General features: G+C 73.1%; 52 protein-coding genes, 2 tRNA genes and 2 pseudogenes (1 of these 56 running past the window's edge). 43 read left to right on the plus strand and 13 right to left on the minus strand.

Annotated elements, in window-relative coordinates; genetic code table 11:
- Positions 1-436: 436 nt before the first annotated feature.
- The 3 genes from C892_RS28985 to C892_RS0115190 form a co-directional block, all read right to left on the minus strand.
- Positions 437-991 (minus strand): AAA family ATPase, encoded by a 555-nt coding sequence (locus C892_RS28985; RefSeq protein WP_051060547.1) that lies wholly within the window; start codon positions 989-991, stop codon positions 437-439.
- Positions 992-1,302: 311 nt separating this feature from the next.
- Positions 1,303-1,494, minus strand: a complete 192-nt coding sequence (locus tag C892_RS0115185) for a DUF397 domain-containing protein (protein WP_017557913.1) — start codon at positions 1,492-1,494, stop codon at positions 1,303-1,305.
- Positions 1,495-1,499: 5 nt separating this feature from the next.
- Positions 1,500-2,372 (minus strand): helix-turn-helix domain-containing protein, encoded by an 873-nt coding sequence (locus C892_RS0115190; protein WP_017557914.1) that lies wholly within the window; start codon positions 2,370-2,372, stop codon positions 1,500-1,502.
- A gap of 547 nt (positions 2,373-2,919) precedes the next feature.
- Between C892_RS0115190 and C892_RS0115200 the strand changes: the two genes are divergently transcribed.
- The 3 genes from C892_RS0115200 (at position 2,920) to C892_RS0115210 (ending at position 3,836) form a co-directional block, all read left to right on the plus strand.
- Positions 2,920-3,111, plus strand: a complete 192-nt coding sequence (locus C892_RS0115200) for a BldC family transcriptional regulator (RefSeq protein WP_017557916.1) — start codon at positions 2,920-2,922, stop codon at positions 3,109-3,111.
- A 5-nt stretch (positions 3,112-3,116) separates the two neighbouring features.
- A complete protein-coding gene (locus tag C892_RS0115205) occupies positions 3,117-3,506 on the plus strand; it encodes a hypothetical protein (RefSeq protein WP_017557917.1) in 390 nt (129 codons plus the stop codon).
- Between the two features lie 63 nt (positions 3,507-3,569).
- Entirely contained in the window at positions 3,570-3,836 is a 267-nt protein-coding gene (locus C892_RS0115210; protein ID WP_017557918.1) for a hypothetical protein, read from the plus strand.
- A 599-nt stretch (positions 3,837-4,435) separates the two neighbouring features.
- On the opposite strand, the gene C892_RS28990 is transcribed toward C892_RS0115210, so the two are convergent.
- Together C892_RS28990 and C892_RS28995 are read right to left on the minus strand one after the other, a co-directional pair.
- Positions 4,436-4,882, minus strand: coding sequence for an NUDIX hydrolase (locus tag C892_RS28990; protein WP_017557919.1), 447 nt, complete (start codon positions 4,880-4,882; stop codon positions 4,436-4,438).
- 21 nt (positions 4,883-4,903) lie between these two features.
- Positions 4,904-5,476, minus strand: a pseudogene (locus C892_RS28995) (dTMP kinase); the annotation flags it as partial.
- 138 nt (positions 5,477-5,614) lie between these two features.
- Here C892_RS28995 and C892_RS0115225 point away from each other — a divergent pair.
- From C892_RS0115225 to C892_RS32275, 9 genes are all read left to right on the plus strand, one after another.
- Positions 5,615-6,151: a UTRA domain-containing protein gene (locus tag C892_RS0115225; protein ID WP_017557921.1), complete on the plus strand. Its 537-nt coding sequence runs from the start codon at positions 5,615-5,617 to the stop codon at positions 6,149-6,151.
- 1 nt (position 6,152) lies between these two features.
- A complete protein-coding gene (locus C892_RS0115230) occupies positions 6,153-6,917 on the plus strand; it encodes a GntR family transcriptional regulator (protein WP_017557922.1) in 765 nt (254 codons plus the stop codon).
- A gap of 166 nt (positions 6,918-7,083) precedes the next feature.
- Positions 7,084-7,491, plus strand: a complete 408-nt coding sequence (locus C892_RS0115235) for a dihydroneopterin aldolase (RefSeq protein WP_040685449.1) — start codon at positions 7,084-7,086, stop codon at positions 7,489-7,491.
- A gap of 62 nt (positions 7,492-7,553) precedes the next feature.
- Positions 7,554-8,099, plus strand: a complete 546-nt coding sequence (gene folE / locus C892_RS0115240) for a GTP cyclohydrolase I FolE (RefSeq protein ID WP_051060556.1) — start codon at positions 7,554-7,556, stop codon at positions 8,097-8,099.
- Positions 8,096-8,611 (plus strand): 2-amino-4-hydroxy-6-hydroxymethyldihydropteridine diphosphokinase, encoded by a 516-nt coding sequence (gene folK, locus C892_RS30025; protein WP_083934390.1) that lies wholly within the window; start codon positions 8,096-8,098, stop codon positions 8,609-8,611. The genes folE and folK overlap by 4 nt, the downstream gene beginning before the upstream one ends.
- 20 nt (positions 8,612-8,631) lie before the next feature.
- Positions 8,632-10,128: a hypothetical protein gene (locus C892_RS0115250; protein WP_161631987.1), complete on the plus strand. Its 1,497-nt coding sequence runs from the start codon at positions 8,632-8,634 to the stop codon at positions 10,126-10,128.
- A complete protein-coding gene (locus C892_RS0115255; protein WP_017557927.1) occupies positions 10,125-10,934 on the plus strand; it encodes an SDR family oxidoreductase in 810 nt (269 codons plus the stop codon). The genes C892_RS0115250 and C892_RS0115255 overlap by 4 nt, the downstream gene beginning before the upstream one ends.
- Complete coding sequence (gene argS / locus C892_RS0115260; RefSeq protein WP_026124380.1) at positions 10,931-12,658, plus strand: arginine--tRNA ligase; 1,728 nt, start codon at positions 10,931-10,933, stop codon at positions 12,656-12,658. The genes C892_RS0115255 and argS overlap by 4 nt, the downstream gene beginning before the upstream one ends.
- A gap of 296 nt (positions 12,659-12,954) precedes the next feature.
- A complete protein-coding gene (locus C892_RS32275) occupies positions 12,955-14,448 on the plus strand; it encodes a hypothetical protein (RefSeq protein ID WP_239647405.1) in 1,494 nt (497 codons plus the stop codon).
- Positions 14,449-15,205: 757 nt separating this feature from the next.
- On the opposite strand, the pseudogene C892_RS32280 reads toward C892_RS32275, so the two are convergent.
- The 3 genes and pseudogenes from C892_RS32280 to C892_RS0115275 all read right to left on the minus strand — a co-directional run.
- A pseudogene (locus C892_RS32280) lies at positions 15,206-15,388 on the minus strand (helix-turn-helix domain-containing protein); the annotation flags it as partial.
- Between the two features lie 11 nt (positions 15,389-15,399).
- Positions 15,400-15,900, minus strand: coding sequence for an HFCD family protein (locus tag C892_RS0115270; RefSeq protein ID WP_017557930.1), 501 nt, complete (start codon positions 15,898-15,900; stop codon positions 15,400-15,402).
- Between the two features lie 132 nt (positions 15,901-16,032).
- Positions 16,033-16,120, minus strand: a tRNA-Leu gene (locus tag C892_RS0115275).
- 133 nt (positions 16,121-16,253) lie between these two features.
- On the opposite strand from C892_RS0115275, the gene C892_RS0115280 reads away from it, so the two are divergent.
- The 4 genes from C892_RS0115280 (at position 16,254) to C892_RS31835 (ending at position 21,629) form a co-directional block, all read left to right on the plus strand.
- Positions 16,254-17,582 carry a M20/M25/M40 family metallo-hydrolase gene (locus C892_RS0115280; RefSeq protein WP_026124381.1) on the plus strand — a complete coding sequence of 443 codons (1,329 nt, stop codon included), beginning with the start codon at positions 16,254-16,256 and terminating at the stop codon, positions 17,580-17,582.
- Positions 17,583-17,816: 234 nt separating this feature from the next.
- Positions 17,817-18,875 carry a hypothetical protein gene (locus C892_RS0115285; RefSeq protein WP_020379996.1) on the plus strand — a complete coding sequence of 353 codons (1,059 nt, stop codon included), beginning with the start codon at positions 17,817-17,819 and terminating at the stop codon, positions 18,873-18,875.
- A gap of 137 nt (positions 18,876-19,012) precedes the next feature.
- The gene (locus C892_RS0115290) at positions 19,013-19,714 is read left to right on the plus strand and encodes a chaplin family protein (RefSeq protein WP_017557932.1); all 702 of its coding nucleotides are present in this window, start codon (positions 19,013-19,015) and stop codon (positions 19,712-19,714) included.
- Positions 19,715-19,976: 262 nt separating this feature from the next.
- Positions 19,977-21,629, plus strand: coding sequence for a hypothetical protein (locus C892_RS31835; protein WP_051060548.1), 1,653 nt, complete (start codon positions 19,977-19,979; stop codon positions 21,627-21,629).
- 263 nt (positions 21,630-21,892) lie between these two features.
- Here C892_RS31835 and C892_RS0115300 read toward each other — a convergent pair whose 3' ends face one another.
- Positions 21,893-22,078 (minus strand): DUF5703 family protein, encoded by a 186-nt coding sequence (locus C892_RS0115300; protein ID WP_017538192.1) that lies wholly within the window; start codon positions 22,076-22,078, stop codon positions 21,893-21,895.
- Between the two features lie 192 nt (positions 22,079-22,270).
- Here C892_RS0115300 and topA point away from each other — a divergent pair, with 192 nt between their 5' ends.
- The 6 genes from topA (at position 22,271) to C892_RS0115330 (ending at position 32,024) form a co-directional block, all read left to right on the plus strand.
- Complete coding sequence (gene topA / locus C892_RS0115305; RefSeq protein ID WP_017538191.1) at positions 22,271-25,114, plus strand: type I DNA topoisomerase; 2,844 nt, start codon at positions 22,271-22,273, stop codon at positions 25,112-25,114.
- Between the two features lie 223 nt (positions 25,115-25,337).
- Positions 25,338-27,677, plus strand: coding sequence for a dTMP kinase (gene tmk / locus C892_RS0115310; RefSeq protein ID WP_017557933.1), 2,340 nt, complete (start codon positions 25,338-25,340; stop codon positions 27,675-27,677).
- Between the two features lie 924 nt (positions 27,678-28,601).
- Positions 28,602-29,762 (plus strand): DNA polymerase III subunit delta', encoded by a 1,161-nt coding sequence (locus C892_RS0115315; protein ID WP_017557934.1) that lies wholly within the window; start codon positions 28,602-28,604, stop codon positions 29,760-29,762.
- Positions 29,763-29,866: 104 nt separating this feature from the next.
- On the plus strand, positions 29,867-31,420 hold the full coding sequence (locus C892_RS0115320) for an alpha/beta hydrolase (RefSeq protein ID WP_017557935.1): 1,554 nt from the start codon (positions 29,867-29,869) through the stop codon (positions 31,418-31,420).
- 87 nt (positions 31,421-31,507) lie between these two features.
- Positions 31,508-31,580: transfer RNA gene (locus C892_RS0115325), tRNA-Thr, on the plus strand.
- 78 nt (positions 31,581-31,658) lie between these two features.
- Complete coding sequence (locus C892_RS0115330; protein ID WP_017557936.1) at positions 31,659-32,024, plus strand: hypothetical protein; 366 nt, start codon at positions 31,659-31,661, stop codon at positions 32,022-32,024.
- A 12-nt stretch (positions 32,025-32,036) separates the two neighbouring features.
- Here the strand turns inward: C892_RS0115330 and C892_RS31840 are convergent, their stop codons facing one another.
- The gene (locus C892_RS31840) at positions 32,037-33,323 is read right to left on the minus strand and encodes a hypothetical protein (protein ID WP_051060549.1); all 1,287 of its coding nucleotides are present in this window, start codon (positions 33,321-33,323) and stop codon (positions 32,037-32,039) included.
- Positions 33,324-33,497: 174 nt separating this feature from the next.
- On the minus strand, positions 33,498-34,241 hold the full coding sequence (locus C892_RS29020) for a winged helix-turn-helix transcriptional regulator (RefSeq protein ID WP_017557937.1): 744 nt from the start codon (positions 34,239-34,241) through the stop codon (positions 33,498-33,500).
- Positions 34,242-34,347: 106 nt separating this feature from the next.
- On the opposite strand from C892_RS29020, the gene C892_RS0115350 reads away from it, so the two are divergent.
- The 8 genes from C892_RS0115350 (at position 34,348) to C892_RS0115385 (ending at position 41,827) form a co-directional block, all read left to right on the plus strand.
- A complete protein-coding gene (locus C892_RS0115350; protein ID WP_017557938.1) occupies positions 34,348-34,608 on the plus strand; it encodes a MoaD/ThiS family protein in 261 nt (86 codons plus the stop codon).
- Positions 34,609-34,690: 82 nt separating this feature from the next.
- Positions 34,691-34,954 carry a glutaredoxin family protein gene (locus tag C892_RS0115355; RefSeq protein WP_017538184.1) on the plus strand — a complete coding sequence of 88 codons (264 nt, stop codon included), beginning with the start codon at positions 34,691-34,693 and terminating at the stop codon, positions 34,952-34,954.
- Positions 34,955-35,135: 181 nt separating this feature from the next.
- Complete coding sequence (locus tag C892_RS0115360; RefSeq protein ID WP_017538183.1) at positions 35,136-35,837, plus strand: redox-sensing transcriptional repressor Rex; 702 nt, start codon at positions 35,136-35,138, stop codon at positions 35,835-35,837.
- 37 nt (positions 35,838-35,874) lie between these two features.
- Entirely contained in the window at positions 35,875-37,347 is a 1,473-nt protein-coding gene (locus C892_RS0115365) for a glutamyl-tRNA reductase (RefSeq protein ID WP_051060550.1), read from the plus strand.
- The gene (gene hemC / locus C892_RS0115370) at positions 37,344-38,342 is read left to right on the plus strand and encodes a hydroxymethylbilane synthase (protein ID WP_017557941.1); all 999 of its coding nucleotides are present in this window, start codon (positions 37,344-37,346) and stop codon (positions 38,340-38,342) included. The genes C892_RS0115365 and hemC overlap by 4 nt, the downstream gene beginning before the upstream one ends.
- Positions 38,343-38,364: 22 nt before the next feature.
- On the plus strand, positions 38,365-40,044 hold the full coding sequence (locus tag C892_RS0115375; RefSeq protein WP_017538180.1) for a bifunctional uroporphyrinogen-III C-methyltransferase/uroporphyrinogen-III synthase: 1,680 nt from the start codon (positions 38,365-38,367) through the stop codon (positions 40,042-40,044).
- 55 nt (positions 40,045-40,099) lie between these two features.
- A complete protein-coding gene (gene hemB, locus C892_RS0115380) occupies positions 40,100-41,083 on the plus strand; it encodes a porphobilinogen synthase (protein WP_017557942.1) in 984 nt (327 codons plus the stop codon).
- An 81-nt stretch (positions 41,084-41,164) separates the two neighbouring features.
- A complete protein-coding gene (locus C892_RS0115385; protein ID WP_017557943.1) occupies positions 41,165-41,827 on the plus strand; it encodes a bifunctional DNA primase/polymerase in 663 nt (220 codons plus the stop codon).
- An 81-nt stretch (positions 41,828-41,908) separates the two neighbouring features.
- Here the strand turns inward: C892_RS0115385 and rraA are convergent, their stop codons facing one another.
- Positions 41,909-42,397: a ribonuclease E activity regulator RraA gene (gene rraA / locus C892_RS0115390; RefSeq protein ID WP_017538177.1), complete on the minus strand. Its 489-nt coding sequence runs from the start codon at positions 42,395-42,397 to the stop codon at positions 41,909-41,911.
- A 203-nt stretch (positions 42,398-42,600) separates the two neighbouring features.
- Here rraA and hemL point away from each other — a divergent pair, with 203 nt between their 5' ends.
- The 4 genes from hemL to C892_RS0115410 all read left to right on the plus strand — a co-directional run bounded on the left by hemL (position 42,601) and on the right by C892_RS0115410 (position 45,930).
- Positions 42,601-43,890, plus strand: a complete 1,290-nt coding sequence (hemL, locus tag C892_RS0115395; protein ID WP_051060551.1) for a glutamate-1-semialdehyde 2,1-aminomutase — start codon at positions 42,601-42,603, stop codon at positions 43,888-43,890.
- 94 nt (positions 43,891-43,984) lie between these two features.
- On the plus strand, positions 43,985-44,623 hold the full coding sequence (locus C892_RS0115400; protein ID WP_017538175.1) for a histidine phosphatase family protein: 639 nt from the start codon (positions 43,985-43,987) through the stop codon (positions 44,621-44,623).
- Between the two features lie 173 nt (positions 44,624-44,796).
- On the plus strand, positions 44,797-44,895 hold the full coding sequence (locus tag C892_RS30660) for a 30S ribosomal protein bS22 (protein WP_013155353.1): 99 nt from the start codon (positions 44,797-44,799) through the stop codon (positions 44,893-44,895).
- 81 nt (positions 44,896-44,976) lie between these two features.
- A complete protein-coding gene (locus C892_RS0115410) occupies positions 44,977-45,930 on the plus strand; it encodes an NAD-dependent epimerase/dehydratase family protein (RefSeq protein WP_017557945.1) in 954 nt (317 codons plus the stop codon).
- Between the two features lie 207 nt (positions 45,931-46,137).
- On the opposite strand, the gene C892_RS0115415 is transcribed toward C892_RS0115410, so the two are convergent.
- Positions 46,138-46,926, minus strand: a complete 789-nt coding sequence (locus C892_RS0115415) for an HAD family hydrolase (RefSeq protein WP_017557946.1) — start codon at positions 46,924-46,926, stop codon at positions 46,138-46,140.
- A gap of 194 nt (positions 46,927-47,120) precedes the next feature.
- Between C892_RS0115415 and C892_RS0115420 the strand changes: the two genes are divergently transcribed.
- The 9 genes from C892_RS0115420 to C892_RS0115460 all read left to right on the plus strand — a co-directional run.
- Complete coding sequence (locus C892_RS0115420) at positions 47,121-48,341, plus strand: putative quinol monooxygenase (RefSeq protein WP_017557947.1); 1,221 nt, start codon at positions 47,121-47,123, stop codon at positions 48,339-48,341.
- Between the two features lie 138 nt (positions 48,342-48,479).
- Positions 48,480-49,172: an LmeA family phospholipid-binding protein gene (locus tag C892_RS0115425; RefSeq protein WP_017557948.1), complete on the plus strand. Its 693-nt coding sequence runs from the start codon at positions 48,480-48,482 to the stop codon at positions 49,170-49,172.
- A gap of 2 nt (positions 49,173-49,174) precedes the next feature.
- Positions 49,175-49,513 (plus strand): TlpA family protein disulfide reductase, encoded by a 339-nt coding sequence (locus C892_RS0115430; protein WP_017557949.1) that lies wholly within the window; start codon positions 49,175-49,177, stop codon positions 49,511-49,513.
- Positions 49,514-49,961: 448 nt separating this feature from the next.
- On the plus strand, positions 49,962-50,801 hold the full coding sequence (locus tag C892_RS0115435) for a sulfurtransferase (RefSeq protein WP_017538169.1): 840 nt from the start codon (positions 49,962-49,964) through the stop codon (positions 50,799-50,801).
- Positions 50,798-51,106, plus strand: coding sequence for a DUF1416 domain-containing protein (locus C892_RS0115440; protein ID WP_017538168.1), 309 nt, complete (start codon positions 50,798-50,800; stop codon positions 51,104-51,106). The genes C892_RS0115435 and C892_RS0115440 overlap by 4 nt, the downstream gene beginning before the upstream one ends.
- A 491-nt stretch (positions 51,107-51,597) precedes the next feature.
- Complete coding sequence (locus C892_RS0115445; RefSeq protein WP_017557950.1) at positions 51,598-52,437, plus strand: EamA family transporter; 840 nt, start codon at positions 51,598-51,600, stop codon at positions 52,435-52,437.
- A 225-nt stretch (positions 52,438-52,662) separates the two neighbouring features.
- On the plus strand, positions 52,663-54,528 hold the full coding sequence (locus C892_RS0115450) for a hypothetical protein (protein WP_017557951.1): 1,866 nt from the start codon (positions 52,663-52,665) through the stop codon (positions 54,526-54,528).
- Positions 54,529-54,692: 164 nt separating this feature from the next.
- Positions 54,693-55,949 (plus strand): MurT ligase domain-containing protein, encoded by a 1,257-nt coding sequence (locus C892_RS0115455; RefSeq protein WP_026124382.1) that lies wholly within the window; start codon positions 54,693-54,695, stop codon positions 55,947-55,949.
- A 25-nt stretch (positions 55,950-55,974) separates the two neighbouring features.
- On the plus strand, positions 55,975-56,132 hold the start of the coding sequence (locus C892_RS0115460; protein WP_026124383.1) for a type 1 glutamine amidotransferase. Its footprint extends 559 nt past the window's final position; 158 of the gene's 717 nt are visible here — the first part of the coding sequence; it begins with the start codon at positions 55,975-55,977; its stop codon lies beyond the right edge, outside the window.

A 56,132-nucleotide genomic window follows, 5' to 3' on the forward strand; every position in this document is an offset into this window, starting at 1 on the left:
AGGATAACCCCTGGTCAGAGAGACTCTACGCAACCAAGGACAGCTCAGGTAGCTGGGTGCTGGGGCAGCAGGAGTGTGTCCACGGTCCTGAGGGGACCGTCTACGTTGAAGAGCCGAGGCATCCAAGGAGGCCGCGGTTCTGCTGATCATGTCCACGGCTCTGACCGGGCCGTCCAGCTTGAAGGCACGCCGAGCACTGCCACCTACCGTCCACACAGAGAGGAGAACCACGCAACGCTGGTCGCCCCTGCATGCACGTGGTCGAGGCCGCGCACCACAACGCCGATCGGCCCTGCGCTCCTGCCGTCCCCAACCTCCGCGTGGAGGCATGGAACTGGGCCCTTGAGAACCGACGAGATGACGGCTCACTCCCCACCGGCAGGGAGATCGCGCTCCGTTTCAACTGCAAGGAACAAGGAATGCTGGGGCCGTCCGATCAAGCGGTACGGCCGGCGTCGGCACGATTATCGACGTTCGTCGGTCCCTTCCCGCATTGGTCGGCGTCAGGGCTCAGCCGTGTGGTGCGAGTGATGGTCTGCACGCTGTCCTCCAGCGTGCTGTGTTCGTCGATGATCTGCTCGACGCCGTGGGGGAGGAGGTCGCGGTGCAGGTACCAGGAGCGCATTTCGGCTTCGCCGAACTCGGCGGCTTGGGGGCGCGTGCCGTGGCGGCGCAGGGTCTCGACGAGGGGGACGTCCAGGTAGAACAGGCGGGTGGTGCCGCGGTGGTCGGCCGCCAGTCCGGTGAGCATGGCGCCATAGCGCTCGGCGGCCAGGATGCCCTCGATGACGACGTGGTACCCGCTGTCCAGGGCGTGGCGCGCCATGAGGGAGATCATCGAGATGTTCGTCCCGCCGGGCACGTCCTTCTCCTTGAGGACCTTCCGGCGGATGTTGTCCTGGCCGATGATCGCCATCGGTGGGCCGTGGTGCCGTCGGAGGGCTTCGGCGATGGTCGACTTGCCCGAGCCCGAGTTGCCGCGGAGGACGATGAGCCGGGTGTCGGGCGTCCCGGTCGGCTCGGAGCGGAGGCTTGCAGCAGGATGCTGTGGTCGAACGCCGCCACGCTAGTCGGGCCATGGTGCGGACGCGCACCGTTACAACTTCCTTCCCCGTTCCTTCCCCGGCCGAGTTTGGATTCCGGGCTGCCAGGCAGCCCAAGCTCTCGGGGCCGGGCATAGAGCGTTCCTTATTTGGGAGGGCTCTCGCCCTGTGTACGGGGAGCCTTGGGGGAGGCGGGAAGCGGGTTGACCTTCGTGGCGGCGGACGCCGCAGAGCCGGTTGGCCCATTGCTCGACGTGCTTCAGACGATCCTGTGCGTGCGCTGGATTGCGTTGAGGAAAGCAGTCCACTCTCCAAGCGGGAAGCTGAGGTGGCCCTGCTCTCGGTGTTTGGTGTCCCGCACGGCGGCACCGGCTTCCGGGTGCTGTGCGACCTCGACGCAGTCCTGGCGGTTGCCGCTATAGGAAGACTTGCGGAACTTCAGCTCGCTCATCGGTCTCACTCGTCAGACTGCCGCTCGCTCGACAACTCGCGCATCGCCTGCTGGATGAACTCCACCGACTTCGCCGCCGTGAGTGCCGCGCCCTGGAGGTTGGCCCACACGTCGTTGTAGGTGGCGAGTTCAGCTGGCTCCTCTACGAACAGGCTAGCTGTGACGGTCTCGGTGAAGGCCACGGGGGTGTCCAGGGGGTCGGGGAAGTCGAGGATGGTGAAGGAGCCGTTGGAGGCCTGGTGCTCACCGTTGGCGAACGGGAGCACGCGCAGGTCGACGTTGTGGCGGGTGGCCATGTTGCACAGGTGCTGGAGCTGCTCGAGCAGCACGTCCCTGCCGCCGATCCAGCGCCGCAGGGCGCCTTCGTCCAGGATGGCCGCATAGCGGGGCGGGTGGATCCGGTTCAGGATCTGCTGGCGCTCCATACGGCCCTGGACGTGGCGTTCGACGATGGCGTCGTCCTGTGCGTTGCCGGCGCGGAAGACCGCTTCGGTGTAGTCGGGGGTCTGCAGTAGACCGGGGACCAGCTGGGCCTGCCAGTTCCTGATGCCCGAGGCCTCGGCCTCCCAGTCGGGGAGTGCGCGCTCGCCGAAGATGTCGCGGTACTTCCACCACCAGCCCCGCTCCTTGGACTCCTTGGCCAGGCGCGACATGGCTTCGCGGGTCGTGGAGTCGGTGACCTGGTAGAGGTCCATGGCGGCGGTGAGGTCGGATGCCTTGATCCCCTGCTTGGCCGCTTCGATCTTCGTCAGCTTCGAGTGCGGCCACCCCAGCCGCTTGGCCGCCTGGGCGCCGGTGAGGTCGGCGTTCTCGCGGGCCTTGCGGAGCTCGGCGGCCAGGCGTCGGCGGCGGACCGAGGGGCTGTAGGGGCGCTGCATGGGACCACACTCTAGACCAACCAACGAGGGATTTTTTCTCTACTTCCCTTGAAAAATCGAAAACTTCGATCGACTATGGATGTCACCTCGAGATTTCTCAGCGTAGCGACGTTTGGTCGCAATCGGAGCTGATACCTGTGACTTCAGTGAGAGACGTCGGGACCATCCCAGCCCCGGCAGGAAGCCGACGACCCCCCTCAGGCCAGAACGAGCGCTCCGGCCGTCGCCGCGGTCGGGCCCAGCGCTCCCGCCCCTACACACAGCACCTCGTCCTGAACCTCCCAGACCTGTGCTGGATGGCGATGGACCACCACACGCGACGGGCCCTCACATGCGGGCCTGCCCTCCGTGCTTTTCACACCGCACGCTCCCCTGGTGAAGAGGTGGTCGCGATCGCCGTCTCCGACCTGGGGGTGCTGGAGGCAGTGCTCGCTGATCCCGGCTCGCTTAGGCGAGTGCATTCCTTCGCCGCGGGTGAGCCTGTCGGCAACCAAGGAGGCGCGGTGGAGCAGCGCTTGGTCGTCCAGATGTCCCAAGGAGCGGCGGCGTGAACGGTGACCAGCACATAGGCGAGCCCTTGCTGACCCCAGCAGAGGTCGCGGCCACGTTCCGGGTGGATCCCAAGACCGTGACCCGCTGGGCGAAGGCGGGGAAGCTCACCTCCATTCGTACCCTCGGCGGGTACCGGCGCTACCGGAAGGCCGAGATCCGCGCCCTTCTAGGACTCCACCAGGGATAGCGGCGATGAACTTTCCCGACCCCGGCCTGGCGATCAGTGATCCGCATCCGGAGATGATCCACGTCGACACCGGCCCCGCAGGCCCCTGGCTCCTTCTCGGAGCCGGTGTGGAGATCGCGTTGACCGGCCCGCATGCCGCCGCCTACCTGACGCGGCTGGCCGCGGCGCAGTCCATCGCCCGCGCACACCTGAGCGCAGCCGAGCCGCACCGGCCCACCGGCACCAAGCACCGCTTCACCGTGCACCTCGACATCGAAGACGAACAGGACTTCCGCGCCGAACACGGCATGGGCGCAGACGACCCGCTCCGCCCCGTGCTGGCGGCCGCCCTGCGCGACGAGCCGGAGAGCCTGGGCCTGCAGAGCGGCTGGTGGAGGAAGACCCGCGTGACGTGAACAAGGCCGCTCGCCGGGGGTACACCGCGCCGGGCGGGCGGCACAGCAGAGAGAAGACCCGTCATGGCATTCGAATCCTCAGCCAGAATCCTCTACTTCCCGCGTGCGCGGGCAGCCGAGCCCGACCCGGTCACCGAGCACGCCGACGACCTCTACGACGCCCTGTCCGAAGCGCTGAGTGAGCGCGAAGACAGGACCGGGCAAGGCGACGAGCGCGACGCGGCCCTGCAGATCGCCGACGCCGCCCTCACCGCTCTGGACGAGCACCTGCGCTCCGGAGGGGTCCTGCCCACCCCGTGGAAGAACGCCGCCCGCCCCGGCGACCACTGAGCATCTGCGGAAGCGCACCCGCGGGCGCTGAACTCCTCCACACCTCCGTGCCGAGGAGCGCCCGTGGGCAGGCCACCACCACCGAACCACCAGCGCGCCGGGCAAGAGGGGGCCCGACGCCATCCCCGGGCGCGCCGAACGCGAGCACGGCGGCGCCCACCGGGCCCCTCCGCCCCTGATCGGCGGAGGGGCCCGAGAGGGGGTACTCCTGCCGGCGCCTGGTCGCCGGCGCGCTTATAGGGGGGGCACTTGCGGCCCACGCCCGGGCGAGGCCGGGGTTTGACCAGAGGCGATGAGCCACACCACCCGCATCGATCCAGGCGGCCGCGCGGGTGGGCCAAGCCCAGTCCACCAGTACCGCCCTCTCGCCAGAGATCAGGACGTTGCCGGGGTTCAGATCGGTGTGGGTCAGCGCCGTCCCGTCGAGCAGGTCCACCTCACCGGCTGACCAGGCCTGACACCTGCTATCTTCGTACGTGTGTTCTAGTCGTGGTTGGGGAAGACCTCGACGGGAACGCAGCGGCGCCCCACTCTCTCGGCGGGAGAGTGGGGCGCCTTTCGTCGTGTTCGCCCTCGGGGTGGTATGCCGGGTAGCGGGTTCAGGAGGCTGGCCACCCATGCAGCGCCAGACGGTTCCCCTCCAGCCATGCCCGGATGCCCTCGGCCGGGTAGCCGATCGTGCTCGACGGCAGCACGCGCGGGTCGGCCCACACGAGCTTGCCGGCCTTGTCCGGCTCGGCGACGACCGGTTCCCCCGACCACTTCTCGGCGAGGAAGAACATGCCGACACGGGCGAGGTCCTCGCGCTGCCGGTGGTGCACGACGGCCACCAGGGACAGATCGGCGGGGTCGATGCTCACGCCGACCTCTTCCCGGGCTTCCCTGGCCGCTCCGTGCGGGATCGGCTCGCCCTCGTCGAGGTGTCCCGAGGGCAGGTGCAACATCCCGTCGCAGTACCCCGTTCCCTGCCGCTCCAGCAGAAGGACCTCGTCGCCTCGCTGCAGGATCACATGGACGTCGATGATGCTGCGGTAGCGCTCCGGCACGGGTCACCTCATCAGGCGGATTCACGGTGTCGCCTGAGACCATAGCCCTCTGATGGTGCTGGTGAGCCCCGAAAGCAGCGACTCGATCGCCTCCGGCCCATGCGAGGTGTCGGCGACCACGGTCCGCACGCCTTCCTGTTCTGATGCGGCGGCGGCCCCTCGGTACAGCTCGACCTCGCGTTCCGGAAGAGCTGGATCGTCCTCGAACCGCCCGTGGGAGCCGCGCACATCGAGCCGCTCGCGCAGCACCGACGGCGGCGCGGTGAGCACGAATTGCAGGTCCGGCGGGTCGGCGTAGGCGTTGATGCAGCGAACGGCCGCCTCTGGCACGCCGTCGATCCCGGCTTGCAAGACCAGGGACGACAGGGTGTACCGGTCGAAGACCACGACCTGTCCGGCCTCGACGGCGGGCAGGATCTCGGTTTCGAGGTGGTGGTACCGGTCGGCGCCGACCAGGCACGCCAGCGCCATGCCCTTGTACTCGCTGGTGTGGCGGCGGGCGAATTCGCCCAGGGGCGCGCGCGAGGGTTCGGTGGTGGCGTGCACGGGCACCCCGGCGCCCGTGAGTCGTTCGGTGAGGTTGCGGAGCAGGGTGGACTTCCCGGCGGCGCCGGGGGCCCTGGGGCTCTCGGTCGCTGCTCATGCGGAAACGGGGCGTCGTCACGGGCCAAGTACGAACGACTAGGGTGGGACTGACTCCTTATCCGCTAAGCCACTATGGAGGCGGAAGCCATGGGCTCAGGAACCGAAGGCCTCGACAGCTCTCAGGACTACCTGACGCCTCCTGGCCAGGCCGATCCCGACACCTGGACGAAGATGGCCGGCAACCGGGGGGTGCAGCGGCTTCTGGAGGTCGTCGAGGTCGAGCCCCCGAGTCCGGTCGCCAAAGCCCTCGGGCTCTCAGGCACGGAGACGGCAGTCGTTCGCAGAAGGCTCATGCTGCTGGACGACCGCCCGGCAGAACTCACCGACTCCTACTACCCCTCGTCCATCGCCCGCGGAACCACTTTGGCCGAGCCGGGAAAGATCAAGGGCGGAGCCGTCAGGGCCCTGGCCGACCTCGGGTTCACCGCGCACGACGTCCTGGAGGACGTAAGCGTCCGTCCTGCCACCGCCGACGAGGCGCTGCAGCTCGGCCTGCCCGACGAGGCCGTGGTCCTCGCCCTGTTCCGGGTGGTGCTCGCCGAGGACGGAACGCCCTTCGAGGTGTCGACGATGACGATGAACCCGGAGGGACGCCACCTTCGCTACCGCATCAGGATGGGATGACATGGCCCGCAAACGCGACCCGCGCCCCCGCCACCAGCAGATCGCGGCGGAGATCCGTGCCCTGATCATGTCCGGGGACATGCCGCCGGGACAGCGCCTGCCCACCACGGCGCAGCTCATGGAGCGGTACCAGGTCACCAGCCAGACGGTCCAGCGCACATTGGGCGTCCTGAAGGAGGAGGGCTTCCTTGTCGGGCGGGCCGGTGTCGGTGTCTTCGTGCGAGGGGAGGCGCCATTGGCGATCCAGCCGGCCGCCTACATGCCCCCCGCCGACGGACAGGATCCTTACCGCTGGATGACCGAGGCCGAGCGGCGTTCGCAGCAGGGCGCCGTCGACCTGCTGAGTGTGGAGGAGGTGAGGCCTCCCCAGCGCATCGCCGAGTTCTTTGAACTGGGCGAGGACGGCAGAGCGGTCCGCCGCCGCCAGCTGCTGCTCCTCGACGGCGAGCCTGTCGAGCTGGCTGATGTCTTCTTCCCTGCAGAGCTGGCCCATGGCACCGCGCTCACCGAGAACAAGCGCATCCGCGGCGGAGCCCCCAAGCTGCTCGCCGATCTCGGCTATCCGCCCGATGAGTGGGTCGACCGTGTTTCGACCCGGCTTCCCACCAGCGAGGAGCTCAAGCTCCTCGAACTCCCCGACGATGCGCCGGTCCTGCGGACCCTGCGCGTGGTCTACGGCGCGGGGCGCCCTGTCCAGGCGGAGGTCTTGATCAAGGGCGGGCACTTGTACGAGCTGATGTATCAGCAGGACATTCGCCGACCCTGACCGCAGGGGTGAGAAGACCCTGACTCCACCGGCTCACTCACGCGTACTACCTTGATGGATTAAGTGATAAGCAACTAAGGTCGCGTATGAGTCGCCTGGACGACCTGCTCCGGTGCGTACTGAGGCCGCATGACTTCGACGAGCGAGACCTGGAGTGCTGAGCGCGATGGACACCTTCGAGATCAACGGGCTGCGCCTGCGCTGTGTGATCGGTTGCAGCGAGCACGAGCGCAAAGACCGCAGCGACGTAGTGGTCGACCTGCACATCCACGCCGACATGCGGGTGGCGGGCCGCAGCGACCAACTCATCGACACCTGGAACTACCGCACCCCTACCAAAGCGATCATCACCGCGCTCCGAGACGAGACGAGACAGTGGCACACCGTCGAGGCGCTGGCCACGGATATCGCCCGCATCGTCGTGATCGACCACTGCGCTCCCATGGTGCGGGTCCGCGTCCACAAGCCGGGCGCCTTGCGCTTCGCCGACAGCGTCGGCGTGGTCATCGAACGCACGCCCGCCGACTTCGCTCCGGCGGCCACTGCTTCGCGCATCGAGGAGGCAACGCGATGAAGCCGCAAACCTCGCCCTTCGGCCCTCAGAGCATCAGGGGAGCAGACCCTGCACAGGTGGACATGTCCCGCGCCATCGGGGCTGCCGAGGCCCTCCTGGAGGCCTTCGGCATGGACACCTCCTCGGAGGCGACCAAGCGCACTCCGGAGCGAATGGTCTCGGCCTACCAGGAACTCCTCACCCCCCGCACCTTCGACCTGACCACCTTCCCCAATGACGAGGACTACGACGAACTGCTCATCCAGCGCGACATCGCGTTCGTGAGCCTGTGCGAGCACCACGCCCTGCCCTTCACTGGCAAGGCCACCGTCGGCTACCTGCCCGGGGCGCGGATCGTCGGCCTGTCGAAGCTGGCCCGCGTGGTGGAGATGTTCTCGCGCCGCCCACAAGTACAGGAACGCCTGACCAAGCAGATCACCACGTGGCTGGACGACAGGCTCAGCCCCCGCGGTGTGGGAGTGGTGATGCGCGCCGAGCACACCTGCATGACGCTGCGCGGTGTCCAAGCGCCCGGGACCACGACACTGACCTCTTCCTTGCGGGGTGCGCTGCTGTCCGACGAGCGAACCCGGGCCGAGTTCTTCTCACTGGGAGGTGCCGCCCGATGAGCCCGCCGGTGGAGCCACTAGTGATCGGTGTCGGCTCCAATCTCGACCCCGCCCGCCACGTGCCGGCAGCCCTGGACCTGCTCCACGAGTACGCCTGCATTGCGGACCATTCCTCCTATTACCGCTCCCCGGCGATCGGGCTCCCCGCAGGAGCTCCCGCCTTCGTCAACCTCGCCGTGCTCGTGCACTGGAGCTCGTCGTTGACCGACCTCAAACGGGCCCTGGAACAGATCGAGACAACCCAGGGACGCCGCCGGAGAGAAGGGGCGTGGGTGTCGCGAACCCTCGACCTGGACATCCTCACCGCCGGCCCTACCTGCGCCGAGATCGGGGCCTCCAGGGTTCCCCACCAGGACCTTGAGCGTTGCGCACACACGGCCGTCCCCGTGGCCGAACTCATCGGCGATCACTTCCACCCCGCGCTCGGCATCACCTATGCGCAATTAGCCCGGACGCTGGACGACTCCCACCTCAGGCGCATCGACTCCCTCAGCGAAGGGACGGTGCCCTGATGACGTGGCACAGCCGAGGCATGGCGATCATGTGCGCCCCTTGTCGGCGCCAGGGCGGCTATTTCGTCCCCGTGAGGGATCTCGTGCTGGCCTCCCTGGAGGGAACCGAGACGCCACACCCGATCTACTCGCTGGTCGCCCTGGTCAACGCCTGGGAAGTGACGAGCCTGCTCCGAGAACGCGGTGTTGACCGGATCACCGTCGCCATCGATGACCTGGCGGTCGTGCGCAGCTGGATGCTCCCTCCGGAGAGCGTGCCGTTCGCCGACCTCTGGCCTCACCTGGAGAGCTCGTTCGCTCATGTGGTCGAGACCGCTGCCATGCCCATCGACATCAAGCTGTGGTCGCAGGTCGTGGACGAGATGACCTGCGACTACGAGGCCATGGTCGCCTCCCTGGCCGAAGCGTGTCTCAGCGGCTTCGAAGTAGATTCACAGCTACGGGGGGCGTTCGGACGGGAGGTCGCCAAGCGCCTGAGATTCGAACGTGCCACGGGGCGGGGCGACAGCGAAGAGGACCTGCGCGCCCGCGCAGCTGCCCAGGTCGCCAACTACGCGGCCCAGGGCGTGCTGCTCAACTCCCGGGGGATAAATGCCTACCTGGGGTGGACCGAAGAAGAGATCGCGCTCATGTCAATAGCCGCCCCTGGCTTCGCTGACGTGGTGCTTTCTCAGACCTACGGAACCGTCCCTCGAGAGCAGGGAGATTGGTCGGCCTTGCCCGCCCGATTCGCCGATCTGCGTGAGGAGTTGCAGCTCTACTCCGATGACCTGCCGCAGACCCCTGGGCGCATCCGTCCCGGCCTCGCCGACGCGGTTCAGGCGGCGATGGTCGAGCTGGTCACCGTGGGCACCGAGGCCGTCGGTGAGCGGAAGCTCAAGGCCCTCAACCGGGTTCTGCCGGGCGGACCGATGAACCGCAACCGGGTCGAGGCACTGCTGGAGGAGGTCGTGAGTCAGCGCCTTGGGCCTGGCTGGCGGCTGGAGCAGGCGGCCAAGAAGCTCTGGTGCCACATGGCCTCCCGGTACACCGACAACGAGGCCGAAGAGGAGTACGCCCGCCATGCGCGTGTGCTGCGAGCTCTTGACGAGGCGCTTCCTGCGTCCGTCGATCACCACGTCGCTCTTGCGCTGACGGGCTCGCTCATCGACGCCCCGGATGGAATGTGGCATCCCTACTTCAGCGATATCGACGTGATGCCGCTGTTCGCAACCGCCCCCTCCGAAGAGGTGCTCACACAGGTCAGAGCAATCTACGCCGCAGTTCCCCGCCCTTCTTGGCTCTACCTCAATGAAGGGGCCAAGGCGGGGGTGGCCGGCCTGTCCCGTGATCCGGCCCGATCGCTGTTCGCCGCGGACCGGCTCTCCACACTGACCGGGGCCGAGTTCGCCAAGCTCTCCAGGCTCGTCGCTCCCATGCGCCGCATCGGTGGCTCCGCCGTGGTCTTCGACGAGTTCCTCTCCGCTTATCGCCATGAGAAGTCGGCCCGGGACCTGAATTCGAGAAACAGCCGATGACCGCTGAACAGCGCTGGGCACTGGTCACAGGAGCCTCTCGGCGCACCGGTGCCCACCTGGCTCGCACGCTGGCCGCCCATGGCTACCATCTGCACCTGCACTCCAACGCCAGCGCCTCGGATGTCCTGGAACGCGCCCTGAGCAGAGAACACGGCATCCGCGTCATCGCGCACCACTACGACCTCACCGACACTTCGAGCATCGACCGGTGGGCACATGAACTTGCGAACGGGCCGTACCCACCGCGTCTGGTCGTCAACAACGCATCCGTCTTCCCCGAACCCCACGCCGTGAACGACACCGCGGCCCTGCAGGAAAGCCTCGCTGTCCACCTCCTGGCGCCGGCCGCATTGACCGCGGCTCTCCTGCCCGGAGGCGGCCACATCGTGAACCTTCTCGACGCCCGGCTTCGCTCGTGGGACGCCATCCGGCCTGGCTACGAGCTGGCAAAGCACGCTCTGGCTGCGCACACACGGCTGGCGGCCAAGCAACTCGCCCCCCGTGTTCGGGTCAACGCAATCGCCCCCGGCCTCCTTCTTCCTCCGCCGGGGAAAGACCAGGCACACCTCGATGGACTGGCACGGCAGCGCAGTCCCATGGGGGTGCCCGCACGGCTGGAAGACGTAGCTTCTGCCCTGCTCTTCCTCGAGAAGGCCGTCTCCATCACCGGCGAGATCATCCACGTCGACGGCGGCGAGCACCTCGGCCCCAAGGCAGGGGCCCAGCGCCTGACAGCGTGGCAGACTGAATCCACAACCAGCCCGGATGCCGGACTGACCAGCCATAAGAGACAGGGACAGTTGTGAGCGGAGACATCGGAGCCGATCTCGGACAGCGAGTCGTCACCGCCGTGCAGAACGCCTTCAGCGTCGACTGCACGATCGAGGACGCCGCCGTGCGCCCCTCCCAGCGAGAAGGCGTCGACTACCAGATCAATGCCGCCATGGCGCTGGCCAAGCGGCTCCGACGACCCTCCCGGGAGATCGCTGCCGAGATCGCCTCCCACCTCGAAATGGGCGCCATGGCCCGAACCGTGGACGTGGCGGGCCCCGGGTTCATCAACATCACCCTGTCCGACACCTGGATCGGCGAGCACACCGCCCGCCTGGCCGCCGACTCCCGCCTCGGCTACCGGCCCGCCGCCCCGCAGCGCATCGTCATCGACTACTCCTCGCCCAACATGGCCAAGGAGATGCACGTCGGCCATCTGCGCTCCACCATCATCGGAGACGCCCTGGTCCGCCTCTTCGAATTCGCCGGACACGAGGTCGTCCGCCAGAACCACCTCGGCGACTGGGGGACCCCCTTCGGCATGCTCGTCGAACACCTGGTGGACGAAGGCCTGGACCGGCAGGAGTTCTCCATCTCCGACCTCAACGAGTTCTACCGCGAGGCTCGCGAGAAGTTCGACGGCGTGGAAGGGTTCGCCGACCGGGCCCGTGCCCGCGTGGTGGCCCTGCAGGCCGGAGACCCCGACACCCTGGACCTCTGGGACCGGCTCCTGGGAGAGTCCAAGCGGCACATCGAGGACGTCTACGAACTCCTCGGCGTCAAACTCGGTCCCGGCGACTACAAGGGCGAGAGCACCTACCAGCCGGTCCTGGGCGACGTCGCAGACGAGCTGTTGCGCCGCGGCCTGGCCGAGTGGAGCGAGGGCGCCTTGTGCGTGTTCCTCGAAGGCTTCACCGGCCGGGACGGCGACCCGCTCCCGCTCATCGTCCGAAAGCGCGACGGCGGCTACGGCTACGACGCCACCGACCTGGCCACCATCCGCTACCGGGCACAGGACCTCAAGGGCGATCACCTGGTATACGTGGTCGGCTCCCCGCAGGCCCAGCACTTCGCGCTGATCTTCGCAGCGGCCCGCAAGGCCGAGTGGATCAGCCCGGAGACGACCACGACGCACGTGGGCTTCGGCAGCGTCCTGGGCCAGGACGGCAAGATCCTGCGCACCCGCGCCGGCGCTTCCCTCAAGCTGACCGACCTCCTCGAAGAAGGGGTGCAGCAGGCTGCTGCCGTCATCGCCGACCGCACCGATCTGAACGAGGGCGAGCGCGCCGAGATCGCCCGAGCCGTGGGCATCGGCGCCATCAAGTACGCCGATCTGTCCACCGACAGGATCAAGGACTACGTCTTCGACTGGGACCGGATGCTCGCGATGGAGGGCAACACCGCCGTCTACCTCCAGTACGCTCTCGCGCGCATCCGGTCCATCATGCGCCGAGCCCAGGCCGTTCCCGAGCTCGGGGCGCCGGTGGCGGTCGGGGAAGGCGCTGAGCGAGACCTTGCACTGGTGCTGGCACGCTTCCCCGATGCGGTCGACACCGCCTTGCGGCATCTGCAGCCGCACCGGCTGGCCACGTACCTGTTCGAGCTGGCCACGACCTTCAGCTCGTTCTACGAGAACTGCCCGGTGCTCAAGTCCGAAGGGACGGTCCGCCAGTCCCGGCTAGCCCTGGCTGCGCACACGGCGGCTGTACTGGAGCGGGGCCTAGGACTTCTGGGGATCGACGCTCCCGAACGGCTCTGATGAACACTTCCTCGTGGGGCCCCGTCGGCTTGGGGAGCCCCACGAGGATGTCCCCTCGTGCCGGCATCGTCCACCGGGTGTTCCCGTTGACGTCCGACACCTCTTTCCACAGCCACCCAAGAATGACCACACGCCAATCCAGACAAACTATGCAATGATCACCTTGCGGACATATTTTCTCATTTAGCGGCAAAGAAGGCGGGCGGGCGATTCTGTCGGCAGCAGGGTCCACGATGGCGCGAAGAATCCCTCTCTCCAACGAGAAAGGCCCTCCCATGAGCCGTCTTTTCGACCGAATGAGCACTGAGGCACTCAAACCGGTCACGTTGTACGACTTGTACGCAGCACAACGAAAGATCGGCGCGAAGCGTCCGGAACGTCCACAGGGCGCCATTGAGTTGCTCAAGCGAGTCGAGGGCGATCCGGGCATGCAGCAGTGGGCCCACGAGGTCCGCTCGAGGGGGCGAGGGTTGCTGCCCGCCTTCTACAGCTGCGCCACGGTCGTCAGTGCCGACAACGTTCTGCGCTACATCGACGACACCACATCGGGCCGCGAGTTCGGCACCGGGATGCTGCTCTTGCCCGAGGAGGTGCTGGAGATCTTCGGCACGGCCTCGGCTGCCGCCGTCGTCCCGCCTTATCCCGTCATGTTCATCGAGGCGAAGGCCGTCGACAACTTCATGGGCATCGACTCGTTCGGGTGGACTGTCGTACGTGTCCCCCGGGACGAAGGCGGATGGGAGATGCAGGCATCGCTCATCGTCGAATGGGAGAAGGGCCGACCGGTCGGGCCGCTGTTCACCCTGCTGTGGGAACTCGACGGGCAGGGCCGCTACGTCAAGGAGATGCGTGACGGCAAGCGGCACCCGTCCCTGCCTCAGTTGGCAGTGATGTACCCGACTGATCCGTGCCAGTCCGATCCTGACCTGCTTGAACGCATGTGCGCCCCGTACCTGGACGGCTTCAATGGAGCCATCGCCCTGCTCGGACTGACACTCGGCTTCATGAACTGCAAGAACGTCACACAGGTCGACAACGACCCGCCGGCCCGGCTCTCGCGTGCCCACCGCAAGCGGCGCGGCCGCCCTCTCACCCGCTATCAGACCCTCGACATCCGGCCGATGACTCGCGCCTTGGACCGCGATGGACGGGCCCGCGAGGTGGGCCTGGGCCAGGCGCTGCACACCTGCCGGGGCCATTTCAAAACCTACAAGCCCGAGTCCCCGCTCTTCGGGCGGGTCTCGGGCCAGTTCTGGTGGCAAGAGCACGAGCGGGGTGAAGCCCGCAATGGCGAGGTCGTCAAGGGCTACCGACCTCATCCGCCCCGTCGCGCGGGGCAGGTGGGCGAGGGCTACAGGAAGGCGGCCGCGTCGAACGGGCCAACGTCGGCAGAGGATGGCACTGCCCTAGCCGCCCATCAACGCTTACAAGACCAGGTCGCCGCCGCCCTCGCCGACCGCGGGCTGCGGGTTCTGAGTCCGGCTCCGACCGAGCCGCAGTACGACCTGGCGTGCGAGGCCAACGGTGGGCTGTGGCTGATCGAGGTGAAGACGACGACGGCCGCCAACGAGACCGGCCAGGTCAGGGCGGCGATCGGCCAGGTCCTGCATTACCAGGAGATCCTGCGCGAAGTGACGACGCTACCGCTGCACTGCGCCATCGCGGTTGGCAGCGCCCCTCGGGATGCCGCTCTGGAGCGGACCTGCCGAGGGCAGGGGATCGAGCTCGTGTGGCCGGGGACCTTCGCCGACTTCGCCGATGGTCTGACGAATACGCCCACATCTTCCTGACTACCAGTCCCTCCCCGCCGACGGCCACAGCTGTGGACACGCGATGGATGGCGACATTGGTGGGGCCGAAGGCGGTGCCTTGGAGGTTCGCGTCCTGTCCGAGCCGGTCCGCCGCTCGTCGGGCCACGGTCAGGAAACGCGGGACTGCCGCCGTGTCGAACTCCGCGGCCGCGGCAGTGGCGGCCGCGAGGCGCAGGCCCCCGTATACGCTCAACTCCTCAGGCGTCCCGGGGTCCATGCGTGACTCGAGGGCGTTGGTCGCACCCATCGCGAGCTCGGATGCCTCGGAGGGGCGACGCCGGGAGATGAAGACGTAGGCGAGCCGGTAGGCCCCGACGGCCGCGAGGAGCGTGTCACCAGCCCATTCCGCGGCCGACATCGCCCGGTCGGCGGCCTGCCAGGCGAGTTGGTGTTCCCCTGTACGCTTCAACACCGCCGCTGCGGTGTTGTAGACCTGCGCGTGGGCAGAGCAGACCGCCGGGCGATCGGCCTCCCGGCCTGTGGCGGCCATCTCGACTTCCCGGATCAGCCGGGGAAGGCGCCGCCCCACCTCCTCATACCGGGTCGCCTGGTAGGCCGCGTAGGCGCGGTCCGCCTCAGTCCGCAGCCGCTCCACATCCGCTGGCGTGGTCTGGTCGCCGGAGTCTTCGATGATGCGTTCCAAGCTGGTGTAACGCATCATCGCGGATTCGATACTGCGGGCGGCGGCGTACCTCACATCGCCCTCCTCCCCGCTGGCGTCGGTCAGTTCATCCAGGGGTACGCGCAGCACACTGGCCATGCGGGTCAGGACGCTGAGCGAGTCGACGGTGGCCTTGCCGCGCTCGACCTGTGACAGCCACGACTCCGAACGCCCGACGAGGCCGGCGAGAGCGGCTTGGGAGATGCCGCGGCGGCGTCGGGCCCGGCGGATGGTCCGTCCCTGGGCGGCTGCTGCCACTGGGCACTCCTTCAAGAGGTGGGGGTTGCCGATCGGACGGCTTGGAGTGCTTGTTCCCAGTTAGGTAGGCGCTGGTCGTAGGGCGCGTGGGGATCGTGCAGGAGGGTGACGGCGGGAATGGAGCGCAGGGTGGCCAGGGAGCGCTGGAAGGCGGGGTGGGAGGCGAGCTGGGGCTTACAGTGGGGCACGACGATGGTGGGCACGTCGTAGCCGACCATTTCGCACAGCAGGCCGACGGCGAACTTGTTGGTGGAGTTGAAGGTCAGCGGGCAGGCCAGCACCGCGTCCGCTGGAGGGAGGCTCTTGCCGGTTCCGGGCATGCGGTACTCCACACGGACCTGTTCGCCGGTGAGCTCGGCGAGCCGGCCGGTGTCGTGGAAGCGGGTCCCGTTCGGGGTTGACAGGACCAGTACCTGGTAGCCGTCGTTGAGCAAGAGCTCGACCAGCCCGGTCGCCCCTTCGGGGACCGGAGCACCGGAGACCACGAGGTAGAGGGTGGGGGCGTTGGCCATGTGGGCAGTGTAGAAGCCGACCTTGGCGCGCTGCGCTTCTCGACCTAAGGCCGGTGCCGACGTGGGCACGGAGGTCGCGCATGCCCGAAAACGAAACAAGGCGCGAGCCGTTCGGCTCGCACCTCGTCGTTGTGGTGTCCGAGGGGGGACTTGAACCCCCATGCCCTTAACGGGCACTAGCACCTCAAGCTAGCGCGTCTACCTATTCCGCCACCCGGACCCGGTCCGCGTCTGTTGCCCGCGGACACGGTCAACCATAGCAAAGGTCTGAGGCCGGGCGTACATCGTTTTCGGGGCGGGTGGAGCATGGGAGGGTCGGATCCAGACGTCGCCGAGAGGAGCTGGTGCACACCATGCCCGAGACCGAAGGCAGCGGGGCCCTCACTGGGGCGGAGGCCGAGGTCGTGGACCTCTGCCGGGAGCTCATCGCCATCGACACCTCCAACTACGGGGACATGTCCGGTCCGGGGGAGCGTCAGGCCGCCGAGTACGTCGCCGGGAAGCTGGACGAGGTCGGCATCGAGCCGCGGGTGCTGGAGTCGGCCCCGGGGCGGACCAGCGTCGTGGCGCGGATCGCGGGGGAGGACCCCGGCCGGGCGCCGCTCCTGGTGCACGGGCACCTGGACGTGGTTCCCGCGGACGCCGCCGACTGGACCCACCACCCCTTCTCCGGTGAGATCGCCGACGGCTGCGTGTGGGGCCGCGGCGCCGTCGACATGAAGGACATGGACGCCATGGCCCTGGCCGTGCTCCGGGAGCGGGTGCGGCAGGGGCGCCGTCCCCCGCGCGACATCGTGCTCGCGTTCCTGGCCGACGAGGAGGCCGGGGGCACCTACGGCGCCCAGTGGCTCGTCGCGAACCACCCCGAGCTGTTCGCCGACTGCTCCGACGCGATCAGCGAGGTCGGGGGGTTCAGCTTCACGGTGCAGGACGACCGGCGCCTCTACCTGATCGAGACCGCGGAGAAGGGCATCGCCTGGATGCGCCTGAAGGCGCGCGGCACCGCCGGGCACGGCTCCATGGTCAACGACGACAACGCCGTCACCGAGCTGGCCGAGGCCGTCGCCCGGCTCGGCCGGCACGAGTTCCCCGTGCGCCTGACCAAGACCGTGCGCACCTTCCTGGAGGAGGTGTGCGAGGCCTTCGGCATCCCCTTCGACGAGGACGACCCCGAGGCGGTGCTCTCCCGGCTGGGCCCCATCGCCGGGATGATCGGCGCCACCCTGCGCAACACCCTCAACCCCACCGTGCTGGAGGGCGGCTACAAGGCCAACGTCATCCCCGGTTCGGCCGGGGCCCAGGTCGACGGCCGGTTCCTGCCCGGGATGGAGGAGGAGTTCTTCGCCGAGGTGGACCGCCTGCTCGGCCCCAACGTGGAGCGGGAGTTCATCCACCACCTGCCCTCGGTGGAGACCGACTTCGAGGGCGGCCTGGTCTCGGCCATGGCGCGCGCCCTGGAAGAGGAGGACCCCGGCTCGCGCGCCGTGCCCTACTGCCTGTCCGGGGGCACCGACGCCAAGAGCTTCCAGCGCCTGGGCATCCGCAACTACGGGTTCGCCCCGCTGCGGCTGCCCCCCGAGCTCAACTTCTCCGGCATGTTCCACGGCGTCGACGAGCGCGTCCCCGTCGACGCGCTGCAGTTCGGCACCCGTGTGCTGGACCGGTTCATCGACCTCAGCTGAGGCGGCCGCCGGGGGCGTGCGGCGGTCCCTGAGCGGCGCCTGGGCAGTGGCAGGGCAGTGGCAGGGCAGTGGTGGAGCGGGCCGGAGAATTTTTTCCGGCCCGTTTCGCAGTTTTCTCCACACCATGAGCGCAGCGTGGTGCTAACGTGACTCTCAGTCTGCGGGACAGGGTCCCGCCGTCGACCGGATCCCCGGTCGGCGCACCGGCACGTCTTCACCCCGAGGTGGCATTCCATGGTGCAGGTCGGCAGCGGTCGGCGGGTCCGTCCCGCCGGTGCCGTGCGCCTGCCGGGCGCTCGCGCCCTGCGCCGCCTCGCGGTGGTCACCGGCCTGCTGGCCGGCGGCTGGCTGTTGGGCGCGTCCGCGGCGCACGCCGCCGAGGACGCCCTGTCCGCCGCCCCGTCCGCAGCCCCCGCCGTCGGCGGGGGCCTGGAGGAGGCCGAAGGGGCCGAGAGCGCCGCACGTGCCGAAGGCGCGGAGAGCGCCGAGGCCGACGGCGCCGCCGAGGGCGCCCCGCTGGAGCGGGTCCGCCAGGTCGGCGAGGCCGCCGGCGGCACCGCCCGCGGGGTGGTCGACGGCGTCGACGACACCGTGCGCACCACCGGTTCGACGGTCGACTCCGGTGTGGAGTCCACCGTCGGCGCCGCCGAGGACGCCGTCGGGGACCGCGTGGTCGCCGACACCGTCCGCAACGGCCGCGACGGGGTGCACGAGGGCGTCCGGGAGATCACCGGGGAGCCGCTGGGCGACTCCCTGGGCGAGGGCGACCTGGCCTCGACCGTGTCGGACGGCCTGGGCGGCGACGCCTCCGGGCGGGTCCGCGACGGGCTGGAGCGCGTCGTCGACCGCGGCCTGGACACCGACCCCGTGCAAACGGGCGACGCCTCCGACGACCGTGGCGCTGACGCCGCGCGGGAGCGCGGCGGCGAGGGCGAGCGCGCCCCCGCCTCCGAGCACGGCCCGGCCGAACGCGGCCCGCGCACCCTGCGCGCCCTGAGCGAGGGCGCCGCGGGCGAGCGGCCGACGGCCGCACCCGGCACCGCCGACCGTGTCGGCGGCGTCGATGACGGCGTCGAGGACGGCGCCGTCCCCGAGACCGACACCTCTTGGAGCGGCTCCGACTCGGCCGCCACCGGTGTGTCCTCGTCTCCCTTCCCCGCGCCCGCGGCCGGCTTCTGGCTGCAGCAGCGCGGTGGCGGCCTGCGCCCCCTCCTGCGGAGCGCGGCCCTTCCCGGCGACCCGACCCTGGTCGTCCGCGACGCCGCGGACGACCCGTCGTTCTCGCCCGACTAGTCCACTCCACTCCGGCGGCGGGCGCCGCCCGGTCCGGCCTGTGCGCCGCGGCCGCCCCGCGCCCCCGCCCTGTCGCCGTGCCCCGCTCCGGCGACCCCCGTGATCTCATCCGCTCCACGGAAAAGGATTTGCGACCCATGTCCAGGACCACACTCGCCGCGTTCGCGGCCGCCGGCATCATCGCCGCGGCGTCCGCCCCGGCCGCCGCCTCCACCACCGGTGGCGACGGGTCGGTGCTCGGCGGCAACCAGGCCGGCGCCGACGCCCAGGCCCCGGTGAACGTCTGCGGCAACGCGGTGGCCGTGCTCGGCACCGCCGTCGCCGGCTGCGAGGACTCCGGGGCCGAGGCCTCCGGCAGCTCGGACGCCCCGACCACCTCCGGCGACGGCTCGACCGGCGGCGGCAACCAGGCCGGCGCCGACGCCGACCTTCCGGTCAACGCCTGTGGCAACGCGGTGGCGGTCGGGGGGAGCGCCACCGCCTCCTGCGACGGGGACGACCGCGAAGACGGCGAGGACGGCCACGAGGACGGCTACGACGAGCCGTTCCCCGAGGAGTCGCCGGACGGCTACGCGCCCGAGGAGGAGGACGAGCGCGAGGACGAGCAGGCCGCCCCCGAGGACCAGGAGAGCCCGAAGGAGGAGGACCGCCGTGATGCCGCCCCCGCCCAGGAGTCCCCGTCCGCCGCTGCCGGTGCCCCGGCCGCGCAGGCCGGCCAGGCCCCCGGCGGCCTGCCGGTGACCGGCTCGGCGGTGCTGGCCACCGCCGGCGCCGGGCTCGCCGCCGCGGTGGCGGGGCTGGCGGCCCTGGCCGTCGGGCGCCGCCGCAGGAGGGCGTGAGACCCCAGGCTTCCCGGTCCTTCGGGACCGGGGGCTGACGCGAGTCCCGCGGGCACGGCCCGCCCGCGGGGTTCACGTCAGCCGCCGCTCGGCCAGAGCGGAGCTGACACAGGGCGTGCACCACCCACGCATCAGGGTGTGACCGTCAGCGCGCCCCCGTCCGGCCCAGGACGTGCCGGTGCCCGAGCCACGGGCACCGGGGCGCGAGCGGTCACGCACGGTTCCATCTCATCCGCAGCAGTTCTCTGAAAGGAAATCCCACATGCGCAAGTGGGTTCGCACCTCCGCCAAGGCGGCCCTGCTCACCGCCGGGTTCGTCGCCCTGGGCGCCGGCGTCTCCTTCGCCGACTCCGCCCCCGTGACCTCCGGGAACGGCTCCATCGGCGGCGGCAACCAGATCGTGGGCAACGCCGACGTCCCGGTGAACGTCTCCGGCAACGCCATCGCGCTGGGCGGCAGCACCGCCAACGCCACCTCCAAGGACACCGGCGCGCACGTCATCGACCCCAGCGGCGACGACGGCCCGGTCACCTCGGGCAACGGCTCGGTGCTGGGCGGCAACCAGCTGGTCGGCGACGCCGACGTGCCGGTGAACGTCTCCGGCAACGCCGTCGCCGGGGTGCTCAGCACCGCCGCCGCGACCTCCAAGGACACCGGCGCCTCCGTCGTCGAGAGCGGCCGCACCGGCCAGAGCAGCCCCATCACCTCGGGCAACGGCTCGGTGCTGGGCGGCAACCAGGGCGTCGTCGACGCCGACGTCCCGGTGAACGTCTCCGGCAACGCCGTCGCGGCCGGGCTCAGCGCGGCCAACGCCGCCTCCAAGGACACCGGCGCGTTCGTCGAGCACCACCGCTCGGGCGACGACGGCCCGGTCACCTCGGGCAACGGCTCGGCGGTCGGCGGCAACCAGCTGGTCGGCGACGCCGACGTGCCGGTGAACGTCTCCGGCAACGCGGTCGGCGCCATCGGCGGGGTCGCCGGTGCGGCCTCCAAGGACACCGGCGCGATCGTCTCCGAGGACGGCGGCGCCGGGAACGGCGGCGGCGGCAACGGCGGCAACGGCGGTGACAACGGTGACGGCGGCGACAACGGTGACGGCTACCGCACCTCGCAGCTGGCCCCCGCCACCGGCGGCCTGGTCGACAAGCTGAGCGAGGCCTCCGAGCCGCTGCACGTCCAGGGCCACGGCGTCGACGCCGGGCCGGTGATGCGGCAGAGCCACGCCGACGTGCACGACATCGTCACCTCGGGCAACGGCTCCATCGGCGGCGGCAACCAGGTGGTCGCCGACGCCGACGTGCCGGTGAACGCCTCGGGCAACGCGGTCGCCGGCGTGCTGAGCACCGCCGCGGCGGCCTCCGACGACACCGGGGCCTTCGTCGAGGACGGCCGCGACCGCGAGGTCATCACCTCCGGCAACGGCTCGGTGCTGGGCGGCAACCAGGGCGTCGTCGACGCCGACGTGCCGGTCAACTTCTCCGGCAACGCGATCGCGGGTGCGGCGAGCATGGCCGCGGCGGCCTCCGAGGACACCGGGGCCTTCGTCGACCACTCCTCCGACGAGGTGGTCCGCACCTCCGACGCCTCGGCCCGTGAGCAGGCGCCCGCCGACTCCGGCTCGGCCCTGCCCGCGCCGCTGGACACGCTGCCGCTCAGCAACGAGCTGCCCTCCGCCCCGACCGGCGGCGAGCTGCCCGGGAGCGAGGCCCTGCCGCTGAGCAACGAGGTGCCCGACCCGGTGAACCTGCCCGCGACCGAGTCGCTGCCGCTGAGCGCCGAAGAGCTGCCCGAGGCGCCGCAGGCGCCCGAGGCCGAGGTTCCCGAGGCGCCCGAGGAGCTCTCGGGCCTGCCCGCCGGGAACTCCGTGCAGGACCCCGTCTCGTCCCTGACCGATGGGCTGGGCCTGGGCCTGTAACCCGGACGGCCGCGCGGCGGCGCGTCCCTACCCTCCGTTTCCGACAGACGCGGTGGACAGGCGGGGGGACCGGGGCGCCGCCCGCGGCGCGAAGGCGAGGCGAGTCCCCGCGGAGGCGTGCGGCCTTCGCGGGGGCTCGCCGCGTGCGTCCGGTGCGCGTGATCACGGCCGGATCCGGTCACCGGGCGGGCGGGGTCCGTATACCGTCATGACCAGGGCATACCGTGGGAGCCCGGCGCCCACCGGAGGTAGTGTGAGGGAATTCACAACGTGCGGACCTGTCGGATGATCCTCCGGCGGACGGTCACCCTGCGGGTGCCGTCGCGGTAGACGCGTACACGGGCCAGTTCCCACCGGCCGTACTCGGCGTGGTCGGTCAACGCCTGCCGTGTCACACTGCGCGACGTCCCCTTCGGGAAGAGGATCTCCCGGTACTCGTACTCCACCATTGCGCCTATTCTGCGACTCCCGCAGGATTCGCGCCACGGGATTCGCGGCGGCGGGGGTGCCGGCGGGGTGAGGAGCGCCGACCGGGAAGCGATCCGCGGGCCGGTCGGTTACCGTCAGTGGCTGGGGATCCGACGGCCTGCGTTCCGCGGCGGGCCGCACAGACAGCGCAAGGCGAGACGTAGGGGAAGAGCGTGCCACCCAAGAAGGGCAGCGCCGGCAAGAACGGCTCGAAGGACTCCGGTACGGCGACCGGAGGGAACCGGCTCGTGATCGTCGAGTCGCCCGCGAAGGCCAAGACGATCGCGGGCTACCTCGGTCCCGGCTTCACCGTCGAGTCCTCCATCGGCCATATCCGCGACCTGCCGACCAAGGCCGCGGAGATCCCGGCGCGCTACAAGTCGGAGCCGTGGGCCCGGCTCGGGGTGAACGTCGAGCACGACTTCGAGCCGATCTACGTGGTCAACACCGACAAGAAGTCCCACGTCAAGAAGCTCAAGGAGCTGGTGGCCCAGGCCGATGAGCTCTACCTGGCCACGGATGAGGACCGCGAGGGCGAGGCCATCGCCTGGCACCTGCGCGAGGAGCTCGCCCCCCAGGTGCCGGTGCGCCGGATGGTCTTCAACGAGATCACCCGGGATGCGATCCGCCACGCCGCGGAGAACACCCGGGACCTGAACCTGCGCCTGGTCGACGCCCAGGAGACCCGGCGCATCCTGGACCGGCTCTACGGCTACGAGGTCTCCCCGGTGCTGTGGAAGAAGGTCATGCCGAAGCTGTCGGCGGGCCGGGTCCAGTCGGTGGCCACCCGCCTGGTGGTCGAGCGCGAGCGCGAGCGGATCGCCTTCACCTCCGCCGAGTACTGGGGCCTCAAGGGCGTCTTCGACACCCTGGGCTCCTCCGGCGACGGCCCCGGCACCTTCACCGCCAACCTGGTCTCGGTGGACGGCGCCCGGGTGGCGGTCGGCCGCGACTTCACCGCCCAGGGCGCGCTGCGCTCCTCCTCGGGCGTGCTCCACCTGGACGAGCAGGCGGCCAGAGCCCTGGCCGAGCGGCTCTCCGGCGGGGACTTCGCCGTGCGCACCGTGGAGCGCAAGCCCTACAAGCGCTCGCCCTACGCGCCCTTCCGCACCACCACGCTGCAGCAGGAGGCCTCGCGCAAGCTGGGCCTGTCCGCCAAACAGACCATGCAGGTCGCCCAGCGGCTCTACGAGAACGGCTTCATCACCTACATGCGCACCGACAGCACCACGCTGTCGGAGAGCGCCGTGGCCGCCGCCCGGGACCAGGCCACCCGGCTCTACGGGGCCGACCACGTCCCGGCCAAGCCGCGGGTCTACTCCAGCAAGGTGAAGAACGCCCAGGAGGCGCACGAGGCGGTCCGCCCGGCCGGGGACACCTTCCGCACGCCCGCCCAGACCGGGCTGAGCGGCGCCGAGTACCGGCTCTACGAGCTCATCTGGAAGCGCACCGTGGCCTCGCAGATGAAGGACGCGGTGGGCGAGTCGGTGACGGTCAAGGTGGCCGGCTCCTCCACCTCCGGTGAGCAGGCCGAGTTCAGCGCCACCGGCAAGATCATCACCTTCCACGGCTTCCTCAAGGCCTACGTGGAGGGTGCCGACGACCCCGAGGCCGAGCTGGACGACCGCGAGCGCCGGCTGCCCCAGGTCGACGAGGGCCAGGCGCTCAAGGCCGAGGAGATGGAGGCCGAGGGGCACAGCACCCGCCCGCCGGCCCGCTACACCGAGGCCTCGCTGGTCAAGGAGCTGGAGGACCGGGAGATCGGGCGCCCCTCCACCTACGCCTCCATCATCGGCACCATCCTGGACCGCGGCTACGTGTTCAAGAAGGGGTCGGCCCTGGTGCCGTCCTTCCTGGCCTTCGCCGTGGTGCAGCTGCTGGAGAAGCACTTCGGCAACCTGGTCGACTACGACTTCACCGCCCGCATGGAGGACATGCTCGACGGCATCGCCCGCGGCGACGCCGAGCGCGGCCCCTGGCTGCGCCGGTTCTACTACGGCGACGGCGACGAGACCGGCCTCAAGGAGCTGGTCGGCGACCACCTGGCCGAGATCGACCCGCGCGAGATCAGCTCCTTCCCGGTGCCCGGAACCGACATCGTGATGCGCGTCGGGCGCTACGGCCCCTACATGGAGCGCGACGGCCGGCGGGTGAACGTGCCCGAGGACCTGGCCCCCGACGAGCTCACCCCGGACAAGGCCGAGGAGCTGTTCGCCGCCCCCAGCGGCGACCGGGAGCTGGGCACCGACCCGGAGACCGGGCGCACCGTGGTGGTCAAGAGCGGCCGTTTCGGGCCCTACGTCACCGAGATCGTGCCCGAGCCGGAGGAGGGCGCGGACAAGGACAAGAAGTCCAGGTCCAAGTCCAAGCAGGCGGTCAAGCCGCGCACCTCCTCGCTGCTGAAGTCGATGAGCCCGGAGACTCTCACCCTGGAGGACGCGCTGCGGCTGCTGTCGCTGCCCCGGGTGGTCGGCGAGCTCGACGGCGAAGAGGTCACCGCGCAGAACGGCCGGTTCGGCCCCTACCTGAAGAAGGGCACCGACAGCCGCTCCCTGGAGACCGAGGAGCAGATCTTCACGGTCACCCTCAAGGAGGCCGAGGAGCTGTTCGCCAAGCCCAAGCAGCGCGGCCGGCGCGCGGCCGCCGCGCCGCTGCGCGAGCTGGGGAACGACCCCGAGACCGGCAAGCCCATGGTGGTCAAGGACGGCCGGTTCGGGCCCTACGTCACCGACGGGGAGACCAACGCCTCGCTGCGCAAGGGCGACGAGGTGGAGTCGGTCACCGACGAGCGCGCCGCCGAGCTGCTGGCCGAGCGCCGCGCCAAGGCGCCCGCCAAGAAGACGGCGGCCAAGTCCGGGGGGACCGCGGCGAAGAAGGCCCCGGCCAAGAAGTCCTCGGGCGGCGCGAAGTCCTCGGGGACCACGGCCGCCAAGAAGGGCACGGCCAAGAAGGCGGCCCCGAAGAAGACGGGCGAGCCGAAGGGGACCTCCGGCGGGGACGCCGGCCCGACCTCCTGAGGTGGCGCCGATCCGTGCGCGGCAGTAGTGTGCCGCGCACGGGTCCGCCCGGTGCGAGGAGCCCCGACCGGGGCCCACGGAGCGGACCGCGCGCGGTAGCGCGCAGCACCGCGCCGCCCGTCGAAGGGAGCCCGGCAGGCCGCGGCGGCGCCCGTGTCCGTCCCCGTCCCCGGCCCGGCCGCGCGCCCGATCCCTTCCGGACGCGCCGCTACCCTTCACGACTATGAGCAGATCTGCACCTCTTGGCGCGCCCGGCGAGGCGCGCAGCGTTCTGGCGATCACGCCCTTCCGGCGGCTGTGGATCTCGCTGTCGCTGTCCGGTCTGGGCGAATGGCTCAGCCTGCTGGCGCTGATGTCGCTGGCGACGATCCTGACCATGGACGCCTCACCGGTGGTCCAGTACTTCGCGGTCAGCGGCGTGGTGGTGCTCAAGATCGCCCCCTGGCTGCTGCTCAGCCCGTTCGCCGGGAGGGTGGCCGACCGCTTCGACCGGCGGCTGACCATGGTCGCCGCCGACGTGCTGCGCGGACTGCTGTACCTGTCCGTCCCCGTCGTGGGGCGGCTCGACTGGCTGCTGGCGGCCGGCCTCCTGGCCGAGTGCGCGGCGATCCTCTGGACGTCCGCCAAGGACGCCTCGGTGCCCGGCCTGGTGCCGCGCAAGCGCCTGGAGCAGGCCGACCGGATCGCCCTGCTGACCGCCTACGGCACCGCGCCGGTGGCGGCGGGGCTGTTCGCGCTTCTGGCCGCGTTCAGCACGGTGCTGGGGAAGCTCTTCCCGGCCATGGCCGCGCCCGGGGCCGACATCGCGCTGTACATCAACGGCCTCGCCTTCGTCGTCGCGGCCGCGGTCGTCTGGACGCTGCCGCTGCCCGCCCGGCCCGCCCCGGCCGCCGGGACGGGCCCGGAGCCGGCCCACGCGCCGTCCGCCGACGACGAGCGGACCGAGGAGGTCCCGGTCCCGGCCCGGCAGGACGACCCCAACGAGCTGACCGCGCCCATCGGCGACGCCGCCACCCTGGAGGTCCCGGCCGTCCCGGACGAGGCGCAGCGCAAGGCCGCCGAGCGGGCCGCGGCCAAGGAGCGGAGGCGCGCCGCCGCGGCCGAGCGCCGCGCCGAGCGCGCCTCCTCGGGCGAGTCCGGGGACGGCGGGCGCAACCCGCTGCGCACCATCTGGGAGGGGTGGCGCTTCGCCGGGACCACCCCGCCGGTGCGCGGGCTCATCCTGGGCATGCTCGGCGCGCTCGCCGCCGGGGGCGCCGTGGTCGGCGTGGGCCGGGTCTTCGTGGACCGGCTGGAGGCCGGCAACGCCGGCTTCGGCGTCCTGTTCGGCGCCCTGTTCGCCGGCATGGCCCTGGGCATGCTGGGTGGCCCGCGCACGCTGCGCGGCTTCAGCCGCCACCGGCTGTTCGGCCTGGTGCTGGGCGCGGCCGGGGTGGCGCTCTTCTTCAGCGGCCTGATCCCCGACATGGTGCTGGCCGCGGTGCTCACCCTGGTGGTGGGCGCCGGCGCCGGACTGGCCTGGGGGATCGGACTGGCCCTGATGGGCCAGGAGGTGGAGGAGTCCGTCCGCGGCCGCACCTTCGCCTTCCTGCACGCCGCCGGGCGCCTGGTGCTGCTGGGCGCGATGGCCCTCGCCCCGCTGCTGGCCGCGGCGATCGGCGACCACACCCTGGCCGTGCGCGGCCTGACCTACGACTTCCTGGGCGCCGGCGCGGTGCTGATGCTGGCGGCGGTGCTGGCGGTCGTCGTGGCGGTGGTCTCCTACCGGCGGATGAACGGCGAGCCGGGCGAGGTCCCGCTCACCACCGAGCTGCTGGCGGCGCTGCGCGGGGTTCCGGTGCCCGCCGCAGCCGGCGCCGAGGAGGACGAGGCGCTGCCGGGCACCTTCGTGGTCCTGGAGGGCGGCGAGGGCGCCGGGAAGTCCACCCAGGCCCAGCAGCTGGCGGTGTGGCTGCGCGAGGAGGGCTTCGAGGTGGTCGCCACCCGCGAGCCGGGCTCGACCAAGCTGGGCATGCGGCTGCGGGCGCTGCTGCTGGACAAGGAGCAGACCGGCATGTCGCCGCGGGCCGAGGCGCTGCTGTACGCCTCGGACCGGGCCGACCACGTGCACCAGGTGATCCTGCCCGCGCTGCGCCGCGGCGCCATCGTGATCAGCGACCGCTACGTCGACTCCACCCTGGCCTACCAGGGGGCCGGCCGGGAGCTGCCGGTCGAGGAGATCGCCCGGGTGAACGCGTGGGCCACCGGGGGCCTGGTGCCGGCGCTCACGGTGCTGCTCGACCTGCCGGCCGAGGACGGGCTGTCCCGGCTGGGCGGCGGCACCGACCGCATCGAGTCCGAGTCCCGCGCGTTCCACGACCGGGTGCGCAGCGGCTTCCGCGGGCTGGCCGAGCGCGAGCCCGACCGCTACCTGGTGGTGGACGCGCGCGGGGGGCAGGAGCAGGTCACCCGGGAGATCCAGCGGCGGCTGCGCCCGCTGCTGCCCGACCCGGTCCCCTCCGACGCCGAGGCGATCACCGGCATGATGCCGGTCGTCGGCGACCAGAACGGCGACGACCGGTAGAGGACCGGAGCGCTACAGGATCTGAGCGAAACCGCGACGGAGGCGGGCGGCCGGGGAGGCCGTCCGCCTCCGTCGCGTTCGGGCGGGGCCTCTCCTCGCCCGCGCGTGTCCGCGGTCGCCGACCGGTCCGCACCCGGCGCCTCTCCGATCAGAGTCTCCCGTCAGACCTGGGGCAACACACACCGTCATGGGGGCGGAGCCGGAGCGCGCTCATCGACGCCCCGTCGAGCGCCCCGGGTGCGGTCTCGGCCAGTCCAGAACGGGATTCGGTGAAAAGATGTCCGGAAAAGCCCTGGTCGTCGGGTCTCTGAGGGGTCAGGCCGCTGGGGTTGGTACTGCAACGACAGGTCGGTCGAGGACCCGGCGGAGGCCGACCACGCGACAGGGGCGGGCACTTCCCCGGGTCCGCCTGCCGGGCAGCGGCGCCCCAGAGGTAAAAGTGGTCGGCGGTAACGACGGAACAGCTGGTGCCCCGCTCCGGCCTGCTCGCCGGGCGGCGGGGTCGCCGGGGTGTCGGGCCGTGTCCGGCGCCGTGGTGCGGCTTGCGCCCGCTCCCGTGCCGGTCCCGGAGAGAAGCGGCCCTGGAACCGTGCCTTCAGGGCCGTTCTCCCCGGGAGGGAGAGAGAAGACTTCGCATCCGGCGCATACCGGGCGCGTTTTGCCTCCTTCGTTGTTGATCTCGGGGAAGTCGGCCCTATACCGGCCGGTATAGGGCCGACTTCCCCGAGATCAACAACGCGATCCGCCCGCCTCTCCATCGTTGCCGCTCATCGCCTGTACCGAAGGGGGTGGTCGCTCGGCCAGGGCTGGTGAGGGGGGACCTGCTACCCCGTTGTCGCTGTGCCTCCTGCGCCCCCTGCGTACCTGCACCGGGTTTCCCCGTCCGGCGTCCCCTGTCGCCGCGCGGGCCTATCCTTGGTGCCGATGAGCGTCTTCGACGACCTGGTGGGCCAGGACGAGGCGGTGGCCGCGCTGCGCGGGGCCGCCGAGGCCGCCGCGGGCCGCGGCGGTACCTCGATGACCCACTCCTGGCTGTTCACCGGCCCGCCCGGGTCCGGGCGGAGCGAGGCCGCGCGCGCCTTCGCCGCCGCCCTGCAGTGCCCCGACGGCGGGTGCGGGCACTGCCCCTCCTGCCACCAGGTCCTCACCGGCACCCACGCCGACGTGCTCTACGTGCGGCCCAGCGGGCTCAGCTTCGGCGTGGAGCGCACCCGCGAGCTGGTGCTGCAGGCCGCGGCGCGCCCTGCCTCCGGCCGGTACCGGGTGGTGCTGTTCGAGGACGCCGACCGCGCCACCGAGGCCGCCTCCAACGCCCTGCTCAAGGCGGTGGAGGAGCCCTCGCCGCGCACGGTGTGGCTGCTGTGCACCCCCACCGCCGAGGACATGCTCGTCACCATCCGCTCCCGGTGCCGCCTGGTGCGGCTGCGCACCCCCTCCACCGCGGCGGTGGTGCGCGCGCTGGTCGAGCAGGACGGGATGGAGGAGTCCGCGGCGGCCGAGGCGGCCCGGGCCGCCGCCGGGCGCCTGGACCGCGCCCGGCTGCTGGCCGCCGACGCCGAGGCGCGCGAGCGCCGCGCCGAGGTGCTCGCGCTGCCCGCCCGCCTGGACGGCACCGGTGCCTGCGTCTGGGCCGCCGCCCGCCTGTACGAGCTGGCCGAGGCCGAGGCCAAGGCGGTGACCGGGGCGCTGGACGAGACCGAGCGCTCCGAGATCAAGGCGGCGTTCGGGGAGGGCGGCACCGGCAAGGGCGTGGCCAAGGCGGTGCGCGGCGCCGCGGGCGCGCTCAAGGACCTGGAGGAGCGCCAGAAGCGCCGTGCCACCAGGATCAAGCGGGACACCTACGACACCGCCCTGACCGAGCTGGTGCTGTTCTACCGGGACGTGCTGGCGCTGCAGATGGGCGCCCCGGTGGAGCTGTCCACCGGGTCGGTCCGCGGGGACCTGGAGCGGGTGGCCCGCGGCTCCTCCCCGGAGTCGACGCTGCGCCGCATCGACGCGGTGATGGAGTGCCGCCGCCGCATCGACGCCAACGTGCACCCGCAGATCGCCCTGGAGGCGATGACGGCGTCCCTGTTCGAGGGCTGAGGGCGCTCTGGAGGCCCGCTCCCGCCGTCGGCGTGGCCGCCGCCGAGGGGCTGTGGCAGGCTCGGAGCCGACCCCGCCGCCCCCCGATGCGAAGGAAGACCCCCGTGAAGAGGCTCCGTCCGGCGGCCGCCGCGGCCGCGGCCCTCGTCGTCACCGCCGCCGGCTGCACCGGAGGGGACCCCGGATCCGGGAACGGGGACCAGGCCCCGTCCCCGGGACTGGAGCCGTTCTACTCCCAGGGCATCGACTGGGCGCCCTGCACCGACGGCGGATCGCGGTTCGAGTGCGGGGTGTTCGAGGTCCCCATGGACTACGGCGACCCCGACGGGCGCCGCCTGGAGATCGCGGTCAAGCGGCTGCCGGCCTCCGGGCGTTCCGGGGGCTCGCTGCTGGTCAACCCCGGCGGGCCGGGCGGGTCCGGCTACGACTACGCGGCGGCCGCGCCCAGCGTCGTCGGCGAGGGGGTGCGCGAGCGCTTCGACGTGGTCGGCTTCGACCCGCGCGGGGTGGCCCGCAGCGAGCCGGTGTCCTGCCTGGACCCCGCCGGGATGGACGCCTACCTCGGGGCGGACCTGGAGAGCGAGGACGGCGACGGCGACCCGCTGGAGGTCACCGCGGAGGGGCTGGAGGAGCTGGAGGAGTCGGCCCGGGGCTTCGTGGAGGGGTGCAGGGAGCGGGCCGGGGAGCTGATGATGCACCTGGGCACCGAGAACGTCGCCCGCGACATGGACGTGCTGCGCGCGGTCCTGGGCGACGACCGGCTCACCTACCTGGGCAAGTCCTACGGGACCCTGATCGGGGCCCGCTACGCCGACCTGTTCCCCGATCGGGCGGGGGCCATGGTCCTGGACGGCGTCCTGGCCGCGGACCTGGACGCGCTGGAGACCGGCGTGCAGCAGGCCGGCGGCTTCGAGACGGCGCTGCGCGCGTTCGTGGAGGACTGCCAGGCGCGCGAGGAGTGCCCGGTGGGCACCGCCGAGGACGGGGTGGACGCCGGCGTGGAGCGCATCGCCGGCCTGCTGGACCGGGCCGGGCGGGAGCCGCTGGAGAACACCACCGGCGACGGCCGCGAGGTGGGGCGCACCCGGGTGGAGCTGGGCATCAGCGGCGCGCTCTACAGCGAAGGCTCCTGGGGCGAGGTGCGCGACGCCCTCGGCGACGCGATCGAGGACGGCGACGGCACCGCGCTGCTGCGCCTGGGCGACCGCCTCTACGGCCGGGACGAGCCGCGGACCTACACCAACTCGGTCTCCGCACTGGTGGCGGTGAACTGCTCGGACGCCCCGGCGCCGCGCGACATCGGCGCCTACCGCGACGCCGCCCGCGAGGCGGCCCAGGAGTCGCCGCTGTTCGGTGCCTCCTCCGCCTGGGCGGTGCTGACCTGCGCGTACTGGCCGCAGGAGGCCGTCTCCGAGGAGTGGGAGCCCGACGCCGAGGGCGCCGACCCGATCCTGGTGGTGGGCACCACGCGGGACTCGGCCACCCCCTTCGCCTGGGCCGAGGAGCTGGCCGAGGACCTGGACTCGGGCGTGCTGCTGACCTACGACGGGGACGGCCACACCGCCTACGGAACCGGCGACGCGTGCGTGGACGGGGCGGTGGACGCCTACCTGCTGGAGGACCGGGTCCCCGAGGAGGGGCTGACCTGTGGTGCCTGAGCCCCGGCACGGCGCCGCCCACCGGAGGGCACGGGCGGTCCGCGGAGGCGTTACACTGGGGACGGCTCCGCGCAGAGCGGGGCCGACGCCGCCTTAGCTCAGTCGGCAGAGCGATTCACTCGTAATGAATAGGTCGTCGGTTCGATTCCGACAGGCGGCTCCGGTGAGGCCCGGTCCCCCGTAGGGGGCCGGGCCTTTCTTGTGCCCATGATGGGGCCCATGTGGGTAGAGACCCCCTATGAGCCTGCTGCTGATGGTGCTGGCACTCCTGGGGGCGCTCGCGGTCCTCGGGGGCGGGGGACTGGTGCTGGACCGGCTGCTGCGCGAGGGGGAGCGCCGTGACGGGCCGCCCGCCGTCGCGGACGGCGCGCACGTCGCCGGCGGCGCCGCGGGGGAGGGCGGGTACACGGTCCTGGAGGGCGCGGAGGGGCGGCGCGCGGAGGAGCGCCCCGCGGTCCCGGGGGCGACGCTGGCGCGGGTGCGCGAGCTGCTCGCCCTGGGGCGGGGCGTGGAGGCGGTGCGGGTCATGCGGGACGAGACCGGCATGGACCAGCGCACCGCCCGGGACGCGGTCGAGGACGTGCGGCGCGGGCGCCTGGGGTGAGCCCCGCCCGGGTCAGCCCTTGCGGCGCCGGCCCCGGTAGCCCATGCCCATCCGCACGCGGCGGTTGGGCGCCAGCGGCGCGGCGAACAGCAGCAGGAGCATCAGCACCAGCATGAGCACGGCCGGGGAGACCGAGGAGGCCATGTCCTGCTCGACGGCGGCCTGGTCGGTGGCCGGACCGTCCTCCCCGTCCTCGCCGGGGCCGACCGAGGGCAGCTCGGCCAGGTCGTCGTCCCCGCCGTCGGGGTCCAGGGAGGGAAGGCTGGGCGCGGAGGTGGGAAGCGACGGGCGCTCCGGGCGGGCGTCCGGCGCGTCGGGGACGTCGGGGGCCTCGGGCCGCGACGGGGAGGACCCGCCGGAGCCGCCGCTGCCTCCGGAGCCGCCGGTGTCAGCGTCGTCCCGGGTCTCCTTCTCCTTCTCCTCGTCCTTCTGCCGGTCCTTCTCCGAGTCGTCGCCGCCGGACGGCCCGCCGCCGGGTCCCTCGCCGCCGTCGGAGCCGTCCTGCTCGTCGTCCTCGGTGTCCGTGGGGGACAGCGAAGCCGTCGGCGGGCCGGAGGGGGACGGCGTCGGGGTCGGTGACGGCGACGGCGGGGGCGATGTGGGCGGATCGGTCGGCGGATCGGTCGGAGTGGGGGTCGGAGTGGGGGTCGGTGACGGCGACGGCGGGGGCGATGTGGGCGGATCGGTCGGCGGATCGGTCGGAGTGGGGGTCGGAGTGGGGGTCGGTGACGGCGACGGCGGGGGCGATGTGGGCGGATCGGTCGGCGGATCGGTCGGAGTGGGGGTCGGAGTGGGGGTCGGTGACGGCGACGGCGGGGGCGATGTGGGCGGATCGGTCGGCGGATCGGTGGGCGTGGGGGTCGGCGTGGGCGTCGGGCTCGGGCTCGGCTCGGGGTCGAGCACCTCCACCTTGACCGGCAGCGACTGCGCGGTCCTGCGGTCCTCGGCGGGGACCTCCGAGCACGCCTGCTCCTCGTCCACCGAGGCGTAGGGGACCGTGGCGGTGACCATCACGCTCTCGTCGGGCGTGCCGGTGACCGTCGTGCGCACGGGGGCGGTCTCGGAGTCGGTGTCGCCCACCGTGAAGCCCGCGTCGGCCGTGGGCGTGTACACGCACACCTTGGGCGCCCCGGACGTGGCCGTGAGCGTCAGCTCGACGGTCCCGCCCTGCTCCACGACCTGCCCCCCCGGGGTGAGCTCGACCGTGAGCGGGGCCGCGGCGGCCGCGGGCGGCGCGATCGCGACCAGGGTGGACCCGATGAACGCGGTGGTCAGCGGGACGCCAGCGGCGGCGCGCATACGGTCGCCTCCTCGGGGTGCTGCGGCGGTCTGCGCATGCATCCTAGGCCCTCGCGGCGTCCGGCACGAGGCCCATGCGCACCCGGGAGGCCCCGCGGACCTGCACGGGGCCTCCCGGGCCTCCCCGGCCGCACGGGACTGCGCGGGACCGCGCAGATCCGCACGGGACCCGGGTCAGTGGTCGGCGGGCGCGGGTTCGGGGGCCGGCGCCGCGGCGGCGTCGGCGGACTTGGGCGAATCCGGGACGAACCGGTAGCCCACGTTGCGCACGGTGCCGATCAGCGACTCGTGCTCGGCGCCGAGCTTGGCGCGCAGCCGGCGCACGTGCACGTCGATGGTGCGGGTGCCGCCGAAGTAGTCGTAGCCCCAGACCTCCTGCAGCAGCTGGGCCCGGGTGAAGACCCGGCCCGGGTGCTGGGCCAGGAACTTCAGCAGCTCGAACTCCTTGAAGGTCAGGTCGAGGATGCGCCCGCGCAGCCGGGCGATGTAGGTGGCCTCGTCGATGACCAGGTCGCCGCGGCGGATCTCGTCCGGGTCGTCGGCGCCGGCGTCGGCCTGGCCCACGGCCAGCCGCAGCCGCGCCTCGACCTCGGCGGGCCCGGCCGAGGTCAGCAGGAAGTCGTCGACCTGCCAGTCCGGGGTGAGCGCCGCGGCGCCGCCCTCGGTGAGCACGGCGATCAGCGGGCAGTCCAGTCCCGTGGTATCGAGGAGCCGGCAGAAGTTGCGGGCGGAGGCCAGGTCGCTGCGCGCGTCCACGAGGACGGCGTCCACGGCGCCCCCCGTGCGCTCGGCCCCCTGGGCCAGCAGCGCGCCGGGCTCGGCCGGGGCCACGCGCACCGAGTGGAGGAGAAGGCCGAGGGCGGGCAGCACGTGGTCGGACGGTTCGTTGGAGTTCGTCAGTAGCAGCAGGTGGCTCATGCGTCTCTTCCCGTCACCCCGCCGTGAAGCGGTAGATCGAAGGCGCCGTTGCCCCCGGTGGAGAATTCGATTCGTTGCCTCCGAGAAGCACAAGGATAATCAATCCATGGTGAGCGGAACCATCAGGTACTGGGCCGCGGCGAAAGAGGCCGCGGGGACGGCCGAGGAGCCGTACACGGCGACGACCCTGGCCGGGGCGCTGGAGGAGGCGCGTGCCAGGCGCTCCGGGGACGACCGGCTGGCGCGGGTCCTGGAGCGCTCGTCCTTCCTCGTGGACGAGCGGCCGGTGGGCGCGCGCCCGCACGCCGAGGTCTTCCTCACACAGGGCGGTGTGGTGGAGGTCCTTCCGCCGTTCGCGGGCGGATGATCGGATACGGGCGGACCGCAATGACGGATCGGGGCCGGCCGGGGACGGCGGCCGCGGGGACTCGGGGAAGGGGTGCGAGGCGATGGGGCCCGCCGCCGACGGGGACGTGCGCATCAGCATGCTCGGCAGGTCCGGCTGTCACCTGTGCGCGGAGGCGCTGGAGGTGATCCGCCGGGTCGCCGAGGACCTGGGCACCGGGTACGAGGTGCGCGACCTGGAGGACTGCCCGCCCGAGGAGCGCGAGGAGTACTGGGAGCGGATCCCGGTCACCTTCGTCGACGGGGCGCCGCACGATTTCTGGCGGGTCTCGGAGAAGCGCCTGCGCGCCGCGCTCACCGGCGCCTAGCAGGGGCGGGGGCGCAACCGGCCCCTACTTTGTGCGTACTTTCACAAGGGCGTAATCTGAGGGCCGAGAATCCGCCGCCGCAGGGGTCCCCGCGGCGCGTCGCGCGCGCCGGCGGGGGGCCGTCCGGGACATGACGGCACGGACCGACCACCCGACCACCGCCGATCAGGAGCGCACGCCCGTGACCCCCCGATCACCCCGCCCCAAGGACAGGGGCATCCCCGAGGCGACGGTCGCCCGGCTCCCGGTCTACCTGCGCGCCCTCCAGGGCATGGCCGAGCGGGGCACCCTCACCGTCTCCTCGGAGGACCTGGCCGCGATCGCGGGGGTCAACTCGGCCAAACTCCGCAAGGACCTGTCCCACCTGGGCTCCTACGGCACCCGCGGCGTCGGCTACGACGTCGACTACCTCGTCTACCAGATCTCCCGTGAGCTTGGTCTCACCCAGGACTGGACGGTGGCCATCGCCGGGGTGGGCAACCTCGGCCGCGCACTGGCCAACTACGGGGGCTTCGGCACCCGCGGCTTCCGCATCGCCGCCCTGTTCGACGCCGACGGGCGGGTCGTGGGCGACGAGGTCGCCGGGCTGGTGGTACGGCATATTGACACACTGGAGGACGTTGTCGGTTCCGAGGACGTCTCCATCGGAGTGATCGCCACGCCGGCCGTGTCGGCGCAGGGGGTGTGCGACCGCTTCGTGAAGGCCGGGGTCACCAGTGTGCTGAACTTCGCGCCGGTCGTCCTCAGTGTGCCTCCGGCCGTCGATGTGCGTAAGGTCGATCTGTCCATCGAACTGCAGATCCTGGCCTTCCACGAGCAGCGGAAGGCCGACGGGCAGGCGCCCCCCGAGGCGGGGTGGATCGACGCGACGGAGAAGACGTGAGAGCGACCGCCACCGCGATCGCCGCATTGGAGTGCAGATGAGTGTCCTCGCCGTTGGGCTGAGTCACCGGAGCTCGCCCGTGGCGCTGCTGGAGCGCGCCGCGCTGAGCGGTGAAGAGCGCCTCAAACTCATGTCGGAGATGGCGGCCTCCCCGGCGGTGGCCGAGGTGCTGATGGTCTCCACCTGCAACCGCACCGAGGTCTACGCCGAGGTGGACCGCTTCCACCCGGCCCTGAACGCCATCACCTCCCTGCTGTCCGAGCGCACCGGCGTTTCCCTGGCCGAGCTCACCGAGCACGCCTACGTGCACTACGAGGAACGCGCCGTCCAGCACCTGTTCTCCGTGGTCTGCGGCCTGGACTCGATGGTCGTCGGCGAAGGCCAGATCCTCGGCCAGGTGCGCAACGCGCTCAAGGACGCCCAGCACGGCGGCACCCTGGGCCGCGTCCTCAATGACCTGGGCCAGCGCGCCCTGCGGGTCGGCAAGCGCGCGCACACCGAGACCCACCTCGACCAGGCCGGCGCCGACATGGTCACGCTGGGCCTGGAGGTGGCCCTGGAGCGGCTGCGCCCCGGCTCGGCGGGGCCCGTCTCCGCCGCCACTGCCGCTACTGCCGCCCCCGCCGCCTGCCCGGCCGGCGTCGGCGGCCCGGCCGCCGACGAGGCCGACGCCGCCCTGCCCGAGCCCCAGGCGCTGACCGGCGTGCGGGTGCTGGTGCTGGGCGCCGGATCGATGAGCGCCCTGGCCGCCAACACCGTCGCCCGCCAGGGCGCCACCTCGGTGACGGTCGCCAACCGCACCGCCGAGCGCGCCGAGCGGCTGGCCGAGTGCCTGACCGAGGCCTACGAGCCGATGGCCGGCCGCGCCGTGCCCTTCGACCGGGCCGCCTCCGCGGTCGCCGAGGCCGACCTGGTCGTCTCCTGCACCGGCGCCCAGGGCCTGGTGCTCACCGCCGAGGACGTGCGCGCCGCCCTGGAGGCGGCCCCGCACCGCACCCGGCCGGTGGTCTTCCTGGACCTGGCGCTGCCCCGCGACGTCGACGAGCGCGTCCGCGACCTGTCCGGCGCCGAGCTGGTGGACATCGAGGACCTGCGCCGCGCGGCCGCCGAGGGCGCGCCCGGCGCCGAGGCCGGCACCGGCGCCGTGCCCCTGGTGCGGCGGATCGTCGAGGAGGAGGCCGCCGAGTACGAGGCGGTGCGCCGCGCCGACCTGGTGGCCCCGACCGTGGTGGCGCTGCGCGCCAAGGCCAACGACGTCCTCGAGGGCGAGCTGGCCCGGCTCCAGGGGCGCCTGCCCGACCTGGGCGAGCGCGAGCGCGATGAGATCACCCGGGCCATGCGCCGGGTGGTGGACAAACTGATGCACCAGCCGACGGTGCGGGTCAAGGAGCTGGCCGCCCGTCCGGGCGGCGACGCCTACGGGGACGCGCTGCGCGAGCTGTTCGGGCTCGACCCGGACGCCCCGGACGCCGTGCGCCGGCCCGAGCCCGTCTCAGGGGAGGACGCGTGAGCACCCAGGACGCCCCGCGGCCGGGCACCGCCCGGCTGGGCACCCGGCGCAGCACCATGGCCACCACCCAGTCCCGGCTGGTGGCCGACGCCGTCACCGAGCGCACCGGGGTGCCGGTGGAGCTGGAGCTGATCACCAGCTTCGGCGACGTCACCCGCGCCCACCTGACCCAGCTGGGCGGCACCGGGGTGTTCGTCAGCGCGCTGCGCGACGCCCTGCTGGAGGGCGGCGTGGACTTCGCCGTGCACTCCCTGAAGGACCTGCCCACCGCCCCCGCCGAGGGGCTGGTGCTGGCCGCGGTCACCGAGCGGGACGACCCGCGCGACGCGCTGTGCGCCCGCGACGGGCTGGCCCTGGACGACCTTCCGGCCGGGGCCCGGGTGGGCACCGGCTCGCCGCGGCGCGTCGCCCAGCTCGCCGCGCACCGCCCCGACCTGGACTACGTGCCGATCCGCGGCAACGCCGAGACCCGCCTGGGCAAGGTGGGCTCCGGCGAGGTGGACGCGGTGGTGCTGGCCTACGCCGGGCTGGTGCGGGTCGGCCGCACCGACGCGGTCACCGACGTCCTCGACGCCGAGCGGGTGCTGCCCGCCCCGGGACAGGGGGCCCTGGCCGTGGAGTGCCGGGCCGACCGGGCCGCGGCCGACCTGGCCTACCTGTCGGCCGTCGACCACACCGCCACCCGGCTGGCGGTCACCGCCGAGCGGACCGTGCTGGCCGAACTGGAGGCGGGCTGCGCCGCACCGGTGGGCGCCTACGCCCGGTTCGAGCGGGGGCTGCTGCGCCTGCGGGCCGCGGTCGCCTCCACCGACGGCGTCCAGCAGGTGCGCGCCGAGCGCACCGCCGAGCTGGACGTGGACCCCGCGTCGGTCAAGGCCGCCGCCGACCTGGGGCGCGAGCTGGCCCGCTCGATGATCGCCGACGGGGCCGACCGGATCGTCGCCGACCCGGGGCAGATCGGGGGCGGCGACACCGGACCGGGCGCCGGAGCATGAGACCACGAGGAGCGTGCGCACGATGAATCCGCCTGAGCCGCAGACCGACGCGAGCGCCGCCGCCCCCGGGCCGGTGGCCGCCGTGGGCGCGGGCCCCGGGGACGCGGGGCTGCTCACGCTGCGCGGGGCCCAGGTGCTCGCCGAGGCCGACGTGGTGTTCGGGCTGCGCGAGCCGGGGCCGGAGCTGGCCAAGCACCGCGAGGCGCTGCTCGCCCACTGCCGCGAGGACGTGGAGTTCGTCCCCGCCGAGGAGTGCGGCGGCGACGCCGACGAGGAGGCCGTGCGCCGGGCCGGGCAGGGCGCCCGGGTGGTGCGGCTCTACAGCGGCGACCCGGTGTTCGGCTGCCGCGCCGACGGGCTGGCCGAGGCCTGCCGGGCGGCCGGGGTGGAGTTCGAGCTGGTGCCCGGGCTCTCCTCGGTCACCGCGGTCCCCGCCTTCGCCGGGGTCCCGATGATGCCGCGCGGCACCGGCGAGGTGCGGGTGGTCAACGGCAAGGACGCCTCGGTGGACTGGGAGCGCGTCGCCTCCGAGCTGGCCGGGCGCTCCGACGTGTCGCTGGCCGTGATGTTCCCCGACGCCCCCGAGTCCGACCGCTCCGCCGGCCCCGGGTTCGACCGGCTGTGCAAGACCCTGGTCGCCGGCGGCCACCCCGGCTCCACCCCGGTGGCGGTCACCCGGATGGGCGGCACCACCGAGCAGACCACCGTGGTCTCCACCCTGTCCCGCCTGGTCGCCGACCTGAAGTCGTTCGACGCCAAGGGCCACCACGCCACCGCTCCGGCGCTGTTCATGATGGGGCCCGGCGTGGCCCGCCAGCCCGAGCTGTCCTGGTACGAGACCCGCCCGCTGTTCGGCTGGCGGGTGCTGGTGCCGCGCACCAAGGAGCAGGCGGCGAGCCTGTCGGAGCAGCTGCGCGGCTACGGCGCGGTGCCCGAGGAGGTGCCCACCATCTCGGTGGAGCCCCCGCGCACCCCGCAGCAGATGGAGCGGGCCGTGCGCGGCCTGGTCACCGGCCGCTACCAGTGGGTCGCCTTCACCTCGGTCAACGCGGTGCGCGCGGTGCGCGAGAAGTTCGAGGAGTACGGGCTGGACGCGCGGGCGTTCGCCGGGGTCAAGGTGGCCGCCGTGGGCGAGCAGACCGCCGCCCGGCTGCGCGAGTTCGGCATCCAGCCCGACCTGGCCCCGCCGCCGGACCGCCAGTCCGGCGCCGGCCTGGTGGAGGTCTGGCCGCCCTACGACGCCGAGCTGGACCCGATCGAGCGGGTGCTGCTGCCGCGTGCCGACATCGCCACCGAGACCCTCTCGGCCGGCCTGGCCGACCTGGGCTGGGAGGTGGACGACGTGACCGCCTACCGCACCGTGCGGGCCGCCCCGCCGCCCGCCCCGGTGCGCGAGGCGATCAAGGGCGGCGCGTTCGACGCGGTGCTGTTCACCTCCTCCTCCACGGTGCGCAACCTGGTGGGCATCGCCGGCAAGCCGCACAACACCACGGTGATCGCGGTGATCGGCCCGGAGACCGCCAAGACCGCCGAGGAGTACGGCCTGCGCGTGGACGTTGTGGCGCCGACCACGTCGGTTTCGGCCCTGGCGGCCGCGCTTTCGGAGTACGGTTCCAGGCAGCGGACCGAGGCGCGGGAGGCCGGCAAGCCGGCGCTCAAACCGAGCCAGAAGCGGCGCGGCCGCCGCCGCAAGACCCTGTGATCCGTGTGATCGGTCCGCACCGCCGCAGCACCGCCCGCCGAGGGGGACCACGCCGATGAACGCCCGCTTTCCCGCCGCCCGACCGCGCCGGCTGCGCCGCACCCCGGCGCTGCGCCGGCTGGTGGCCCAGACCCGGCCGCGCCCGGAGGAGCTCATCTTTCCGGTGTTCGTCAAGGAGGGCATCGACGAGCCCAACCCGGTCGTGTCGATGCCCGGGGTGGTCCAGCACACCCGGGACAGCGTGCGCAAGGCCGCCCAGGAGGCCGCCGAGGCCGGCGTGGGCGGGCTGATGGTGTTCGGCATCCCGCAGTACAAGGACGAGCGCGGCTCGGCCGCCGACGACCCCGGCGGCGTGGTCCAGCGCACCCTGCGCGACCTGGACTCCGACGTGGGCGACGCCCTGGTGGTGATGGCCGACCTGTGCCTGGACGAGTACACCGCGCACGGGCACTGCGGGCTGCTCACCCCCACCGGCGAGGTGGACAACGACGCCACCCTGGAGCGCTACGCCTCCATCGCGGTCGCCCAGGCCGCGGCCGGGGTGCAGGTGGTGGCCCCCAGCGGGATGATGGACGGCCAGGTGGCGGCGATCCGCGCGGCCCTGGACGGCGCCGGCTACACCCAGGTGCCGATCCTGGCCTACGCGGCCAAGTACTCCTCGGCGTTCTACGGCCCCTTCCGCGACGCGGCCGAGGGGGCGCCGCGGTTCGGCGACCGCTCCGGCTACCAGCAGGACCCGGCCAACGCCGACGAGGCCCTGCGCGAGGTGGCGCTGGACGTGGCCGAGGGCGCCGACATGGTGATGGTCAAACCGGGCCTGGCCTACCTGGACATCATCGCGAAGGTGGCCCGGGAGTGTCCGGTGCCCGTCTCGGCCTACCAGGTCTCCGGCGAGTACGCCATGGTGGAGGCCGCGGCCGAGAAGGGGTGGCTGGACCGCGACCGCGCGGTGCTGGAGACGCTGACCGGCCTCCGCAGGGCGGGGGCCGCGCAGATCCTCACCTACTGGGCGACGGAGGCCGCGCGAATGCTGAGGTGACCCGGGGCCGGGACGGGACCGGGACGGGGACCAGGCGAGCACCCCGCTCCGGCAGGAGACGACGAGCGGGGAGGCCGAGCGATGGCGGACGTACTCAACCGGCGGCGGCGCAGGCACGGCCGGCGCGGCGGACCGGACGGCGGGATGCGGGAGGCGGCCCTGGCCTACGCGGCGATGGGGTGGCCGGTGTGCCGCGGGGCGGCGCCGTCGACGATGGGCGGGCGCGCCTGCGGCTGCGACCGCCTGGGCTGCCCCGACCCGGCGGCCCACCCCGTCTCGGCCGCCTGGGCGGTGGAGGCCACCACCGACGCGGCCGTCGTGGACCGCTGGTGGACGGCCCAGCCCGAGTCCAACGTCATCCTGCCGACCGGGCGGGTCTTCGACGTGTTCGACGTCCCGGCGCAGGCGGGGGTCATGGCCATGGCCCGGATGGACCGCGCCGGGGCGGCCCCCGGGCCGGTCGCGGCGGTAGACGCCCGCCGGTACCTGTTCTTCGTGGCCACCCGCTCGCCCTCGGACGAGGACGAGTGGTGGTCGTGCCATCTGGACTGCGTGCCCGAGACCCTGGAGGACACGCCCGGCCTGCGCTGGCACTGCCGCAACAGCTATGTGCCGGCGGCGCCCTCCCTCATGCCGGGGGGCGGCCGCACCGCCTGGATCCGCAGCCCGCAGGAGGGGTCCGGCCTGCCCGACCCGATCGCCGTCCTGGACGTCCTGGCGGACGCCTGCGAGGAGTTCGTCTAGGGCCTGATCCAAGGAACACCCCCTAAGGCCCCGGACCGGGCGCCCGCCGTCGGGGCGCCGCCCGCGTCCCCCGCCCGCTCCTCAGGCCTCGACCCGCTCCTCGGCGACGAGGATGCCGTCGGCGTCGGCGTAGAGCCAGGCCTCCGGGGCGAAGACGGTGTTGCCGAAGGCGACCGGCACGTCCAGGCGCCCGGCCCCCGTCTTGGCCGACTTGCGCGGGTTGGAGCCCAGCGCCTTGACGCCCAGGTCCAGCCCGGCCAGCTCGGCGGTGTCGCGCACCGCGCCGAAGATCACCACGCCCGCCCAGCCGTTGTCGGCCGCCGCGCGGGCGATCATGTCCCCCATCAGGGCGGTGCGCAGCGACCCGCCGCCGTCCACCACCAGCACCCAGCCCTCGCCGGGCTGGTTGAGCTGCTCCTTGACCAGGGCGTTGTCCTCGTGGCACGCGATCGTGGCGATGGGCCCGTGGAAGGCCGTGCGGCCGCCGTAGGACCGGAACTGGGTCTCGCAGCTCTGCAGGGCGTCCCCGTGCGCGTCGATCAGGTCGGCGGTGGCGTACACCTCGGTCATGGTCCCCTCGCTCCCTCGGGTGGATCGGCCGTGCCAGCAGCTCGGTGGCACCGGGAATCGGACGCCGCCGCACGATCGGACGGCGTCGGGAGAAAGGTATCCGTGCCGCGCCCGCGCCGCTCGGGCGGGGCGCGCCCGTGCGGCCCGCGGGCCGGTCCCCGGGCCGGTCCGCGGGACCGGTGCACCGGTGCCACACTGGGGCTGTGGCTACACATGAGACATCCGCTGAGCTGTTCCGACGCGCCTGTGCCGTGGTCCCCGGCGCGGTGAACTCGCCCGTGCGCGCCTTCGGCGCCGTGGGCGGCACCCCGCCCTTCATGGCCTCCGGGCGGGGCCCCTACCTGACCGACGTCGACGGCAACACCTACGTCGACCTCATCTGCTCGTGGGGACCGCTGCTCCTCGGGCACACCCACCCCGCCGTGGTCGAGGCGCTGAACGAGGCCGCCGCCAAGGGCACCTCCTTCGGCGCCCCGAGCGAGGGCGAGGTGGAGCTGGCCGAGGAGATCGCCGCCCGGGCGCCCGTGGAGCGGGTGCGCCTGGTCAACTCCGGCACCGAGGCCACCATGTCGGCGATCCGCCTGGCGCGCGGGGCCACCGGCCGCAGCAAGGTGGTCAAGTTCGCGGGCAACTACCACGGGCACGTCGACGCGCTGCTGGCCTCGGCCGGGTCGGGGGTGGCCACCTTCGCCCTGCCCGACTCGCCGGGGGTGACCGGCGCCGGCGCCGCCGACACCATCGTGCTGCCCTACAACGACCCCGAGGCCGTGGAGCGGGTCTTCGCCGAGTCGGGCGGGGACATCGCCTGCGTGATCGCCGAGGCCTGCCCGGCCAACATGGGCGTGGTGCCCCCGCGCGACGGCTTCAACGCGCGCCTGCGCGAGATCACCGAGCGGCACGGCGCCCTGCTGGTGCTGGACGAGGTGCTCACCGGGTTCCGGGTGTCGGCCTCGGGCTGGTACGGGCTCGAAGGGGTCCGTCCCGACCTGGTGACCTTCGGCAAGGTCATGGGCGGCGGCCTGCCGGCCGCGGCCTTCGGCGGGCGCGCCGACCTGATGGAGCAGCTGGCCCCCTCCGGCCCCGTCTACCAGGCGGGGACCCTGTCCGGGAACCCGCTGGCCACCGCGGCCGGCCTGGCCACCCTGCGCAACGCCACCGACGAGGTCTATGCGCACATCGACCGGGTGAGCGCGCAGGTCGCCGACGCCGCCGACCGGGCGCTGACCGAGGCCGGGGTTCCGCACCGGGTGCAGCGCGGCGGCAACCTGTTCACCGTCTTCTTCACCGACGCCGAGGTCACCGACTTCGACGCGGCCCGCGCCCAGGACCTGGGCGCCTTCGCGGCGTTCTTCCACGCCATGCTGGAGCAGGGCGTGCACCTGCCCCCGGCGGCGTTCGAGGCCTGGTTCTTCTCCGCCGCCCACGACGAGGAGGCCGTGGAGCGGGTGCTGGCGGCGCTGCCCCGGGCCGCCGAGGCCGCGGCGCGCGCCTGACCGGCGGCCGTGCGCCGGGGGCGGGGCGTCTACCCTGTTCACGGCGGCGCCCCGCCCGCCCGTCTCCTGCCGACCGAAGGGAATGCGACGCCCGATGACCGCGACCACCGTCGTCCACCTGCTCAGACACGGAGAGGTGGACAACCCCGACCGGATCCTCTACGGCCGCCTGCCGGACTTCCACCTCAGCGCGACCGGCTCCCGGATGGCCGATCTGGCGGCCGGGTGGTTCGAGGGCCGCGACGTCGCCGCGGTGTACTCCTCCCCGCTGGAGCGGGCCCAGGAGACCGCGGCGCCGCTGGCCGAGCGGACCGGGCTGGACGTGCGCCTGGACGCGCGGCTGATCGAGTCGGGCAACCGGCTGGAGGGGCGGCGGGTCAGCGCGCGGTCGCTGCGTACCGACCCCGCGGTGCTGCGCCACCTGTACAACCCCTTCCGGCCCTCCTGGGGGGAGTCCTACCGGGAGATCGCCGACCGGATGGTCGCGGTGATCAAGGCGGTGCGCAAGGAGGCCTGGGGGCGCGAGGCCGTGTGCGTCAGCCACCAGCTGCCGATCTGGACGGCCCGCCGCGCCGCCGAGCGCCGGCGGCTGTGGCACCGCCCCGACCGGCGCCAGTGCAACCTGGCCAGCGTGACATCGCTGACCTTCGAGGACCAGCGGCTGGTGAGCGTGGGCTACACCGAGCCCGCCGCCGGGCTCTACGGCGAAGGGCCCCAGGTCCCCGGCGCCTGACCAGGCGCGTGTGCGTGCGGCGGAACCGGACCGGGTAGGCTGGCTGATCGGGTGCGGCACCGCCGCCGTCGCGCGGTGCGCGCCGCCGCACTCTCCCGACGGATCCGCGCGCCGTCCCTCGGCGCGGTCCCGGGTGCGTCGTGTCCCGATGTCTTCTGCGAGAAGGTGATCGCATGGGTTCCGTCATCAAGAAGCGCCGCAAGCGGATGGCCAAGAAGAAGCACCGCAAGCTGCTCAAGCGCACGCGCGTCGCGCGCCGCAACAAGAAGTAGGCGCACCGCAGTCCGTCGCCGGGGCCGCGGCCCCGGCGGAGCGGAGGACAGTGTGATCCCGATCTGTGGAGGCGTGCCTCGATGAGCCGCGTCGTGATCGTCACCGGGGCAGCCCGGTACGTGGGGGCCCGGGCCGCCGAGGCCCTGAGCGCCGACCCGGGCGTGTCCCGGGTGGTGGCCATGGACTCGGCGCCGCCGGGGCGGAGCCTGGGCGGCGCCGAGTTCGCCGCCGTGCGCCTGCACGACCAGAGCGTGGGCGAGGTGGTCCGCGAGAGCGGCGCCGACACGGTGGTGCACCTGGGCTTCGCCGAGGCCCCCTCGGGCGGCCGCCGTACCGGCGCGGCCGGCGGCGGCAACGTCCTGGGCACCCTGCAGCTGCTCGACGCCTGCCAGCGCTCGGACGCGGTCCGGCGGCTGGTGGTGCGCTCCAGCGCCGCCGTCTACGGCGAGGCGCACCCGGGCGCGCCCTGCACCGAGGACGCGGGTGCGCGGGAGGTGCCGCGCTCGGCCTACGCCCAGGACGCCGCCGAGGTCGAGCGGCACACCGCGGCGCTGTGCCGGCGCCGCCCCGACCTGTCGGTGGCGGTGCTGCGCTTCGCCAGCTTCATCGGCCCCTCGGTGGAGTCCCCGCTGACCCGGTACTTCGGGCTGCGGGTGGTCCCCACCGTGCGCGGCTACGACCCCCGCATGCAGTTCATCCACCAGGACGACGGGGTGGAGGCGGTGCGCCGGATGGCGCTCGCCGGCCCCGGCGGGAACGGCCCCGACGGGGTGTTCAACGTCGCCGCCCCCGGATCGCTGCCGCTCTCGCAGTGCCTGCGCCGCGTGGGGCGGCACCGCTTCGCCCTGCCCGAGCGCGGCCTGAAAGTGCTGCGCGGCCTCTCCCGCCGGGGGGAGCTGGACTACTCGCCCGAGCAGCTGCGGCTGCTGTGCTGCGACCGCGTGCTCGACCCCACCAAACTGGAGCGCGCCATCGGCTGGAGCCCCTCCTACTCCTCGCAGGAGGCGTTCGAGAGCTTTCTGGCCGCCGCCTGAGCGGTGCCCGGGGAGGCGTTCGGCTCCACCGGGCGACCACCGGGCCCGCCAGAGGCCGTCGGCGAGTGCTCTCAACCGGGGTCGGCATGGCCGCCCGCGGCTACGAGCGGTCGACCGACGACTCCGGGACCGGGGTCGAGGCCGTCCCTGCCGGCGGACCGTGCGGCCACCCGCATATCCGACGGTCACTGAGACGCCGCCCGGGGGTCAGGGGCGCCGCCGGGTGCGGCGCAGGGCGCCCACGGCCAGGCCCCCGGCCAGCGCGCCGGCCGCGGCGGCGGGGACGCCCACGCGCAGCGCGGCGCGGTGCCGGCGGAAGTCGTGCACCGGCCACCCGGCGGCCAGCGCCCGCCTGCGCAGCGCGTCGTCGGGGTTGACCGCGTTGGGGCGGCCCACCGCCGACAGCAGCGGAAGGTCGTTGCAGGAGTCGCTGTAGGCCGAGCAGTCCGCCAGGTCCAGCTCCTCGCGGGCGGCGAGCTCGCGCACCGCCGCGGCCTTGGCCGGGCCGTGCAGCAGGTCCCCGATCAGGCGCCCGGTATAGACCCCGTCGACCGTCTCGGCGACGGTGCCCAGCGCGCCGTCCAGGCCCAGGCGGCGGCCGATGATGTCGGCCAGCTCCACCGGGGTGGCGGTGACCAGCCACACCCGCTCCCCGGCCTCCAGGTGGCGGCGGACCAGCCGCAGCGCGCCCTCCCAGACGCGGCCGGACATCGACTCGTCGTAGATCTCCTCGCACAGCTCCACGAGGTCGTCCACGCGGTGGCCGGCGACGAAGGCCAGCGCGGCCTCGCGCGCGGCGTTGATGTGGTCGGGGCGCTCGCTGCCGCCGACCCGGAAGACCGTCTGCCCCCAGGCGAACCGGAGCAGGTCGCGTGTGGTGAACAGGTCGCGGGCGGCCAGGCCGCGCGCGAAGTGGTAGATGGACGCGCCGCGCATGACGGTGTTGTCCACGTCGAAGAAGGCCGCGCGGCGCCGCCCTGTGTTCCGGCCTCTCATGGCGTCGACCCTATGGCCCCGCGGCCGGAGGCCGGGGCGTGCGGGCGCCGGCCGCGCCCGGCGTGACGCAACTCACAATGGGTGCCGGATCGGGGATGTGCGGCGCCCCGGACTGGGCCTTCGGGACCGCTCCCCACCTGGCGGGGAACGGTCCGATTCCCGTTCGGTCCCGATCGTGCAGCATCATTGGCGGGATGGTCGAGGTAGGACTGGCATTCGTCTGCGCACTGGTGGCCTGGAGCGTCACCGCGGCGCTCATCGCGCGCGCCCAGCGCGAGGGCGGGACCTACGCGAAGGTGCTCGCGGGGTCGGCCCTGGCCCTGGCGGTGGCGCTGAGCGCCGCGTTCCCCGGTGCGCTGCTCGGGTTCTCCGGGCTCACGTTCCGCATCTGGCAGATCGGCGCCGGGCTGTTCGGCCCCCTGCTGGCCGCCTGGGGAGCCCTCGAGTACGCGGTGGCCTCCGCGCGCGCCCGGTTCGCCGCCCGCCTGGCGGTCACCACCCTGGCGGTGGTCCCGGGGGTGGTGCTCGCGCTGGACCCGGTGCGGTCCGGCTTCGGCTCCGGCTACCCCCCGCAGGGGGAGCACTACGACCTGATCCCCGGCGTCGCCCTGGGGGCGGTGCACGCCTTCGCGGCGCTCGCGCTCGCCGGGGGCGCCGTGGCCGCCCTGCGCGGGCGCGCCGCCGGCCACCGGCTCCCGGTGGTGGGGATGGCCGCGGTGGCCGTGGGGCTGGAGGTCGCCGTGGCCCGGCTGGGCCTGGGGGTCTTCGGCCAGGTGCTGATGCTCGGCGCGCTGGCGGCGCTGTGGGCGGCGTTCATGCGGGCGCAGAAGGAGCCCGAGGAGCCGCAGGGGCGCCGCAGGGGCGGACGCCGCCGCGGCGGGGGCCGCGGGCGGCGCGAGGACGAGGGGGGCCCAGACGACGACGGGGCCCTGGAGGACGACGGGGAGGACGAGGCCGTGTTCGGACGGCGCCGCAAGGCCGAACCGCAGGACGACTACGACTACGACGACGGTTACGACGACGGCTACGACCGCGGCTACGGCGAGGGGCCCGAGCACGGCCGCGCCGGCGGGCGCCCGTCCCGGCTGCGCGGCGTCATCACCATCTACACCCTGGCCGAGGGGCGCGCCGACGACTTCGACGACCTCGCCGAGGCGGTGGTGGAGGAGGTGGCCCGCCGCGAGCCCGACACCCTGCTCTTCGCCTGCCACACCGTGCCCAGTGCTCCGCTGCAGCGCATCGTCTACGCCATCTACCGCGACGAGCTGGCGCAGGAGGAGCACGAGCAGCAGCCGCACGTGCGCGAGTTCGCCCGCCGCTCGGGCCACAGCGTCACCGCGACCAACGTCATCGAGCTCTCCCTGGCGGGGGCCTCGGCCTCGGACCACCTGGCCGGGATGCTGATGCCGAGGTGAGGCCGCCGACGCGGGAACGCCGGGCGTGAAGTACCCTTCCTTGCGGTATACGGCCCGCGTTCAGGCGGGCCCGCCGCCGGCCGGGGCGGCCCGGCCCGCGGCGACGCCGACACCTACGGAGCGTGCTGGAAGCCCCCGATGCGCAAATTCCTCGTCTTCCTCGTATTCCTGCTGATCCTGCTCGCGGTCGCCGACCGCGGCCTGCACTCGGCCGCGCAGAGCGAGATCGCCAAGCGGGTCGGCGCCCAGTACGAGATGTCCTCCGAGCCCGAGGTGGCCATCGGCGGCTTCCCGTTCCTGACCCAGGCGGTCGGCGGAACCTACTCCGAGATCTCCATCGTCACCGGCGCGATGGTCGTCAACGACGTGCAGCTGGAGCGGGTCGACATGACCGCCCGCGACGTGCACGCCCCGCTGTCGGCCCTGATGAGCGAGCCCAGCGCGGTCGCCGAGAGCGCCGACGCCCGGGTCATGCTCCCCTACAGCGAGCTGCAGCAGCGGCTGCCCGAGGGCATCGTCATCGAGACCGAGGACGGCGAGCCGCGGATGGCCGGCGACCTGTCCATGGGCGGGTTCAGCACCCCGGTCTCGGCGGGGCTGGACATCTCCGCCGAGGGCGAGACCGTGACCCTGAGCCCGCGCGACGTCCAGATCGGCGAGGCCGGTCTGGACCTGGGCGACCAGGTCGCCCAGCGGCTCACCGCCACCGTCACGATCCCGCGCCTGCCCTTCGGGCTGCAGATCAAGGGCATCGAGGCGCTGCCCAACGGCGTCGAGGTCGCCGCCGAGGCCACCGACGTGCAGCTGGTCGGCGGCGGGGCCCAGGGCTGACCGTGGACGCCGACGCGCCGGTGCTGGACGCGGACGAGCTGGGCGCGGCCCTGGGGGAGCGGGCCACGCTGGTGCAGTTCTCCTCGGCCTTCTGCCGGCCCTGCGCGGCGACCCGGCGCATCCTGGCCGAGGTGGCCGCGATGGTGCCCGGGGTCGCGGCCGTGGACGTGGACGCCGAGTCGCACCTGGGGCTGGTGCGCCGGCTGGAGATCGCCTCCACGCCCACCGTGCTGGTGCTCGACGCCGATGGGCGGATCCGCCGCCGCGCCGCCGGGATGCCCCGCAAGGCCGACGCCATCGCCGCACTGGGCGCGGTCCTGCTGGACGGCGGCCCCTCCTGAGAAGGCGCGCGGGCGCACCGGGGCGGAGACTGTGACACCGGCCACGCGTGACAACGCGGTGGGCCGCCCCGTACGATCAGTGGCGTGGAATCCTTGGCAGGCGCGTTTTTGACGAAGCGGCGGGCGGTCGACTACTGCCACGTCGCCGCCGCGCTCTGTCTGCCTTCCCTGTAGAGCGGTCCACGGCCGCGCCCCCGACCCGCAGACGGGTCCGCCCGGGCGCCCGGTACCGCCGACGCCGCGCGTACGACCCGCCTCGCCCTCCGGCGCCGCTCACGCGACAGGGAGCATCACCCATGCGGCTCCACGGCAGGGACGGACGGCGCCGAGCGCAGCCGTCCCCCGCAGAACCCGCGACCCCGACCGCCGACCGGCCCCGGCCGGCCGGGGCGCCGTGCGCGCACCCCTCTCACCGCCGCTGCACGATTCCGACCTATGGAGGTTCCCCATGAGCCGCTCCGACGTCCTGGTGGACGCCGACTGGGTGGAGGCTCACCTGGACGACCCGAAGGTGGTCCTCGTCGAGGTCGACGAGGACACCTCGGCCTACGACAAGGGCCACATCCGCAACGCGATCAAGATCGACTGGAAGCAGGACCTCCAGGACCCGGTCCGCCGGGACTTCGTCGACAAGACCGGCTTCGAGCGGCTGCTGAGCGAGCGCGGCATCGCCGAGGACGACACCGTGGTGCTCTACGGCGGGAACAACAACTGGTTCGCGGCCTACGCCTACTGGTACTTCCGCCTCTACGGGCACCGGAGCGTCAAGCTGCTCGACGGCGGCCGCAAGAAGTGGGAGCTGGAGTCCCGCGAGCTGGTCGAGGAGGTGCCCGAGCGCCCGAAGACCTCCTACACCGCCCAGGAGCAGGACGCCTCCATCCGGGCCTTCCGCGACGAGGTCGTCGAGGCCATCGGCACCAAGGCGCTGGTGGACGTGCGCTCGCCCGACGAGTTCACCGGCAAGCTGCTGGCCCCCGCGCACCTGCCGCAGGAGACCTCGCAGCGCCCGGGGCACATCCCCACCGCCCGCAACATCCCGTGGGCCAAGACCGCCAACGAGGACGGCACCTTCAAGTCCGACGAGGAGCTGCGCGAGCTGTACACGGAGGCCGGGGTGGACCTGGACTCCGACATCATCGCCTACTGCAGGATCGGCGAGCGCTCCTCGCACACCTGGTTCGCCCTGCACGAGCTGCTGGGCCTGGACAACGTGAAGAACTACGACGGCTCCTGGACCGAGTACGGCTCCCTGGTGGGCGTCCCGGTGGAGCTGGGGGAGGCCAAGTGAGCGCGGACGGATGCGGCGCCCCGGTCGGCGGGGTCGCCATCGCCGACGGCGAGGCGCAGGACCAGGCGGTCATCGAAGGGGTGGTCACGCGCGGGGGAGCGCCGCTCAGCGGCGCCTACGCGCGCCTGCTCAGCGGTGACGGCGATTTCGTGGGCGAGGTGGCCACCGGTGAGGAGGGCACCTTCCGCTTCTTCGCGGCCGACGGCGACTGGAAGGTGAAGGTCCTGGCCTCCCAGGGCTTCTCCGCCGAGTACGCGGTCGAGGCCCGGGTGGGCAGGCGCGTGGAGCTGCGCGTCGAGGCCTGAGCAGGGACGGGCCTGAGCAGGGACGGGCCTGAGCGGCCCGGCGAGAGGGCGGGCACGCGCGGACGCCGGCCCCCTCGCCGGGGCGCCCGGAGGCGGGGCACCGAACGGTGCCCCGCCTCCGGCGTGTGCACGGGGGCACCGAACGGGGCGCCCGGCCGACCCGGGCCGGATCGAGTATGCCGACCGAGAAGTGAGAGCACCTGTCCGCCGGTTCCCGCAGCGCTCGGACGACCCGCTGCGACGCGGTGCCGATGAGTTCCGGTAGGACCACGGCCCTCCCTGTCGCCTGCGGCTGCGCCGACAGCGACGGCGGCGGCGCCGCCGAGAAAGGCACGCGAACGCCCCGCGCCTCGCAGCGCTTTCGCACCCCGTCGCCACGGCCCTGCCGCTCCGGCAGGTGCCGCCGGCGGCGGGAACGCTGTCAGGACTCGTGAACAGAGCCAGCCGGATCATAGGACGGTATGCAGAGACGCTAGGGTGACGGCGATCCCATGAGCAGCATCGCCTTCATCGCCGTCCTCACCGCCGCCCTCCTCCACGCGGCGTGGAACGCCATCGCCCACGCCGTCACCGACCGCCTGATCGGCTTCGCGCTCATCGGCGCCGCCGGCACCGTCGCCGGGGCGGCCACCGCCGTCTTCGCCGGGGTCCCCGACCCCGCCTCCTGGCCCGCCCTGGGCCTGTCGGCGCTGCTGCACGTCGGCTACATGGGGTTCCTCATGCTCTCCTACCGCCTGGGCGACTTCGGGCAGGTCTACCCCCTGGCCCGGGGGACCTCCCCGTGGCTGGTGGCGGTCGGCGCGGCCGTGCTCGTCGGCGAGACCCTGACCCCGGTGCACCTGGCCGGGGTCCTGGTGGTCTCGGCCGGACTGACCGCGCTGGTGTTCGCCGCCGGGGTGCCCGGCCGCGCGCAGCTGCCCGCGCTGGGCGCAGCCCTGCTCACCGGCGGGATGATCGCCGCCTACACCGTCGTCGACGGGGTGGGGGTGCGCGCCTCCGGCGACCCGCTCGCCTACCTGGCCTGGCTGATGGTGCTGGAGGGGCCGTGGTTCCTGCTGGCCGCCGCGGTCCTGCGCCGGGGCGCGCTGCCCGCGCAGCTGCGCCCGGTGTGGCGGGTGGGCGCCCTGGGCGGGCTGATGTCGACGGCCGCCTACGGGCTGGTGCTGTGGGCCCAGACCATGGGGAACCTGGCGGCCGTCGCCGCCCTGCGGGAGACGAGCATCGTCTTCGGCGCGGTGATCGCCGCCGTGGTCTTCCGGGAGGGCCTGGGCCGGGTGAAGGCGGTCTCGGCTGCGGTCGTCGCCGTCGGCATCGCGCTGCTCAACCTCTGAGCCCCCCGGCGCCCCGCCGCGGGTCCCCGGTCCGTCCCCGCTTTGTCCCCGGTTCGTCTCCGGTTGTGGAGGTACGGGCCCCAGGTCCCGCCTTCCCGGGGCCTCAGGCGGTATTTCCGCCAAGGTCGTGACAACTCGTCCCGGTCCTGACAGCATTTCCCCACACGCGCTGTGGTCCCCCCAGGAGGTGCGGCGGTGGTCCGAGGAGCCCCCCGGCAGCGGACGGTGCGCATCGGCTGGCGCCACGAGGCGCTCGTCCCCGATCCCGGCCCCGCGCCCCGCAGACCCGTCCCCGCCGACCGCGCCGAGCCCAGCCCCGAATGGGTGGCCGCCGAGCGCGGCTCCGAGGCCCGCACCAACCGCCCGCTGCTGGCGGCCCTGTGCGCGCTGGGCGCCCTGGCCGCACTGGCCCTGGCCCTGTGGCCGCTGCGGGTGCTGCCCGGTCTGCTGGCCTTCGCCGCGGTGCTGGCCTGCCTGACGGTGGCCGTCCCCGCGGCCGTGGCGCTGCTGCAGAGCCGCGCCGTGGTGGCCGAGCGGCTGGCCGGCGAGCGGGCGCGGCTGGAGGAGCGCCGCCGCGCGGCAGAGGACGACCTGCGCCGGAGTCAAGAGGAGCACGCGCGCCTGTACGCCGAGTGGCGGACCCGCCGCCGCGCCTTCGAGGCCCAGCCGCGCTGGTACGCGCTCAAGGTGCCCGAGGGGGTGCGCACCGTCGCGGTGGCCGGGGGCACCGGCGCCGGGTGGTCGGCGCTGCTCACCGGACTGGGCACGGCGCGGCTGTCCGACGGCGGGGACCTGGCCGTGGTCGACCTGTCCGGCCGCGCGGTGGCCGGGGACCTGGTGGCGCTGGCCCGGCGCTGCGGGGCGCGGACGCGGGTGCGGGTGCTCCCCGCCGACCTGCCGCTGCTCACCCTGGGCACCGGCCTGCGCTCCGGGGAGCGGGCGCGCACCCTGGCCGCGGTGGCCGCCGCCTGCGACCCCAAGTCCGACGCCGAGCGCGACCGGCGGCTGCTGGAGGCGGTGCTGGGGGTGCTCGGCCCCCGGGCGGGGACCGACGCGGTGGTGGCCGCGCTGCGCGCGGTGGCCGCGCCCGAGGGCGACGAGGCGCGCGACGACCCAGCGCTGGCCCTGCTGGAGGAGGGGCAGCGGGCCGCCGTGCGCGCGGCCTGCGGCACCGACCGGTCCACCGCCGACCGCGCCTGGGAGCTGGAGCGCCACCTGGCGCCCTTCGAGGGGGTGGGCTCGCGTGCCGGGGACGGGGAGGAGCCGCCCGCCCAGGTGAGCGTGGTGGCCACGGACCGCGCCGCCGGGGAGGTGGCGGCCCGCGCCTACGGGGCCTACGCGGTGGCGGGCCTGTGCCGGCTGCTGGAGCGCGGGGAGGGCGGCGCCGGCGCCCCCTGGAGCGGCGCGGTGGCGGTGTGCGGCGCCGACGCGGTGCCCGCCGCCGAGCTGGACCGGCTGGAGGAGGCGGCCGGGCGCGCCGGCGCCGGCCTGGTGCTGTTCTTCCCGGAGGCCGGGGACGAGGCGATGGCGCGGCTCTCCGGCCCGGGGCGGATGCCCGTGGTGATGCGCCAGCCCGGCCCCCGCCCCGCGGCGCGGCTGGCGGAATGGTTCGGCGAAGTGCCGCAGGTGCGCCTGCACCGGCTGACCGAGGTGGTCGGGGAGGCGCTGAGCGGGACCGTGGCCGACAGCTACGCCGACCACGGGCAGGACCCCGCCCGGGCGGCCACGGTGCCCACCGCGGTGCGCGCGGCCGGCCCGGCGGCGCCGGTGGCCCCGCTGGACCTGGAGCGCCACCTGCGCGCGGCCTCGGTCTGGGGGCGGGCCACGGCGCAGGCGGCCCCGGTGGACGCCGAGGACGCCCCCCGCACCGTCCGCGCCGACGTGCACGGCCTGCGCACCCTGCCCCCGACGGCGATGCTCGTCCCGGGAGAGGGCGGCGCGGTCCTGGCCGACGCCAACCCGGGGATCCTCACCCTGCCCGCCGCCACCCTCGCCACGGTCGAGGAGGGGCCGCCCGCGGTGCCCCCGGCCGAGGACGACGGGCCGCCGCCGAACCTGGGCCCGCCCCCGGAGCGGCTGGACTGGCGCTAGAGGAGGACGTCCCGGCGGCGGCCCGGCGCCCGCACGGGGCCAGCGCGCCGACTCCGGTGGAGCACGCAGAGGGCCGCGGGCAATACTCTTGGATACCGAGGCCCGCGGCCGCCGGTGCGTCCGGCGGCCCGGGCCGTGCTCCCAGCGGAAACCTAGTGGGGATCATGAGCGAACTTCCCTTGCGTGCCCAGCTCGCGTCCGTCCTGGGCAAAAGCGCGGCGTCGCTGTCCCGGGCCACCGGCCGCGGCGACGGCTCGGTCATCGGAGGGCGCGTCGCGCTCAAGGTCGAGCCCGATCTGCTCGGCAAGCTCGCCCGGGGGCGGAGGCTGACGCTGGTCAGCGCGACCAACGGCAAGACCACCACCACGCGGCTGATCGCCGCCGCGCTGCGCGAGCTCGGTCCCATCGCCACCAACGAGCAGGGCGCCAACATGCCCACCGGGCACATCACCGCCCTGGCGAAGGAGCCCGACGCGCGCAACGGCGTGCTGGAGGTCGACGAGAAGTACCTCCCCCAGGTGATCAATGCCACCAACCCGGCGGTCACCGTGCTGATGAACCTCAGCCGGGACCAGATGGACCGGGCCTCGGAGATCAACCTGCTGGCCAAGAAGTGGCGGGACGCCCTGCGCTCCAGCGAGACCCACGTGGTGGCCAACGCCGACGACCCGCTGGTCGCCTGGGCGGGCCTGGGCGCGCGGCACGCCACCTGGGTCTCGGCCGGGCAGCGCTGGAAGGAGGACTCCTGGTGCTGCCCCGAGTGCGGCGGCCACCTCAAGCGCGACCCCGACCCGCACTGGGAGTGCCCCGAGTGCGGCCTGGCCCGCCCCGACACCGGCTGGGCGGTGGACAACGACGACGACGTGGTGGTCGACCCCAACGGGGTGCGCTTCCGGATGGAGCTCAACCTGCCGGGCGACGCCAACCGCTCCAACGCGGCCATCGCCATGGCGGTCGGGGCCGCCTACGGCATCCACCCCAAGCAGTCGCTGCCCCGCCTGCGGGAGATCCGCTCGGTCGCCGGGCGCTACACCTCGGTGGTCACCCACGGCACCGAGGTGCGCCTGCTGCTGGCCAAGAACCCGGCCGGGTGGCTGGAGTCGTTCGCCGTGCTGGGCCCGCCCGACGTGCCGGTGCTGCTGTCGGTCAACGCCCAGGTGCCCGACGGCAAGGACACCTCCTGGCTGTGGGACGTGGACTACACGGTGCTGCGCGAGAGGCGGGTGTTCGTGCTCGGCGAGCGCCGCACCGACCTGGCGCTCCGGCTGGAGACCGACGGGGTGCCCTTCGAGGTGGCCGACCGGGTGGACGACGTGGTCGCCCGCCTCAAGGGCGAGCGCCCCGACCTGGCCAAGGTCGACGTCATCGCCAACTACACGGCCTTCCAGCAGATCCGCGCGGCCTACGGCCGCGTCCAGTAGGCCCCCGCGACGAGGACAGGTGACCATGACCGACACGAGCAGCGCCCTGCGCATCGTCTGGATCTACCCGGACCTGCTCAGCACCTACGGGGACCAGGGCAACGTGCTGGTCCTCAAGCGCCGCGCCGAGCTGCGGGGCATCCCCACCGAGACGGTGCAGGTGCTCTCCAGCGACCCGGTGCC

The sequence above is a fragment of the Nocardiopsis baichengensis YIM 90130 genome (assembly GCF_000341205.1).
GTDB lineage: Bacteria > Actinomycetota > Actinomycetes > Streptosporangiales > Streptosporangiaceae > Nocardiopsis_A > Nocardiopsis_A halophila.

Excerpts from the sequence above, each read along its gene's own strand:
- C892_RS0115185 (WP_017557913.1), bottom strand. The coding sequence starts at position 1,494 with ATGAGCGAGCTGAAGTTCCGCAAGTCTTCCTATAGCGGCAACCGCCAG.
- C892_RS0115190 (WP_017557914.1), bottom strand. The coding sequence starts at position 2,372 with ATGCAGCGCCCCTACAGCCCCTCGGTCCGCCGCCGACGCCTGGCCGCC.
- C892_RS0115205 (WP_017557917.1), top strand. The coding sequence starts at position 3,117 with ATGAACTTTCCCGACCCCGGCCTGGCGATCAGTGATCCGCATCCGGAG.
- C892_RS0115210 (WP_017557918.1), top strand. The coding sequence starts at position 3,570 with ATGGCATTCGAATCCTCAGCCAGAATCCTCTACTTCCCGCGTGCGCGG.
- C892_RS0115225 (WP_017557921.1), top strand. The coding sequence starts at position 5,615 with ATGGGCTCAGGAACCGAAGGCCTCGACAGCTCTCAGGACTACCTGACG.
- C892_RS0115230 (WP_017557922.1), top strand. The coding sequence starts at position 6,153 with ATGGCCCGCAAACGCGACCCGCGCCCCCGCCACCAGCAGATCGCGGCG.
- C892_RS0115235 (WP_040685449.1), top strand. The coding sequence starts at position 7,084 with ATGGACACCTTCGAGATCAACGGGCTGCGCCTGCGCTGTGTGATCGGT.
- folE (WP_051060556.1), top strand. The coding sequence starts at position 7,554 with ATGTCCCGCGCCATCGGGGCTGCCGAGGCCCTCCTGGAGGCCTTCGGC.
- folK (WP_083934390.1), top strand. The coding sequence starts at position 8,096 with ATGAGCCCGCCGGTGGAGCCACTAGTGATCGGTGTCGGCTCCAATCTC.
- C892_RS0115250 (WP_161631987.1), top strand. The coding sequence starts at position 8,632 with ATGGCGATCATGTGCGCCCCTTGTCGGCGCCAGGGCGGCTATTTCGTC.
- C892_RS0115255 (WP_017557927.1), top strand. The coding sequence starts at position 10,125 with ATGACCGCTGAACAGCGCTGGGCACTGGTCACAGGAGCCTCTCGGCGC.
- C892_RS32275 (WP_239647405.1), top strand. The coding sequence starts at position 12,955 with ATGAGCACTGAGGCACTCAAACCGGTCACGTTGTACGACTTGTACGCA.
- C892_RS0115270 (WP_017557930.1), bottom strand. The coding sequence starts at position 15,900 with ATGGCCAACGCCCCCACCCTCTACCTCGTGGTCTCCGGTGCTCCGGTC.
- C892_RS0115280 (WP_026124381.1), top strand. The coding sequence starts at position 16,254 with ATGCCCGAGACCGAAGGCAGCGGGGCCCTCACTGGGGCGGAGGCCGAG.
- C892_RS0115285 (WP_020379996.1), top strand. The coding sequence starts at position 17,817 with ATGGTGCAGGTCGGCAGCGGTCGGCGGGTCCGTCCCGCCGGTGCCGTG.
- C892_RS0115290 (WP_017557932.1), top strand. The coding sequence starts at position 19,013 with ATGTCCAGGACCACACTCGCCGCGTTCGCGGCCGCCGGCATCATCGCC.
- C892_RS31835 (WP_051060548.1), top strand. The coding sequence starts at position 19,977 with ATGCGCAAGTGGGTTCGCACCTCCGCCAAGGCGGCCCTGCTCACCGCC.
- C892_RS0115300 (WP_017538192.1), bottom strand. The coding sequence starts at position 22,078 with ATGGTGGAGTACGAGTACCGGGAGATCCTCTTCCCGAAGGGGACGTCG.
- tmk (WP_017557933.1), top strand. The coding sequence starts at position 25,338 with ATGAGCAGATCTGCACCTCTTGGCGCGCCCGGCGAGGCGCGCAGCGTT.
- C892_RS0115315 (WP_017557934.1), top strand. The coding sequence starts at position 28,602 with ATGAGCGTCTTCGACGACCTGGTGGGCCAGGACGAGGCGGTGGCCGCG.
- C892_RS0115330 (WP_017557936.1), top strand. The coding sequence starts at position 31,659 with ATGAGCCTGCTGCTGATGGTGCTGGCACTCCTGGGGGCGCTCGCGGTC.
- C892_RS31840 (WP_051060549.1), bottom strand. The coding sequence starts at position 33,323 with ATGCGCGCCGCCGCTGGCGTCCCGCTGACCACCGCGTTCATCGGGTCC.
- C892_RS29020 (WP_017557937.1), bottom strand. The coding sequence starts at position 34,241 with ATGAGCCACCTGCTGCTACTGACGAACTCCAACGAACCGTCCGACCAC.
- C892_RS0115350 (WP_017557938.1), top strand. The coding sequence starts at position 34,348 with ATGGTGAGCGGAACCATCAGGTACTGGGCCGCGGCGAAAGAGGCCGCG.
- C892_RS0115355 (WP_017538184.1), top strand. The coding sequence starts at position 34,691 with ATGGGGCCCGCCGCCGACGGGGACGTGCGCATCAGCATGCTCGGCAGG.
- C892_RS0115365 (WP_051060550.1), top strand. The coding sequence starts at position 35,875 with ATGAGTGTCCTCGCCGTTGGGCTGAGTCACCGGAGCTCGCCCGTGGCG.
- C892_RS0115375 (WP_017538180.1), top strand. The coding sequence starts at position 38,365 with ATGAATCCGCCTGAGCCGCAGACCGACGCGAGCGCCGCCGCCCCCGGG.
- hemB (WP_017557942.1), top strand. The coding sequence starts at position 40,100 with ATGAACGCCCGCTTTCCCGCCGCCCGACCGCGCCGGCTGCGCCGCACC.
- C892_RS0115385 (WP_017557943.1), top strand. The coding sequence starts at position 41,165 with ATGGCGGACGTACTCAACCGGCGGCGGCGCAGGCACGGCCGGCGCGGC.
- rraA (WP_017538177.1), bottom strand. The coding sequence starts at position 42,397 with ATGACCGAGGTGTACGCCACCGCCGACCTGATCGACGCGCACGGGGAC.
- C892_RS0115400 (WP_017538175.1), top strand. The coding sequence starts at position 43,985 with ATGACCGCGACCACCGTCGTCCACCTGCTCAGACACGGAGAGGTGGAC.
- C892_RS30660 (WP_013155353.1), top strand. The coding sequence starts at position 44,797 with ATGGGTTCCGTCATCAAGAAGCGCCGCAAGCGGATGGCCAAGAAGAAG.
- C892_RS0115410 (WP_017557945.1), top strand. The coding sequence starts at position 44,977 with ATGAGCCGCGTCGTGATCGTCACCGGGGCAGCCCGGTACGTGGGGGCC.
- C892_RS0115415 (WP_017557946.1), bottom strand. The coding sequence starts at position 46,926 with ATGAGAGGCCGGAACACAGGGCGGCGCCGCGCGGCCTTCTTCGACGTG.
- C892_RS0115420 (WP_017557947.1), top strand. The coding sequence starts at position 47,121 with ATGGTCGAGGTAGGACTGGCATTCGTCTGCGCACTGGTGGCCTGGAGC.
- C892_RS0115425 (WP_017557948.1), top strand. The coding sequence starts at position 48,480 with ATGCGCAAATTCCTCGTCTTCCTCGTATTCCTGCTGATCCTGCTCGCG.
- C892_RS0115435 (WP_017538169.1), top strand. The coding sequence starts at position 49,962 with ATGAGCCGCTCCGACGTCCTGGTGGACGCCGACTGGGTGGAGGCTCAC.
- C892_RS0115445 (WP_017557950.1), top strand. The coding sequence starts at position 51,598 with ATGAGCAGCATCGCCTTCATCGCCGTCCTCACCGCCGCCCTCCTCCAC.
- C892_RS0115455 (WP_026124382.1), top strand. The coding sequence starts at position 54,693 with ATGAGCGAACTTCCCTTGCGTGCCCAGCTCGCGTCCGTCCTGGGCAAA.